Annotated in this window: 38 protein-coding genes, 1 tRNA gene and 1 riboswitch; of the genes, 18 read left to right on the top strand and 21 right to left on the bottom strand. The window is 62.9% G+C overall.

Features of this window, described 5'->3' with window-relative positions; translation table 11 throughout:
• Positions 1-2: 2 nt before the first annotated feature.
• A complete protein-coding gene (rpsL, locus tag J0O65_RS08990) occupies positions 3-386 on the bottom strand; it encodes a 30S ribosomal protein S12 (RefSeq protein ID WP_010394376.1) in 384 nt (127 codons plus the stop codon).
• Between the two features lie 425 nt (positions 387-811).
• Here rpsL and J0O65_RS08985 point away from each other — a divergent pair, with 425 nt between their 5' ends.
• Complete coding sequence (locus J0O65_RS08985; RefSeq protein ID WP_215406073.1) at positions 812-2,737, top strand: phosphoethanolamine transferase; 1,926 nt, start codon at positions 812-814, stop codon at positions 2,735-2,737.
• Between the two features lie 9 nt (positions 2,738-2,746).
• On the opposite strand, the gene J0O65_RS08980 is transcribed toward J0O65_RS08985, so the two are convergent.
• A complete protein-coding gene (locus J0O65_RS08980; RefSeq protein ID WP_215406071.1) occupies positions 2,747-4,048 on the bottom strand; it encodes a MutS-related protein in 1,302 nt (433 codons plus the stop codon).
• Between the two features lie 376 nt (positions 4,049-4,424).
• Here J0O65_RS08980 and J0O65_RS08975 point away from each other — a divergent pair, with 376 nt between their 5' ends.
• The 8 genes from J0O65_RS08975 (at position 4,425) to J0O65_RS08940 (ending at position 13,347) form a co-directional block, all read left to right on the top strand.
• Positions 4,425-5,690, top strand: coding sequence for an efflux RND transporter periplasmic adaptor subunit (locus J0O65_RS08975; RefSeq protein ID WP_215406069.1), 1,266 nt, complete (start codon positions 4,425-4,427; stop codon positions 5,688-5,690).
• Between the two features lie 27 nt (positions 5,691-5,717).
• A complete protein-coding gene (locus tag J0O65_RS08970) occupies positions 5,718-6,434 on the top strand; it encodes an ABC transporter ATP-binding protein (RefSeq protein ID WP_215406067.1) in 717 nt (238 codons plus the stop codon).
• A gap of 9 nt (positions 6,435-6,443) precedes the next feature.
• Entirely contained in the window at positions 6,444-7,766 is a 1,323-nt protein-coding gene (locus tag J0O65_RS08965) for an ABC transporter permease (RefSeq protein ID WP_215406065.1), read from the top strand.
• A 28-nt stretch (positions 7,767-7,794) separates the two neighbouring features.
• Positions 7,795-9,033, top strand: coding sequence for an ABC transporter permease (locus J0O65_RS08960; RefSeq protein WP_215406063.1), 1,239 nt, complete (start codon positions 7,795-7,797; stop codon positions 9,031-9,033).
• Between the two features lie 28 nt (positions 9,034-9,061).
• Positions 9,062-10,414, top strand: a complete 1,353-nt coding sequence (locus J0O65_RS08955) for a sigma-54-dependent transcriptional regulator (protein ID WP_215406061.1) — start codon at positions 9,062-9,064, stop codon at positions 10,412-10,414.
• A 14-nt stretch (positions 10,415-10,428) separates the two neighbouring features.
• Complete coding sequence (locus J0O65_RS08950) at positions 10,429-11,745, top strand: sensor histidine kinase (RefSeq protein WP_251373611.1); 1,317 nt, start codon at positions 10,429-10,431, stop codon at positions 11,743-11,745.
• 239 nt (positions 11,746-11,984) lie between these two features.
• Positions 11,985-12,509, top strand: a complete 525-nt coding sequence (locus tag J0O65_RS08945; RefSeq protein WP_215406057.1) for an FxDxF family PEP-CTERM protein — start codon at positions 11,985-11,987, stop codon at positions 12,507-12,509.
• A gap of 58 nt (positions 12,510-12,567) precedes the next feature.
• A complete protein-coding gene (locus J0O65_RS08940; RefSeq protein WP_215406056.1) occupies positions 12,568-13,347 on the top strand; it encodes a spermine/spermidine synthase domain-containing protein in 780 nt (259 codons plus the stop codon).
• 22 nt (positions 13,348-13,369) lie between these two features.
• Here J0O65_RS08940 and pdxR read toward each other — a convergent pair whose 3' ends face one another.
• A complete protein-coding gene (gene pdxR / locus J0O65_RS08935) occupies positions 13,370-14,842 on the bottom strand; it encodes a MocR-like pyridoxine biosynthesis transcription factor PdxR (protein ID WP_215406055.1) in 1,473 nt (490 codons plus the stop codon).
• A 109-nt stretch (positions 14,843-14,951) separates the two neighbouring features.
• Between pdxR and J0O65_RS08930 the strand changes: the two genes are divergently transcribed.
• Positions 14,952-15,611 carry a pyridoxamine 5'-phosphate oxidase family protein gene (locus J0O65_RS08930; RefSeq protein ID WP_215406054.1) on the top strand — a complete coding sequence of 220 codons (660 nt, stop codon included), beginning with the start codon at positions 14,952-14,954 and terminating at the stop codon, positions 15,609-15,611.
• 85 nt (positions 15,612-15,696) lie between these two features.
• Positions 15,697-16,527 (top strand): class I SAM-dependent methyltransferase, encoded by an 831-nt coding sequence (locus J0O65_RS08925; protein ID WP_502793550.1) that lies wholly within the window; start codon positions 15,697-15,699, stop codon positions 16,525-16,527.
• Between the two features lie 41 nt (positions 16,528-16,568).
• On the opposite strand, the gene J0O65_RS08920 is transcribed toward J0O65_RS08925, so the two are convergent.
• The 3 genes from J0O65_RS08920 to J0O65_RS08910 all read right to left on the bottom strand — a co-directional run bounded on the left by J0O65_RS08920 (position 16,569) and on the right by J0O65_RS08910 (position 22,612).
• Positions 16,569-18,206: a serine hydrolase gene (locus tag J0O65_RS08920; RefSeq protein WP_215406052.1), complete on the bottom strand. Its 1,638-nt coding sequence runs from the start codon at positions 18,204-18,206 to the stop codon at positions 16,569-16,571.
• A 22-nt stretch (positions 18,207-18,228) separates the two neighbouring features.
• Complete coding sequence (locus J0O65_RS08915; protein ID WP_215406051.1) at positions 18,229-20,088, bottom strand: M1 family metallopeptidase; 1,860 nt, start codon at positions 20,086-20,088, stop codon at positions 18,229-18,231.
• Positions 20,089-20,206: 118 nt separating this feature from the next.
• On the bottom strand, positions 20,207-22,612 hold the full coding sequence (locus tag J0O65_RS08910) for a M1 family metallopeptidase (protein WP_215406050.1): 2,406 nt from the start codon (positions 22,610-22,612) through the stop codon (positions 20,207-20,209).
• Between the two features lie 145 nt (positions 22,613-22,757).
• A riboswitch (yybP-ykoY riboswitch) is annotated at positions 22,758-22,927 on the top strand.
• A 21-nt stretch (positions 22,928-22,948) separates the two neighbouring features.
• Here J0O65_RS08910 and J0O65_RS08905 point away from each other — a divergent pair.
• Both J0O65_RS08905 and J0O65_RS08900 read left to right on the top strand, forming a co-directional pair.
• Positions 22,949-23,524, top strand: a complete 576-nt coding sequence (locus J0O65_RS08905) for a TMEM165/GDT1 family protein (protein WP_215406048.1) — start codon at positions 22,949-22,951, stop codon at positions 23,522-23,524.
• 113 nt (positions 23,525-23,637) lie between these two features.
• Positions 23,638-23,868, top strand: a complete 231-nt coding sequence (locus tag J0O65_RS08900; RefSeq protein WP_215406046.1) for a hypothetical protein — start codon at positions 23,638-23,640, stop codon at positions 23,866-23,868.
• Here J0O65_RS08900 and J0O65_RS08895 read toward each other — a convergent pair.
• A complete protein-coding gene (locus tag J0O65_RS08895) occupies positions 23,854-32,481 on the bottom strand; it encodes a GH36-type glycosyl hydrolase domain-containing protein (RefSeq protein ID WP_215406079.1) in 8,628 nt (2,875 codons plus the stop codon). The two genes, J0O65_RS08900 and J0O65_RS08895, sit on opposite strands and share 15 nt — an antisense overlap.
• A 404-nt stretch (positions 32,482-32,885) precedes the next feature.
• The gene (locus tag J0O65_RS08890; protein WP_215406044.1) at positions 32,886-34,913 is read right to left on the bottom strand and encodes an aminotransferase class V-fold PLP-dependent enzyme; all 2,028 of its coding nucleotides are present in this window, start codon (positions 34,911-34,913) and stop codon (positions 32,886-32,888) included.
• A 168-nt stretch (positions 34,914-35,081) separates the two neighbouring features.
• Here J0O65_RS08890 and J0O65_RS08885 point away from each other — a divergent pair, with 168 nt between their 5' ends.
• Together J0O65_RS08885 and J0O65_RS08880 are read left to right on the top strand one after the other, a co-directional pair.
• The gene (locus J0O65_RS08885; protein ID WP_046682091.1) at positions 35,082-35,579 is read left to right on the top strand and encodes an Lrp/AsnC family transcriptional regulator; all 498 of its coding nucleotides are present in this window, start codon (positions 35,082-35,084) and stop codon (positions 35,577-35,579) included.
• Between the two features lie 197 nt (positions 35,580-35,776).
• Complete coding sequence (locus J0O65_RS08880) at positions 35,777-37,684, top strand: methyl-accepting chemotaxis protein (RefSeq protein WP_215406042.1); 1,908 nt, start codon at positions 35,777-35,779, stop codon at positions 37,682-37,684.
• Here the strand turns inward: J0O65_RS08880 and J0O65_RS08875 are convergent.
• Positions 37,647-38,159: a thioredoxin family protein gene (locus J0O65_RS08875; protein WP_215406040.1), complete on the bottom strand. Its 513-nt coding sequence runs from the start codon at positions 38,157-38,159 to the stop codon at positions 37,647-37,649. The genes J0O65_RS08880 and J0O65_RS08875 overlap by 38 nt on opposite strands.
• A gap of 281 nt (positions 38,160-38,440) precedes the next feature.
• Here J0O65_RS08875 and J0O65_RS08870 point away from each other — a divergent pair, with 281 nt between their 5' ends.
• The 3 genes from J0O65_RS08870 (at position 38,441) to J0O65_RS08860 (ending at position 42,779) form a co-directional block, all read left to right on the top strand.
• A complete protein-coding gene (locus J0O65_RS08870; protein ID WP_215406038.1) occupies positions 38,441-39,607 on the top strand; it encodes an HPP family protein in 1,167 nt (388 codons plus the stop codon).
• On the top strand, positions 39,604-40,701 hold the full coding sequence (locus J0O65_RS08865; protein WP_215406036.1) for a M48 family metallopeptidase: 1,098 nt from the start codon (positions 39,604-39,606) through the stop codon (positions 40,699-40,701). The genes J0O65_RS08870 and J0O65_RS08865 overlap by 4 nt, the downstream gene beginning before the upstream one ends.
• Positions 40,702-40,961: 260 nt before the next feature.
• Entirely contained in the window at positions 40,962-42,779 is a 1,818-nt protein-coding gene (locus J0O65_RS08860) for a DUF885 domain-containing protein (protein ID WP_215406034.1), read from the top strand.
• A 70-nt stretch (positions 42,780-42,849) separates the two neighbouring features.
• Here J0O65_RS08860 and J0O65_RS08855 read toward each other — a convergent pair whose 3' ends face one another.
• From J0O65_RS08855 to J0O65_RS08800, 12 genes are all read right to left on the bottom strand, one after another.
• A complete protein-coding gene (locus J0O65_RS08855; protein WP_215406077.1) occupies positions 42,850-43,689 on the bottom strand; it encodes an HDOD domain-containing protein in 840 nt (279 codons plus the stop codon).
• 76 nt (positions 43,690-43,765) lie between these two features.
• On the bottom strand, positions 43,766-44,398 hold the full coding sequence (locus J0O65_RS08850; RefSeq protein ID WP_215406033.1) for an ArsR family transcriptional regulator: 633 nt from the start codon (positions 44,396-44,398) through the stop codon (positions 43,766-43,768).
• Between the two features lie 590 nt (positions 44,399-44,988).
• On the bottom strand, positions 44,989-49,230 hold the full coding sequence (gene rpoC / locus J0O65_RS08845) for a DNA-directed RNA polymerase subunit beta' (protein ID WP_152255426.1): 4,242 nt from the start codon (positions 49,228-49,230) through the stop codon (positions 44,989-44,991).
• 108 nt (positions 49,231-49,338) lie between these two features.
• Complete coding sequence (gene rpoB / locus J0O65_RS08840) at positions 49,339-53,445, bottom strand: DNA-directed RNA polymerase subunit beta (protein ID WP_152282015.1); 4,107 nt, start codon at positions 53,443-53,445, stop codon at positions 49,339-49,341.
• A gap of 245 nt (positions 53,446-53,690) precedes the next feature.
• Entirely contained in the window at positions 53,691-54,068 is a 378-nt protein-coding gene (gene rplL / locus J0O65_RS08835; RefSeq protein WP_086140055.1) for a 50S ribosomal protein L7/L12, read from the bottom strand.
• A gap of 67 nt (positions 54,069-54,135) precedes the next feature.
• Positions 54,136-54,675, bottom strand: a complete 540-nt coding sequence (rplJ, locus tag J0O65_RS08830; RefSeq protein ID WP_034753621.1) for a 50S ribosomal protein L10 — start codon at positions 54,673-54,675, stop codon at positions 54,136-54,138.
• A 319-nt stretch (positions 54,676-54,994) separates the two neighbouring features.
• The gene (gene rplA, locus J0O65_RS08825; protein WP_034753134.1) at positions 54,995-55,690 is read right to left on the bottom strand and encodes a 50S ribosomal protein L1; all 696 of its coding nucleotides are present in this window, start codon (positions 55,688-55,690) and stop codon (positions 54,995-54,997) included.
• Positions 55,690-56,124: a 50S ribosomal protein L11 gene (gene rplK, locus J0O65_RS08820; protein WP_034783246.1), complete on the bottom strand. Its 435-nt coding sequence runs from the start codon at positions 56,122-56,124 to the stop codon at positions 55,690-55,692. The genes rplA and rplK overlap by 1 nt, the downstream gene beginning before the upstream one ends.
• Before the next feature lie 219 nt (positions 56,125-56,343).
• Positions 56,344-56,970 carry a transcription termination/antitermination protein NusG gene (gene nusG, locus J0O65_RS08815; protein WP_076565135.1) on the bottom strand — a complete coding sequence of 209 codons (627 nt, stop codon included), beginning with the start codon at positions 56,968-56,970 and terminating at the stop codon, positions 56,344-56,346.
• Positions 56,970-57,353 carry a preprotein translocase subunit SecE gene (gene secE, locus J0O65_RS08810; RefSeq protein ID WP_010394308.1) on the bottom strand — a complete coding sequence of 128 codons (384 nt, stop codon included), beginning with the start codon at positions 57,351-57,353 and terminating at the stop codon, positions 56,970-56,972. Before secE ends, nusG begins: the two co-directional genes overlap by 1 nt.
• A 32-nt stretch (positions 57,354-57,385) precedes the next feature.
• Positions 57,386-57,461, bottom strand: a tRNA-Trp gene (locus J0O65_RS08805).
• Between the two features lie 66 nt (positions 57,462-57,527).
• Positions 57,528-57,671, bottom strand: a 144-nt coding sequence (locus J0O65_RS08800) for an EF-Tu C-terminal domain-related protein (RefSeq protein ID WP_482799466.1), incomplete at its 5' end; no start/stop codon positions are given.

Here is a 57,671-nt window from a genome sequence, read left to right as displayed (position 1 = left end):
TATTACTTCTTGCCTGCTTTAGCGCGCTTGGTACCGTACTTCGAACGCGATTGCTTACGGTCTTTGACGCCTTGGGTATCCAGGGCACCGCGAACCATGTGGTAACGCACACCCGGCAAATCCTTGACGCGGCCGCCGCGCAACAGCACAACACTATGCTCTTGCAGGTTATGGCCTTCACCGCCAATGTACGAAATGACTTCGAAACCATTGGTCAGGCGAACTTTAGCGACTTTACGCAGAGCCGAGTTAGGCTTCTTTGGAGTCGTGGTGTAAACACGTGTGCAGACGCCACGTTTTTGCGGGCTGTTTTCCAGCGCCGGCGATTTGCTCTTCACGGTCAAAGCGACGCGTGGATTGCGAATCAATTGATTGATGGTTGGCATCGTTATAAATCCAACAAAAAACTACGATTAATAACCCGGACAAGATGCCCGGCGACTAAAACCTCGTCCCGCTTTCATCTACTGCGCACCGGAGGCGCCCGCAGCCACTCGATAAGGAGCGGCCATGAAATGCCAAGCAATACGTAGACGATGAGCAGAATAAAATCGAGAACTCGCTAGTTTAGACCTTGTGTTACAGGGGGTCAATCAGTTTACCGCTTTTTGCTATAAAAAAAGGCAAAAAACGCGGGTGTTTGTGGCATTTTGACTAATCTTTGGCAACACCGCGCGGACGCCGGCATCGGGAAACGATTAATCATTTGACATTCTTTCCCTGCAACCAAGCATCGGACGCGCGCATTCTTGTATGACCGCAAGACAACAAAAGGATTGATAATAGCGGACATTTTTCGTTGCCCTCCTTTATGCGCTCCTTGCTTCGCCCCGCCAATCTGTTCCTGCTCCTGACGTATGCCTTGCTGACGGCCGTGCCCTTCGTGCCCGCGCTGCTGGGGCGTGCGATCGAGCATCCCTGGCAGATGCTCACCTTCGAGCTGCTGGCCTGGCTGGCCGTCTGGAGCGTGTTCAAGCGTCCCGCGTACTTCCACTGGCTGCTGGTGCCCGCCTTCCTGGCCCTGCCGACGGAAATCTACCTGTTCATCTTCTATGGCCAGGGCATTTCCACGCACCACCTGGGCATCATCTTCGAAACCAGCCCCAAGGAAGCGATGGAATTCCTCGGGCAAAAAGTGTGGCTGATGGGCGCCGTCATGCTGGGCGTGATCGCCTGGTGCCTGCTCGGCTGGTTTGCGGCCACGCGCACGCGCGACCTGGACTGGCGTGGCAAGACGCGCCCGGCCGCCTTCATATCGCTGATCCTGCTGGGCGGCTTCTGGTGGTATGGCTACGAATTCGGCTTCGACGCCAAGGTCCTGCACAGCGCTCCCGCGTCCGCCAAGGCCAGCCTACCGGCGGCCAGCGGCAAGGCGGGCGCCTCCGGCTTCGGCGACGCCAGCTCGGCCGACGACGAGACGGCCGAGGAGGACGAGGAAAGCAGCAAGCCGGAGAACGCCAGCATCGCCGGCGCCGATGAAACGGGCCTGGGCTGGCCCAGCCTGCCCCACTGGGCGCGCCTGCCCTACGCCGTCGACACCGTCAGCAATTCCTGGCCCTTCGGCCTGGCCGCGCGCGGCTTCGATTTCTACAAGGAGCGCAAGTACCTGGCCGAGCTGGGACGGAAAAGCAGCAGCTTCCGCTTCGGCGCGCACCAGCAACAGCCCGATCCCCATCCGGAAGTGGTGGTCATGGTGATCGGCGAATCGTCGCGCTACGACCGCTGGAGCCTGAACGGCTACGAGCGCGACACCAATCCCCTGCTGAAACAGGAAGCCAACCTGGTGCCGCTGGCCGACGTCATCACGGCCGTTTCCGCCACGCGCCTGTCCGTGCCCGTGATCATCTCGCGCAAGCCGGCCACGCAAAGCCTCAAGGATGGCTTCTCGGAAAAATCCTTCCTCACCGCCTACAAGGAAGCGGGCTTCAAGACGTACTGGCTGTCGAACCAGATCTCGTTCGGTCAGTTCGATACGCCCGTTTCCGTGTTTACCAAGGAAGCGGACGTGGTGCAATTTTTGAACCTGGGCGGCTTTACCAACAATTCGAACTTCGACCAGATCCTGTTCGACCCGTTCAAGAACGCGCTGGCCGACCCGGCGCCGAAAAAACTCATCGTGCTGCACACCCTGGGCAGCCACTGGAACTACAGCCAGCGCTATCCGAAATCGTTCGACAAGTGGCAGCCGTCGCTGTTCGGCGTCGACAAGCCCGTCTACACGGATACGGCCATCAAGCCACAGCTGAACAACAGCTACGACAGTTCCATCCTGTACACGGACTGGTTCCTGTCGCACGTGATCGGCATGCTGAAGGACGATGGCCAGCGCACCGCCCTGCGCAGCTCGCTCGTCTACGTGGCCGACCACGGCCAGACCCTGTACGACGGCAGTTGCCGCCTGGCCTTCCACGGGCATAACACGCAGTTCGAATTCCACGTGCCCGCCTTCGTCTGGTATTCGCCGCAATTCCAGCAACACTATCCGGACAAGGTGACGCAGCTGCAGCGCCACCGGAAGGCGCGCCTGTCGACGGAAAACATGTTCCACACCCTGCTCGACCTGGGCGACATCCGCTTCGCCGGCGAACAGCCCGAATGGAGCATCGCCAGCCCCCGCTTCAAGCAGCACAAGCGCTACGTCGACAGCTACGGCTGGACCAACTACGACAACGCCATCATCCGCGGCGATTGCCGCGAAGTGATCGACAAGAGCACGCCGGAAAAGCAGGACAAGTAAGCGCGGCCATCAAGCCCGTGCGAGCACGCCGCCGCAATCGGCCGGTTGCGCCATGTGCGTGCTGAGCCAGTCGAACACGCGCCCGGCCTTGTCCGCGATGCCGGCGTCAAAACCGCGCTGCGCCAGCAAGGCGATGCCATTCGTGGCCTGCAGCACGCCGGGCGCCAGCTGCAGCGCGCCCGCGTCATCGCGGCGCACGCACCATGGCGCCAGGCAGTCTTCCAGCAACGGTCCCAGCACCAGGTTGTGCGACGAGACGAGCACCAGGTGCTGCGCGGCCAGGCTGTGCAGCACGGCGGCGGCGGCCGCCACCGACTCCAGATGGTTCGTGCCGCGGAAGATTTCATCGATCAGAAACAGCGCCGGCGCCCCGCCCTCGGCCAGCGCCAGCAATTCGCGCGCGCGCCGCAATTCGGCGATATATAAACTCTCGCCGCCATCGAGCGAGTCTTCGTTCTGCATGCTCGCATACAGGGGCAGCATGGGCACCCGGGCCGCCTGCGCATGGCAAAAGCCAAAGGCGCGCGCACTGATCAGATTGAGGCCGACGCCGCGCAGCAAGGTGCTTTTGCCGATGGCGTTCTGGCCCGAAATGAAGGCGCCGCGGCCATCGAGCCGCAACGACAGCGGTACAGCGCCATCGAGCAGCGGATGCACCATGGCGTCGAGCGACAATTGCCGCGCATCGGCTTGCTGCACCCAGCAAAACTGCGTGCTAGCGCGCAGGTGGCGCGCCAGAGCCAGGTCCGCTTCCAGCCGGGCCACCTGGGTAAAGCTGTCGCGCAGAAAGGGCAGCTGCTGCGTCACCAGCTGGCGCGTGCGGAAGTAGCGCTTGACGTTTTTCAACAGGAGCCAGTCGCCATACTCGACCAGCAGCGTATCGATGAAGGGCACGTAATGCAGCAGCGAGCGCTCGATGGCGCGCGTCAGCTTGGCCGCCTGCGCGCCGCCGGCCGCCCATGGCAAAACTGCCGGCACCTCGAGCCGCGCCAGCGTGGCACGGGTTTTCAACAGCTGGCGCAAGGTAGCGAGCGTGCGTTCCCATAGCTTGGCGCTTTCGTAAAAACGTACCTGCACGTTCATCAGCGCCACACAGGCGGCCAGCACGCCAAACAGCGCCGGCCAGCCCACCAGCCAGCTGGCGGCGATGGCCAGCAACAAGGCCAGCGGCACCAGCGATAGCCAGGCGCTCCACCAGGGTGGCGATGCCAGCGCCGCACCGAACAAGGTCTCGCTCACTTCCGTGTCGGCCTGACGCAAGGGCAGGCAGGCGCGCTGCAGGCTGGCCGCCTGGGCCGGATCGTCCAGCAATCGCCGGACGCGCGCGATGGAGGCAGGATCGGCCTGGCCGCCGCTCAGGCGCCGGTGCAGCTCCTGCTGGCCGAGGATGCTGGTTTCGCGCGCCAGCTGCGCGCGAAAGGATAATCAAGCGCCGGCGCACAGGCGCGGGCAGGGAAAAGTTGCTGGAGGAATGGATGCATGGCGCCTGGGGAGGAGTCAAAAAGGAGTCGCCACAGCAGATGCAGACGATTGCCAATTTATTAAGTGCAATCTGCGCGGACGGAGATGCCGGACAGCGCGGACACGGCGGACAGCCGGACGCCAAAAATTTTTCCCATTCAAATCAATAGCTTAACAACTGGCACGGATCGTGCATTGGAAACGGCATCCTTCACGAGACCCGACCATGATCCGCGATACCTCTTCCCAAGACGCCGTACTGTCCGTCCCGCCCGGCCAGCGCCACCAGCGACGCGCCCTGCTGCTGGCCGGCGCCGTCATCGTCATCGGCGCCGCCATCGCTGTCGTGGCCGGCTGGCGCAACAGCGAGCATTCCGTCAACAGCAGCCGCCTGCGCATCGCCGACGTCACGCGCGGCACCCTGATCCGCGACGCGGCGGTGAATGGCCGCGTGGTGGCCGCCATCAGCCCCACCCTGTATTCGACCACGGTGGCCACCGTCACGCTGAAGGCGAAGGCCGGCGACACGGTCAAGAAGGGCGACATCCTGGCCGTGCTGGAATCGCCCGACCTGTCGGACGCGCTGAAACGCGAGCAATCGAGCGTGCAGCAGCTGGAAGCGGAAGTGGCGCGCCAGCAGATCCTGGCCAAGAAGCAGAAGCTGCTGGCGCGCCGCGAAGCCGATACGGCCGAAATCGAGCGCCTGTCCGCGCAGCGCACGCTGGAACGCTATGAAAGCGTGGCGCAGGTCGGCATCATCGCCAAGATCGATTACCAGAAGGCCAGGGATGCCTTGAATTCGGCCGACATCCGCAGCAAGCACGCCTCGCAGGCGGCGGGCCTGGAAAGCGAGGACGTGACCCTGGCCCTGAAAACAAAAGGCAATGAACTCGAACGCCAGCGCCTGGTGCGCGACAATGCCCAGCGCAGGGTCGACGAACTGACCGTGCGCGCCCCCGTCAATGGCTTCATCGGCACCCTGTCGGTGGCCAACCGCAGCGTGGTGCAAGCCAATACGGCCCTGATGACCCTGGTCGACCTGTCGCAGCTGGAAGTCGAGCTCGAAGTGCCTGAGACCTATGTGGCCGACATGGGCCTGGGCATGCGCGCCGAGATCGAAACGGGCGCCATCCGGGCGACCGGCAAGCTGTCGGCGCTGTCGCCCGAAGTGGTCAAGAACCAGGTGCTGGCGCGCGTGCGTTTCGACGGCGCGCAGCCGGCCGGCCTGCGCCAGAACCAGCGCGTGGCGGCGCGCCTGCTGATCGATGAAAAGCCGAATGTGCTGATGCTGGCGCGTGGCTCCTTCGTCGAAGCTGAAGGCGGCCGTTTCGCCTACGTCGTGCGCGACGGCGTGGCCATCCGCACGCCGATCAAGCTGGGCGCGACCAGTGTCGCGGCCGTGGAAATCCTCGACGGCTTGAAGCTGGGCGACAAGGTGGTGGTCGCCGGCACGGAAAACTTCGCGAACGCGGCCCGCGTCTCGCTCAACTAACAACACTCATCCAACCAGGAGCCCTCCATGCTGCGCATGCACAACCTGAGCAAAGTCTACCGCACCCACATGATCGAAACCCACGCGCTGCGCGGCTTCGACATCCATGTGCAACAAGGTGAATTCGTCACCGTCACGGGGCCGTCCGGCTCGGGCAAGACGAGCTTCCTGAACATCGCCGGCCTGCTGGAGGAATTCACCGATGGCGAATACATCCTCGACGGCGTCAACGTGAAAGGCATGAACGACAATGCCCGCTCGCGCCTGCGCAACGAGAAACTCGGCTTCATCTTCCAGGGGTTTAATCTGATCCCCGACCTGTCGCTGTTCGACAACGTCGACGTGCCGCTGCGCTACCGGGGCTTCAACCGCGCCGAGCGCAAGGAGCGCATCGAGGACGCGCTGGCCAAGGTGGGCCTGGCCTCGCGCATGAAACACTATCCGGCCGAATTGTCGGGCGGCCAGCAGCAGCGCGTGGCGATCGCCCGCGCGCTGGCCGGCTCGCCCAAGCTGCTGCTGGCCGACGAACCGACGGGCAACCTGGACACGCAGATGGCGCGCGGCGTGATGGAACTGCTGGAAGACATCAACGCGCAAGGCACCACCATCCTGATGGTGACGCACGATCCCGAACTGGCGCTGCGTTCGCAACGCAACGTGCACATCATCGACGGCCAGGTGTCGGACCTGGTGCAGCACCACGCCACGCTGTCGGCCAGGCCGCAGCACCCGGCGACCGCGTAAGGAGAGCACATGTTCCGCTACTATTTCACCTTGGGCTTGCGCAGCCTGCGCCGCAACCGCGCCCTGACCGCGCTGATGGTGCTGACCCTGGCCGTCGGCGTGGCCGCCAGCGTGGCCACCGTCACCATCCTGCACGCCATGTCGGGCGACCCGCTGCCGCACAAGAGCGACCGCATGTTCGTGCCGGTGATCGACATCCTGCCCGTCAAGGGCTATGTCCCCGGTGAAAAACCGGGCTTTGCACAAATGCAGATGAGCTATATCGATGCGCGCAATTTCATGGCCAGCAAAATCGGCGTGCGCCGCACCGTCATGTACGGCGTGGCCGGTCCGGTCGAGCCGGCGCGCAAGGATATCGGGTCCTTCAACTCCCAGGGCATGGCGCCCACCCGCGAATTTTTTACCATGTTCGAAGCCCCCTTCCTGCATGGCCAGCCATGGAGCGAAGCCGATGACGCCAGCGGCGCCGACGTGATCGTCCTGAGCCGTGCGCTGGCCGAAAAACTGGTCGGCACGCACAACCCGGTCGGCCAGCGCGTCACGGTGCTGGGCCGGCCTTACATGGTAACGGGCGTGCTGGCGACCTGGGACGTGGTGCCACGGCCCCACCACATCATCGGCAGCAAGGGAGCATTCGGTCCCGAAGATGAATTCTTCATCCCGTTTGCCAGCGCGATTCGCCACGAGACGGGACACGACGGCGGCATGAGCTGCCATGGCGACCAGACCGCTCCCGGCTACCAGGGCATGCTCGCCTCGGGCTGCACCTGGCTGCAGTTCTGGTTCGAAATGGCCGGCAGCGGCGAGCGTGGCCAGTTGCAGCAATATCTGGATGCCTATGCGGGAGAGCAGCGCAAGCTGGGACGCATGATGCGCAATGCGCCCAACAAGCTGTATGACTTGAACGAATGGATGAGCTACCTGCAAGTGGTCGACAACGACAACAAACTGGCGGCATGGCTGGCCTTCGGCTTTCTGTTGCTATGCCTGGTCAACACCATCGGCCTGCTGCTGGCGAAGTTTTCCGTGCGCGCCAGCGAGGTCGGCATCCGCCGCGCGCTGGGCGCCACGCGGCGCGACATCTTCCGCCAGTTCCTGATCGAAAGCGGCGTGATCGGGCTGGCCGGTGGCGTGATCGGCCTGCTGCTGGCGTTTGGCGTGCTGGCCGTGGTCAGCCAGCAGTCGAAGGAACTGGGCACCGTGGCGCACATGGATGTGCCGATGCTGCTGCTGACGTTTGCCATGTCGGTGCTGGCGGCCCTGCTGGCCGGCCTGTTGCCGACCTGGCGCGCCTGCCAGGTGACGCCGGCGATCCAGCTCAAGTCCCAATGACACCCACTTATTCACTATGAGGTCCAGCATGGAAATACGTCCCATCCTGTCGGCGCTGATGCGCAGCAAAACCGGCGCCATTCTGGTGGCCGTGCAGGTCGCCATCAGCCTGGCCATCCTGGCCAACGCCCTGCACATCGTGAACCTGCGCCAGGCCGTGGCCGCGCGGCCCACCGGCGTGGCCGCTGAAAACGACATTTTTTATGTCAATATCCAGAACATGAATCGCGGCGGCCACCAGCGCCAGCTGGCCGAGCAGCGGCGCCAGGCGGCCCTGCTGCGCGCGCTCCCGGGAGTGCTATCGGTGGCGCAGACCTCGCAGGCGGTACTGTCGCGTTCGGGCAACTACACCAGCGTGTCGGTCAAGCGGGGACAGGCCTCGCCCAGCGCCGAAGTCTCCACCTATTTCAGTCCCGATTCGCTGATCCGAACGTATGGCTTGCAGCTGGTGGAGGGGCGCGATTTCCGGCCTGACGAGGTGCCCGAGATCGATGAAGATGTCGACGACAGCTCGCCCAAGGTTGTGATACTGACGCGGGCGGCGGCGCAGAAAATCTGGCCCGGCGAGACCAGCTTTGTCGGCAAGTCCTTGTACCAGGGTACCGGCTCGGACGATCCGGAACTGCGCGTGGTGGGCATCGTCGAGCGGCTGCAGACCCAGGGCGCGCAGGTCAAGCAGAGAGGCGAGTATTCGGCCCTGCTGCCGGCACGCCTGACGGGCGGGCGCGATAATCTGATATACGCAGTGCGGGCCGCCCCTGGCCAGCGCGACCGCCTGATGCAGGAAGCCGAGCAAGCCATCCGCACTTCCAGCAGCGACCGCCTGCTGGTGCGCACCGACACCCTGGAACAGCACCGCCAGTTGCGCTACCGGGCCGACCGCGGCCTGTCCTGGATGCTGATCGCCGTGTCGACCCTGCTGCTGCTGGTCACCGCCAGCGGCATCGTCGGCATCGCCAGCCTGTGGGTGACGCAGCGCAGGAAGCAGATCGGCGTGCGGCGCGCGCTCGGCGCGCGCCGCATCGACATCCTGCGCTATTTTTTGACGGAGAATTTCATGATCACCAGCGTCGGCGTGGCGGGCGGCGTGCTGCTGGCCCTGGGCTTGAACCAGCTGCTGGTCAGCCAGCTGGAAATGGCGCGCCTGCCGCCCGGCTACCTGCTGGCCGGCGCGCTGGTATTCTGGCTGCTGGGCGTGGGCGCCGTGTACGGCCCGGCATGGCGCGCGGCCAGTATTTCGCCGGCCACTGCCACCCGCAGTACCTGAGCCGCCACCTCAGTGATATGCTGCGCGCATGCCTACCGTACTGATTATCGACGACAATGCCGCCGTGTCCATCGCGCTCGACGTGCTGTTCTCCCTGCACGAGATCGACGCCGTGCGCGCCGCCTCGCCCGAGGAGGGCCTGCACCTGCTCGAGCGCCACGCCATCGACCTGGTGGTGCAGGACATGAACTTCACGGCCGACACCACGTCGGGCGAGGAAGGCGGCGCGCTGTTCCATGCCATCCGCGCGCGCTACCCGGACCTGCCCGTCATCCTGCTGACGGCATGGACCCAGCTCGACGCGGCCGTCGACCTGATCAAGTCCGGCGCGGCCGACTACCTGGCCAAGCCATGGGATGACCGGCGCCTGATCGCCAGCGTGCAGAATCTGCTGGAACTGGGACAGGCCAACCGCGCGCTGCGCCAGCGCGTGGTGGCCGAGCAGCGCCAGCGCCACGCGCTGGAACACGACTTCGACTTGCGCGGCATGGTGTGGCAAGACCCGGCCACGGAAAGAGTGGTGCACCTGGCGTGCCAGGTGGCGCGCGCCGACGTGCCCGTGCTTATTTCAGGGCCGAACGGCAGCGGCAAGGAGCGCATCGCCGCCATCGTGCAAGCCAATTCCCAGGTCGCCAGCGGCCCCTTCGTCGTGCTCAATTGCGGCGCCGTGCCGGTCGAGCTGATCGAGGCGGAACTGTTCGGCGCCGAGGCAGGCGCCTACACCGGCATCACGCGCGCGCGCGACGGCAAGTTCGACGCGGCCGACGGCGGCACGCTCTTCCTCGACGAGATCGGCAACCTGCCGCTGGCCGGACAAATGAAACTGCTGCGCGTGCTGGAAACGGGACGCTTCGAGCGCCTCGGCTCGAACCGCGAACGGCAAGTGAAAGTGCGCGTCATCAGCGCCAGCAACGCCGACCTGCCGGCGATGATCAAGGCCGGCACGTTTCGCGAAGACCTGTTCTACCGCCTCAACGTGATCGAGCTGCGCCTGCCGCCGCTGGCCCAGCGCCCGCTGGACATCCTGGTGCTGGCACAACATTTCCTGGGCAATGAAAAATCCCTCGACGCGCAGGCGCAAGCCACCCTGCTGGCCCACGGCTGGCCGGGCAATGTGCGTGAACTGAAAAACGTCATGCAGCGCGCCAGCCTGCTGACGGCCGGTGCCGTGATCCGCGCGCAGGAAACAGGCTTGCCGCTGGCGGGCGTGCCGTCGCTGCGCGCGCCGCAGGATGCCGCCGCGACGGAACCGGACCGCGACAGCGTCACCGCGGCGCTCGCGCGCGCACACGGCGTGGTGGCGCAGGCGGCGCAGGAACTGGGGCTGTCGCGCCAGGCGCTGTACCGGCGCATGGAGCGCCTGGGCATCGCGCGCGGCTGATGGCCTACCGTCCCATGCGCCTTTCCCTGCTCACGCGCTGGACGGCGCTGATCGTCACCTTGCTGGTGCTGGGCATCGTCATCGCCCTGCTGCTCGCGCATTTTTTACCCGGCCAGCCGCTGCTGGTGCTGGCCGGTACGCTGCTGTGCGTGCTGCCGGTGGCCGTCATTACCATCCGCGCGCAGCTGCAAGCGATGCTGTCCCTGTTTCGCGCCTTGAGCGGCACGGTCGCCAGCTACCAGGACGGCGACTTCGGCTTCAGCTTGCGCTGGCCGCAGAACGATGAACTGGCCGACCTGGTGGCGGCTCACAATGCGCTCGGCGACGTGCTGCGCAAGCAGCGCCTGGACCTGGTGCAGCGCGAACTGCTGCTCGACACCATGGTGCAAAATACGCCGGTGGCCATGCTGCTGGTGGCCGAGGGCAGCGCCATCGTCTACGCCAACCTGGCCGCGCGCCAGTTGCTGCACCAGGGACGGCGCCTGGAAGGACAGCGCCTGACCGACATCGTGCGCGAGGCATCACCGGCCCTGGCCGAGGCGCTGGCGCGCCGCAACGACGGCCTGTTTACCAGCGGCGAAGGGGAACAGGAAGAGGTATATCACCTGGCGCGGCGCAGCTTCAGCCTGAACGGGCGCAAGCACGAACTGCTGCTGTTGCGCCAGCTGACCCTGGAACTGCGCCGCCAGGAAGTGCAGACCTGGAAAAAAGTCATCCGCGTCATCAGCCATGAACTCAACAACTCGCTGGCGCCGCTGGCTTCGCTGGCCCATTCCGGCGCCGAGCTGGTGCGCCGCGGCCAGACGGAGCGCCTGCCGCAGATCCTCGCCACCATCGAGGAGCGCACGCGCCACCTGGAAACCTTCATCCTCGGCTATGCGCGCTTTGCCAAGCTGCCCGCGCCGCGCCTGGCGCCGTGCGAATGGCCCCCCTTCCTCGACAGCCTGGCCTCGCAAGTGGCCTTCACGCTGGACGGCCCGCCGCCCGCGCAGGCGGCCGTGTTCGATGCGGCGCAAATGCAGCAGGCGCTGCTGAACCTGCTCAAGAACGCGCAGGAGTCCGGCTCCACGCTACAGCATATCGGCCTGCACGTGAGCCAGGCGCATGGCCAGCTGCGCATCGAAGTGCGCGATCGCGGGCCGGGCATGAGCGGCGCCGTCCTGGAAAACGCGCTGGTGCCGTTTTACTCCACCAAGCGCAGCGGCACGGGACTTGGCCTGGCCCTGGCGCGCGAAATCGCCGAAGCCCATGGCGGGCGCATCACCCTGGCCAACCGCGAGGGCGGCGGACTGGCCGTCACCTTGATTCTTCCTTTGCTGGACAGAAATTAGTTCCTCGGGTAACGATTTTTAAAGCACACTCTCCGCAATTATTTTTCGGTGCAATATTGATAATTAGAGTTTTAAATTACACAACTATTTGCGCCGCATGCCCGTATGTTAGAAATAAGCTATTTAAGTTTGCATAATGATATAAAAATAGCTCATTGACAACGAAATATCTTGGCGATAATTTATCACCGCGGTACGGTTTTTTTTGAAACATTAATCGTCTTTTCGCGGGGATCAACATGAAACTAAAATCACTCATCGCAGCGGCAGTACTCGGTGCTGCCTCCATCGGCAGCGCCAGCGCCACCGCCTACACCGTCAACCTCGTCAACACCACGGGCAATCTGTGGACCAGCGGCTTCAACGCCGTGCCCAGCCCGCTCGGCGACTTCACGGATACCTTCACGTTCACACCGAATGCGACCTTCGGTTCCACCGCGCAAGCGTTCCTGGCCAACCTGTCCGTCACGGGCTCGGACAGTTCCTCCATCCACTTCACCGGCGCCAACCTGAACGGCATTTCGCTCAGCGGCTTTGGCGGCCCCACCGTCTTTGGCTATGCCCAGGGCGAAGTCCTGGCGCCGACGAGCATCCTGTTCAATGGCCCGCTGGTCCTCACCGTCATGGGCAACACCAAGGGCGGCAGCTATGGCGGCGTCTTCAACCTGAACCTGGCTCCCGTTCCTGAACCGGAAACCTATGGCATGCTGCTGGCCGGCCTGGGCATACTCGGCTTCCTGGCGCGACGCCGCAAGCAAGCTTGAACGCACCACCCAAAAGACGCCACGGCGTCTTTTTTCATGTGGCTGCTACACTGGCGGCATGACGACCGATTTTATCTCCACCAGCCACGCCGCTTTCAGCCACCCTGGCCACCCGCCCGCTACCACCACCGAACACCGCGGCATCCGCTACCTGCACCTGGGCACCAAGTGGGTGCAGGGCGCCATGCGCCTGGACAAGCCCGACGCCATCGAACTCGAATACGTGCAGATGATGATGATGTGGATGCTGTTCAAGACGCAGCCCAAACGCATCGTGCAACTGGGCCTGGGCAGCGCCGCGCTGACCAAATTCAGCTACCGCCGCTTCCCCGACGCCACGGTCACGGCCATCGAACTCAATCCGAACGTGATCGCCATCTGCGGCGCCCAGTTCGCGCTGCCGCCGAACGACGCGCGCCTCGACGTGCGCGAAATGAATGCGCTCGACTTCGTGTTCGACCCCGCCAACCACGGCACGGTCGACGCGCTGCAGGTGGACCTGTACGACGAGGACGCGCGCGGCCCCGTGCTCGACACGCCCGAGTTCTACCAGGCTTGCTTCGACTGCCTGACGGACGACGGCATCATGTGCACGAATGTCTTCGGCGACTTCCCCAACTACGACAAGAATTTGCAGGCGATGGAACTGGTCTTCGACGCCGTCGTCTGGGTGCCGGAAATGGAAGATGAAAACATCGTCGTGCTGGCCTTCAAGAAATCGCCATCGCTCGACTTCAGCGAGTTATACGAACGCGCCGCCACCATCAAGAAGCAGTTCAACCTGCCCGCCAAGAACTGGGTCAACGGCTTGAAGCAGTGGATGCAGGACCAGCAGTAAGGCATTTAAACAAAACGCCGCATCACGCCGGCAGCAGCGCGCCCAAGCGACGCGCCAGGCCATCCATGTGTTCGGCCGGCACCTGCGCATATCCGAGCAGGAAGCCGTTCCAGCCGGCGCCCTCGCCCGTGCCATGGGCGGACAGCGCCAGCGCCACGATGCCATCCTGCGCGGCGCGCCGGCTCAGCGCCAGGTCGTCCCATGCGCCATCGTGAAAACGCAGCGCCAGGTGCATGCCGGCCGTGCCGCCATGGATGGCCGCGCCCCCGCACGCATGGCGCAGCAAGGCCTCGCCCAGGGCGTCGCGGCGCTGGCGGTACAGGCGGCGCATGCGCCGCACGTGACGCGCAAACAGGCCGCTGCGCAGGAACTCGGCCAGCGCCAGCTGCTCGGCCACGCGGCCCCGCGCGGCGCCCTGCGCCTGCATCTGCGCGAAGGCCCCCGCCAGCGCGGCCGGCACGACGATAAAAGCCAGGCGCAAGGCGGGAAACATGGTCTTGCTGAAGGTCCCCAGGTACACGACGGGCGCGTCGGCCACCAGGCCCTGCATGGCGGCCAGCGGCGGGCCGCCATGGCGAAATTCGCTGTCGTAATCGTCTTCGATGATCAGGGCGCCCGCGGCACGCGCGCGTTCGAGCAGCGCCATGCGGCGCGCGGGGCTGAGCACGCTGCCCGTCGGATACTGGTGCGACGGCGTCGTGTAGATCAGGCGCGGCGGCGTGGCGTGCCAGTCGTCGTCCGTCGGCGCGATGCCATCCATGTCGACGGCGATGCCGGTGACCTGCAGGCCGGCGCCACGGCCCGCCGCCAGCGCGCCGCCATAGCCGGGATGCTCGATCCATAGTGTATCGCCCTGGTCGGCAAAGGCGCGCAGACAGACATCGAGACTGCTTTGCGTGCCGTCCGTGATGAACACCTGGCCCGCATCGCAGACGACGCCGCGCGCGGCGCGCAAATGCTCGGCGATGGCCAGGCGCAGCTGCGGCTCGCCGGCCGGGTCGCCGTAATTGAGCTGGCGCGGCGTCAGCGCGCGCCACGCGCGGTCCAGCATGCGCCGCCACTGCGCCAGCGGAAATTCGTCGAGCGCCGGCACGCCTGGCGCGAACGCACCCATCGCGTCGGCGGGAAACACCAACGCCGCATTCACATCCTGTCCCGCCACGCCGCGCAAATGCCGGGCGCGGCGCGACAAGCCATCCTGAGCGCCGCCCACCGGCGATACCGCCGGCACGCCGGCGCTGCCGGCGACGACGGTGCCGCGCCGGTCCGGCAAGACAAACCCTTCGCTGGCTAATTGCTCGTAGGCGTACAGCACGGTATTGCGCGCCAGTCCCAGTTCCGCGGCCAGCACGCGCGTGGCGGCCAGCCGCGCGCCGGGCGCCAGCTGGCCGCTGCGGATCGCCGCGCGCAGGCATTCATGCAGCAGGCGCTGGCGCGGCCAGCCCCGCTCGCGGTGCGTGCGCTCGAATGCATTCAGCAGCAAAGCGAAATCCATGCGCTTCCCCTCATCGTGGCTCTACATTATTTATCAGTTCTGGATCTTTTTTCAGGGCCAGATGCCGATTATAGTGCGGCCTGTCTCCTCAACCAACCGGATTTCCGCCATGACCGCTACCGCCCTGCCTCCCAGCCCCCGTACCCGCGTGCGCCGCGTCGCCGAACTGGCCAGCTACGAGCAAGCCGCCCTGTACGCTATCCTCGACGCGGCCTATCTGTGCCATATCGCCTTCCAGGACGAGCACGGCAGCCATTGCATCCCGACCGCCTGCTGGCGCATCGGCGGCCACCTGTACATCCATGGCTCGAACGGCAGCCGCATGCTCAAGCAGCTTCTGCGCGATACGGACGTGTGCGTGACGGTGACCCATCTCGACGGCCTGGTACTGGCGCGCTCCGCCTTCAACCACACCATGAACTACCGCTCGGCGATGGTGTACGGGCAGTTTGAAAAAGTAAGCGATATCGGCCAGCAGCATGCGGCCATGGATGCGTTGATGGAAAAGCTGGCGCCGGGACGCCTGGCGCACGTGCGCGGCGGCAGCGCCAAGGAATACGCGGCCACCACCGTGCTGCGCATCGCGCTCGACGAATGCGCCGTCAAGCAGCGCAAGGGTGGCCCACTGGACGACGCGGGCGACATGGCGCACGTCGTCTGGACGGGCGAACTGCCGTTTACGCACGGCCGTGGCGCGGCCATCGCCGATGCGCTCAACACCAGCGCCATGCCCGCGTATGCCGCCGCATGGGGCATGGAATCCGCTTGACCGGCCGGCGCGCTTGCCCGATGATCGGCGTTGATGGCGATCGCCACCAAGTTACCAACCGATCCAATCACGCATGGAGCATATGATGATGAAGCGAGTATCCCTGGCCGCGGCCCTGACGGTCATGCTGGCCTGTGGCGGCAGCGGCGCGGCACTGGCCGCCGACACGGACGACGCGGCCCTGAAGGCTGCCATCGCCGGCAGTGCGCGCACGCCGGCCAACGCGCTGCGCGACGGCGCCCGCCACCCGTATGAAACGCTGACGTTCTTCGGCATCAAGCCGACCATGACGGTGGTCGAACTGGCGCCCGGCGGCGGCTGGTACACGGAAATCCTGGCGCCCTACCTGCGCGAGCACGGCAAGCTGATCGCCGCCGGCAACGACCCGCAGTCCAGCAGCGAAGGCGCACGCCGCGGCGCGGCGCGCTTCCAGCAGAAACTCGACGCCAATCCGGCCGCTTTCGGCAAGGTGGAAATCGGCGCCTTCGCGCCGCCCACCACCTACCGCATCGCGCCCAAGGGCACGGCCGACATGGTGCTCACCTTCCGCAATATCCACAACTGGATCCCGATCGGCGAAGCCGGCATGCAGACCCTGTTCAAGGAAGTGTATGACAGCCTGAAACCAGGCGGCGTGTTCGGCGTCGTCGAGCACCGCCTGCCGGCGAACAGGGCGCAGGACGCCACGGCCAGCAGCGGCTACATGCACGAAGCGTATGTGATCAAGCTGGCCGAAGGCGCGGGTTTCAGGCTGGCGGCCAAGTCGGACATCAACGCCAATCCGAAAGACACGGCGGACCACCAGGGCGGCGTCTGGGCGCTGCCGCCCACCTACGCCAACAAGGATGTGGAGCGGGCCAGCTACACGGCCATCGGCGAGAGCGACCGCATGACCCTGAAGTTCGTCAAGCCATAATGTGCAGAAGGCCACCTCACGGTGGCCTTCTGATTCCTGCTTTACTTCTTGCCTTCCTTCGGCTTCACCGGCACCAGGCTCAGGTCCTGGAAGTCGTAGCTGAAATCCGTCTCGGCCGACACGGGCGCCATTTTGACCCGGTCGATGCTGCCGTCGGGATTGAGCGAGAACGTCACGTAGGCGTCGGCGTTGAAATTGCGCTCTTTCCAGCGCACGATGAAGGTGTCGTGCTGCCAGTGTTCCAGCTCGCCCGTCAAGTCCGGCGTGCGCGTGAAAGTGAGGATGTGCTTTTTCCCCTCCGGCTTGATCACGACCTTGCCATACCAGGCGTCTTCATATTCGCCGTCGTACGCCGCCAGCGGCAGCGATGGCTGCGATCTGGCCGCGCGCGCGCTCGATGCCTTGCGCTGCTTTTTCACTTCCTCGGCATGCTGCTCCTGCTCCACCTTGGCCACCAGCGCCAGCCAGTCGGACGGCGCCGCCTGCAGGTAATGGTCGAGGATGCGCCATTGCAGCGCCGTCATGGAACCGCCATTTTCCGCATTGGTGAGGATGGCCACGCCCAGCTTTGCTTCCGGCACCATCACCACGCGCGAATAAAATCCCTGCAGCGCGCCGCCGTGCATGGCGACCTTCATGCCCTTGTAGTCGCGCAGCTGGAAGCCCAGGCCATATGCGCTGAAGTTCGGCTTCGTCGCGGCCAGCGCCGGCTTCGGCTCGGCAATCTTGATCGGCGTTTGCGCCGTCCACATTTCGCGGCCCTGCTTTTCGCTGAACAGGCGCGCATCCTTGCCATCCTTGTCCTTCACGCCGGCGATCTTGCCGCCGTCGAGCAGCACCATCATCCACTTGGCGATATCTTCCGCATTCGTGTTGATGCCGACGGCGCCCACGGCGTTCGGCACGGGCATGGATTTGACGGCGGTGATCTTGCCGTCGATCTTGCTGTGCGCGCTGGCGATGTCGGACTTGCCCGCGTTTTCCGCCAGGCTGGTGGTGGTGCCCGTCATGCCCAGCGGCGCCAGGATGCGTTCATGCATGGCCTCGCCCCAGCTTTTTCCCGCCTTGTCGGCGATGATCTTGCCGGCCACGATGTACAGCAGGTTATCGTAGGCATAGCTGTTGCGAAAACTCGTGGCCGGGCGGATGTAGCGCAGCTTCTCGATGATCTCGTCGGTGGAAAACGTGGTGGTCGGCCACCACAGCAAGTCGCCCGCACCCAAGCCCAGGCCGCTGCGGTGCGTCAGCAGGTCGCGCACGGTCATGGCGCCCGTCACGTAGGAATCGTGCATCTGGAAGCCGGGCAGGTGCTTGGTGACGGGATCGTCCCAGACCAGCTTGCCATCGTCGACCAGCATGGCCAGCGCGGCGGCCGTGAAGCCTTTCGAGTTCGATGCCACTTCAAACAAAGTCTGTGCATCGACGGCGGCCGGCTCGCCCAGCTTGCGTACGCCAAAGCCCTTGGCGGTGACGATCTTGCCATCCTTGACGATGGCGATCGCCATGCCAGGCACGTCGAACACTTTCAGGGCGGTGGCGACGTCGCGCTCAAGATCGAAGGCGGGCGCGGGCGCCGGTGCGGCGGCAACGACGGGGACTGCATCAACGGCCAGCGCCGGCAAGGCGATGCTGGAAAACGCCAGCACGATGGCGGCGGCGAGACGGTTCATGGTATGCATGGTCAGGATGTCCAAGGAAGGTTCAATGCGCTTGCGCGGCCATCAGTTTATCGACGCTTTCCTGCGTCACCGGGTGGTAGCGTTCGCGCGCCTGCGCATACACGTCCTTGGCCCAGGCATGGCCTTGCGGCGTCTTCATCAAGGCGCCGTACAGGGGCACGACGAACTTCTGGCGGCCCACGCTCATCAGGAATGCCTGCAAGGGCTGGCGCACGTCGTAGCCGGCGTTCACGGAGGCCAGATAGAAGCGGTAGGCGACTTCATTGTTGCCGCTCTTGCCCACGCCGTAGACCTGGTCCAGTTCGCGCAATTGCGCCGCGCTGGCCTTGTTGTTGATGTCGTTCAGGAAGTGCATCGATTCGATGGCGATCCACTTGTCCATGCCCAGGTCTTTGGTCGACAGCTCGCCCTTGAGCCAGGCGTCGCGGTGCTGGTCGAGCAGCGCCAGGCGCGGCGAGACGACGCGCTGCGCGCTGGCCGGCACGCCCGTCCCATACAGCCACTCATCAAGTTCCGCCGGCGGCATCACGTCCGGATGCTGCGCCAGCAGGTTCTTGCGCAGGTAGGTGATGAACTGCTCCGTCGTCACGCTCTGGAACGCATGCTGGTCGAACCAGCCGCGCAGGAAGGGGTCGAACACGGCGCGGCCGGCGCGACGCTCCATGGTGGCCAGGAACCACGCGCCTTTCGGGTAGATGATGCCGTCGTCCGTGTACGTTTCGGCCGGATTGGCGTCCGCGTCGCGCGTGATCAGTGCCGTTTTCGCCGCCGGCAGTTCCTTGATCGAGGCGGCCAGTTCTTCCTGGTCGACCTGCACGCCCATCTGCGCCACTTCGCTGCCATACAGCTGCTCGACGATGCGCGTGGTGACGTAGGTGGTGAAACCTTCGTTGAGCCACATGTGCTTCCACGACGCGTTGGTGACCAGGTTGCCCGACCACGAGTGGGCCAGTTCATGCGCGATCAGGTCGACCAGGCTGCGGTCGCCCGCGATCATGGTCGGCGTGAGGAAGGTCAGGCGCGGATTTTCCATGCCGCCGTAGGGGAACGATGGCGGCAGCACGATCATGTCGTAGCGTCCCCAGCCATACGGGCCGTACAGCGCCTCGGCCGCCTGGATCATCTTTTCCGTGTCGGCCAGCTCGTACTCGGCCGCCTTGATGCGCGGCGGTTCCGCATACACGGCCGAACGGGGACCGAGCTTGCGTACTTCCAGTTCGCCGATGGCGATGGCCAGCAGGTACGAGGGAATCGGCTGCGGCATCCTGAATTTCCAGCCGCCCTTGCCCGTCGCCTTGTCGTCATTCTCGGCGCTCATCACGACACGCATGCCGCTTGGCGCCTCGATGCGCGCGCCATAGGTGAAACGCACGGCCGGCGTATCCTGCGACGGCACCCACGAGCGGGCGTTGATGCTTTGCGACTGGCTGAACATGAAAGGCAGCTTGCCCGACATGGTTTGCTGCGGCGTGAGCCACTGCAGCGCGATGGCGTTCGGCGCCGTGTGATAGTAGACGCGCACCTTGCCCGGCTGGCCGGTGGTGGTGATGCGCAGCGCCTGGCCCTTTTCCGGGTCGGCCTTGTCCAGCTGATACGGCGCCATCTGCCATGCGCCGCGCTTGTCCTGTACCTGCACCTTCGCGATCGACAAATCGCGCGTATCGAGCACCAGGGTGCGCGCCGCCGGATCGATCCAGTTCAAGGACAGCTCGGCATAGCCGGACAGGGTCTTTTGCTTGAAATCGGCTTTCAGGTCCAGCTGCAGGTCGCGCGTGCGCACCTGGTCGTAGCGCGCGTAGCTGAGGGGGTCGGCGTGCGCGGCCAGGGTCACCTGGCAAAGTAGCGCACAGCCCAGCGCGCGCAGGAAGGTCAAAGTTTGCATGGTCGTCTTTTGAATGATTTGCGAAAGCCCCGGTCCGTGTGCGCCGGGGCGTCGCGCAGAATAGCACTTCCGGCGCGGGCCGGCAGAAAAAAGCGCCGGACCGGCCGGCGCTGTTTCCCTATTTTGCTTCCGGCCTGATCTCGGCCTTGGCCTCGGCCTTGGCCTCGGGCGTTTTCAGCGGCGTATTGAAATCCTTCATCAGGTTGTTCTTGTCGCGGTCCAGCTTGAACAATTCCAGGCGCGACGGCGTGATTTTTCTCGGCCAGGCGTTGTTGCTGGTGTCGATGTCGGCCGTCTCCCAGTACGGGTCCTGCACCAGGCCCACCATCGGCTCATCCGTGATGATGACCTTGCTGATCTTGTGCGGCGCATAGCGCCACACTTCGGCCGGCACGCGCTCGATGATCTTCTTGCCGCTTTTGAGTTCGATTTCCAGGATCAGCGGCATCACCAGGCCGCCCAGATTCGAAAAGTCGACCAGGTACAGATGCTTGCCCAGGTTGCGCTGTTCCAGCAGCTTTCTCTCCCACGGCTCCAGCGTTTCCTGCTCTTCCGCATAGCTGTTGCGGTCCTTGTTGGTGACCGTGAATTCATCGTGCCGGTTATAGAAATCCTTCAGCGCCGGATCGGCGTCGACCTTCTTCGGCAGCGCCTTGTTGCGCTGGTCCGAGATCGAGATGGGCTGCGCCGCCTTCTGCGCCTTCTTCCACGCTTTCTCGACTTCCGGATTCTTCGTGCTCACGCCATATTCGCTGATGCCGTCGATGCTGATGTCGACCGCGTCGGTGGTATAGAACCAGCCGCGCCAGAACCAGTCCAGGTCGGTGCCGGACGCGTCTTCCATGGTGCGGAAAAAGTCGGCGGGCGTGGGGCGCTTGAACTTCCAGCGCAAGGCGTACTGCTTGAAGGCGAAGTCGAACAGTTCGCGCCCGAGGATGGTTTCGCGCAGGATGTTGAGCGCCGTGGCCGGCTTGTCGTAGGCGTTCGCCGTGAACTGCAGCAAGGATTCGGAGTTGGTCATGATGGGCACCTGGTTCTGGCTGCGCATGTAGTCGACGATCTTGCGCGGTTCGCCATTCCAGGAAGGGAAATGTTCTTCCCACGCCTGCTCGGCCAGGTACTGCAGGAAGGAATTGAGGCCTTCGTCCATCCACGTCCACTGGCGCTCGTCCGAGTTGACGATCATGGGAAAATAATTGTGCCCCACTTCGTGGATGATCACGCCGATCAGGTCATACTTCGTCGTCTTCGAATACGTGCGTTCCCCCGTTTTCTTGTCCTTCACGGGGCGTCCGCCATTGAACGAGATCATCGGATACTCCATGCCGCCCACGGCGCCATTGACGGAAACCGCGTTCGGATACGGGTAGTCGAAACTGTACTTGTTGTATTGCTCGATGGCGTGCACGACGGCGCGCGTACTGTACTGCTGCCACAGCGGATTGCCCTCGTTCGGATAATACGACATGGCCATCACGCGCTTGCCGCCGCTATTGAGCCCCTGCGCATCCCAGATGAACTTGCGGCTCGACGCCCACGCCACGTCGCGCACATTGGCCGCCTTGAAGTGCCAGGTTTTCATGCCTGTGGCTTTACCCTTTTCCGCCGCCAGCGCCTCTTCCGGCGTGATCACCAGCAGCGGCGTATCGCTGTTTTTCGCCCGCGCCAGGCGCTCGCGCTGCGCCGCGCTCAGCACGGCGGCAGGATTTTGCAGCTCGCCCGTGGCCGCCACCACGTGGTCGCCCGGCACCGTCAGATACAGCTCGTAGTCGCCAAACTCCAGCGTGAATTCACCGGAGCCGAGGAACTGCTTGTGCTGCCAGCCGACGGCGTCGTAATACGCGGCCATGCGCGGAAACCACTGCGCGATCTGGAAAATCGCGTTCTTGTCGTCTTCAAAATATTCATAGCCGGAGCGCTCGACCAGCACCTTCTGATCGTTGATTTTATAGGACCAGTCGATATGAAAACTGATGCTCTGGCCCGGCGCCAGCGCGACCGGCAAATCGATGCGCAGCATGGTCTGGTTGATCACGTAATGCAGCGGCTTGCCGCCAGCCGACCTGACGCTGGCGAGATTGAAGCCGCCATCAAAGGTGCGGCCTTCCTGGATGGCACGCCAGTCCTCGAATTTCAATGCCTCATCCTCGCTGCCACTGAGCCAGGCCTGGCGCGACGGCGCGCTCAATACGCGGCGCTGGTCCGCGTCCTTGCGGATGCCATTCTGGTCCAGCTGCAGCCACAGATACGCCAGGCTGTCGGGCGAGCGGTTGTGATACGTGATCTGTTCGCTGGCCGTGATTGCGCGACGTTCTTCGTCGAGCGTGGCGCGGATCACGTAATCGGCGCGCTGCTGCCAGTAGGCGTGGCCCGGCGCGCCGGACGCGGTGCGGTAGGCTGTCGGCGTGGGCAGCAGCTCATCGAGCTGGCGGAACTTGTCGTCGAACGGCACGCCGGCGCACTGGCCGGACAAGGAGGCAAGCAACAGGCAATACAAGGCAAGCAAGCGGACGAGGACCGGCATGGCGCATTCCATCGGGGAGTCGTGAACAGACTGCATTCTAAGTCGAGTCTGTTTGCAGATCGATCATTGTTGTCGAAGTCCCACACACCAGGCCGCGCCGTGCCCCGGCGGTACTGGCGCCGGCGCGGGCATTGGCGTATGATGCGCCTCGAACATTGGGGAGTAGTCGTCCCGCGGTCCTGCCGCGGGAACCTGTATCAACATAATTGGCCCGCAGGCCATGGTGCAGGTGGTTGCAGAACTTGACGAGACCATTGATCCAGGGCGGCCGCATGGGCCGGAGTCGCCCGTGGATCATTGGTTAATTCGTCCGGCCCGCGTACCTCTTGCAATCTCATGGAAGCATTCCTCATCTCCACCGGCATCGTCGGTCTCGCTGAAATCGGCGACAAAACCCAACTCCTGGCCTTTCTGCTGGCCGCCAAATTCCGCAAGCCCGTGCCCATCGTGCTGGCGATTCTCGTCGCCACCGTTGCCAACCACGCGTTCGCCGCCGCCGTCGGCGCCTGGATCACCAGCATGCTGGGCCCCGATGTACTGCGCTGGGTGCTGGGCGTCTCCTTTCTGGCGATGGCCGCCTGGACCCTGATCCCGGACAAGCTCGATGAAGACGAGACGCAGCTGGCCAAATACGGCGTCTTCCTGACCACCCTGATCGCCTTCTTCATGGCGGAAATGGGAGACAAGACGCAGGTGGCGACAGTGGCGCTGGCGGCCCGCTACCACGACATTGTTTCCGTTGTGCTGGGCACCACCTTCGGCATGATGCTGGCCAACGTGCCGGCCGTCTACCTGGGCGACAGGATCGCCAACCGCGTCCCCTTGCGCCTCGTGCACGGCATCGCGGCGCTGGTGTTTGCCGTGCTGGGCGTGGCCACCCTGCTGGGCGCGGGCGCGGCGCTGGGATTTTGAGACAGCACCATATAATTACTCATTTACAATATTCATGCTCATAATTACAATGTCGGCGACATGAATACCGGCGCGCCGATCCCGAACGGCCGGCGCGCTTTCTTGAGGAATGTATGCATTTGAATGGAAAGATGGCGGCACTGTGCCTGGCCGCCTGCGCCAGCCAGTTCCCCGCCGCCATGGCGGCACCCTTGAACCAGCGCCAGACGGCAACGCAGGCCGCACCCGAAGTGCGCACGCGCGACCTGCTGTTGCTGGGCGCCGGCCTGATCCTGCTGGCCGGTCGGCGCCGCCCCGAACACGCTGCGTGGCAAGACCCGGCGCCAGGTTTACACCAGCAATAACACCGCATACTCGCGGCCCTCGTCGCGCAGGGCGATGCTGTCGCCCGCCTGCGCCACGCCATCGACCGACAGGCCCGCAGGCCGTCCCTGCGCCCGCTCCACCGTGATGGCATAGCTGCTGTCGCCGAAGCGGTACTGCAGCTTGAAGCCATCCCATTCGGCCGGCATGCTCGGCGCCACGCGCAGCACGTTCGCTTCGCGCGTCAAGCCGAGCAGGGATTCGACGATCAGGCGGTACAGCCAGCCCGACGATCCCGTGTACCAGCTCCAGCCGCCGCGTCCCACGTGCGGCGCCACGGCATACACGTCGGCCGTCACCACGTATGGTTCCACCTTGTAGCGCGCCACCGCCTGCGCGTCTGCGCCGTGGCGCACGGGATTGATCATGCGCAGCAATTCCCACGCCTTGTCGCCGTCGCCCATGCGCGCAAACGCCATCGCCGTCCAGATGGCCGCATGCGTGTACTGGCCGCCGTTCTCGCGCACGCCCGGCACATAGCCGCGGATGTAGCCGGGATTGAGGTCGGCTTTGTCGAACGGCGGATCGAGCAGCTGGATCATGCCTGAATCGCGGCGCACCAGGCGCGCATCGACCTGGCGCATGGCGCCGGCGACGCGCTCCTTGTTGGCTGCGCCCGACAGCACGCCCCAGCTCTGCGAAATCGAATCGATCTGGCATTCCTCGTTGGTGTGCGAACCCAAGGGCGTGCCGTCGTCGAAGTAGGCGCGCCGGTACCACTCGCCATCCCACGCATGTTCCTCCACGCTGGCCGCCAGCTTCACGGCTTCGTCGCGGCAGAACCGGGCAAACGCCGCGTCGCCGCGCAGCATGGCCACCTCGGCGAAGCGCTGCAGCACTTCGTACAGGAAAAAGGCCAGCCAGACGCTCTCGCCCTTGCCATGTTCGCCCACCTTGTCCATACCGTCGTTCCAGTCGCAGGAACCCATCAGCGGCAAGCCGTGCACGCCCAGGCGCAAGCCATGGCGGATGGCGCGCACGCAGTGTTCGTACAGGTCGGCCGACTCGCCCGAACGCGCGGGCAAGTCATAGTAGGAATCTTCTTCCGGCTTGACGGCGCGTCCCTCGATGAAGGGCGCCACTTCCGACAGCACGTTGACGTCGCCCGTGGCGGTCACATAGCGGCAGGTGGCCAGCGGCAGCCACAGATAATCATCGGAGCAATGCGTGCGCACGCCCCGGTCCGATGGCGGATGCCACCAGTGCTGCACGTCGCCCTCGACGAACTGGTGCGCCGCGCACAGCAGCAAGTGGCCGCGCAGCAGCTGCGGCGCCGTGTGGATCATCGCCATCGCGTCTTGCAGCTGGTCGCGGAAACCGTAGGCGCCGCCCGACTGGTAATAGCCGCTGCGCGCCCACAAGCGGCAGGCGATGGTCTGGTACATCAGCCAGCCATTGGCGATCACGTCGAGCGACGGGTCGGGCGTCTCGATGCGCACGGCGCCCAGGGTGGTTTTCCAGTGCGCGCGTACTTTTTCCAGGGTGGCGCGCGCCGCTTCCTTGCCCGCATGGCGCTGCACCATGGTGCTGGCGTCGGCATTGCGGCGCCCGCCCACGCCAAGCAGGAAGACGATTTCGCGCTCCTGTCCCGGCTGCAGCTCGAACGGCACCTGGATGGCGGCGCACTGGTCCAGCCCCGTGCCGGCCTTGCCGGACAGGCGCACGCGGCGCAAGGCGGCCGGCTGCGCCAGGCTGCCGTTGCGGCCGATGAATTCGTTGCGGTCGCAGGTAATCGAACGGATGCTGGCGTCGGTATTGAAGAAGCCGACCCGGCCAGAAAACTCCGTGTTGTAGTTATTGCGCGCGAACAGCGCGCCGCTGATCGTATCGACCTCGGTCGCCACGTGCATGCCGGACTTGGCGCGCAGGTCGGCCATCACCCATTCCACGTAACCGGTGACGGACAGGCGACGCGGCACGCCGCTATCGTTGCGCACCTTGAAGACGGAGTACTTGACGGCCGCATCGAGCGCCACATAGGTGCACAATTCCGTGGCGATGCCGCCTTCGCTGTGTTCAAACACGCTGTAGCCGAAGCCGTGGCGCGTGACGTAATCGCCGCTGCCGCGCGCGGGCAGGGACGAGGGCGACCAGAACTGGCCGCTCTGTTCGTCGCGCACATAGAACGCTTCGCCGGACAGGTCGGACACGGGGTCGTTCTGCCATGGCGTGAGGCGGAATTCATGCGCATTCTCGCTCCACGTATACGCCTGGCCGGCTTCCGACACCACCGTGCCGAATTGCGCATTGGCCAGCACGTTCGACCAGGGCGCCGGCGTCTGCTTGCCTGCTCCGGCGGTGATCACGTATTCGCTGCCATCGGGGGTGAAGCCGCCCAGGCCATTTTCCAGGATCAGCTCGCGCCTTGGCGCCCGGTGCGGCACGCCGCCATGCTCGCGCGCCGGGTCCTGCAGCAGCGGCGGCATGCGCAGCACGGGGCTGGGCGGACGCTTGACCTGCTCGGCCAGGGTGCCGCGCAGGTCGCTGATGATGGCGCGCGCCACCGATTGCAGCAAGATGCGGTCTTCATTGGCGATCTGCTCGGCCAGGCGCACGAAGATGCCGCCCGGGCGGTCGATCGCCTGCGCATCGATGCCCGAAGCGATCAGGCCCATGATCTGGTCGTGCAGCAGCTGGCGGTAGCCCGACTGCTCTTCGTACCAGATCACCAGATCCACCACCAGGCCTTTCAGGCGCCAGTAGGCATGCGCCTGCACCATCTGGCGCGCCAGCTCGATATTGGCCACGTCGCGTATCTGCAGCAGCACGATGGGCAGGTCGCCGGAAATGGCATACGCCCACAGGCCGGACTGGCCGCGCTGGTTCTTGATCAGGATGCTGGCCTCGGCGCGCAGGGCCGCATTCGGATAGATCACGGCGTTGGCCAGGCGCGCATACAGCTGCGCGTCCGCTTCGCTGGCATTGAGCTGGCGCAGCACCACCTGGCTGTGCGTCCATGCCAGTTCGAACACGCGGTCGGCCAGATGGCGGTCCTGGTATTTGTCGATCAGGTGCAGCGCCGCCTCGCGCTGCTCCACCATGCCGGTCACGCTGTCGACCGTGATGGCTTGATCGGGTTCGAGCGTGATGACGTAGCGGATGGCCACGATCGGGTCGAGCACGGAACCGTGGCCGCCGCTGAGCGGCCCGCTATCCTGCAGCGCCTGCGGCAGCTGCGCCGTGTTGCCGCGGCCGATGAAGCGCGCGCGGTCCGTCTCGAACGAGACGGCATAGTGCTCGATATCGTGCACCGTCACCACGTGCAGCAGCCACGGCATCTGCTCGTCTTTCGAGCGGGGCCGGCGCGTGCACAGGATCGCATTTTCCTGCGCGAGGATTTCCGTCTGCACGAACAGCTTGCTGAAGGCGGGGTGGGCAGCATCGGCCGCCGTCGGCGCCATCACCACTTCGGCAAAACTGGTGATCTCGATGCGCCGCTGGCGGTTCGAATTATTGCTGATGCGCGTGCGGCGGATTTCGATGTCGTCCTCGGGCGAGACGACGATTTCCGTGTACAGGTCGAGGCCATGGTCGGCGCGGCGAAACTCCGCGCGGCCCTCGGAAAAGATCACTTCGTATTTCTTCGGTTCGGCCAACGTCGGCTGGTACATGGTGGACCAGACGGCGCCGTCGTCGAGGTCGCGCAAGTAACAGAAATTGCCCCAGTTATCGCGCGTGCTGTCCTCGCGCCAGCGCGTCACGGACAGGTCTTTCCAGCGGCTGTAGCTGCCGCCTGCATTGCTCACCATGACGTGGTAGCGGCCATTCGACAGCAGCTGCGTTTCCGGCACGGCGCTGTTGGCCTGCGTGAGGATGCGCATCGGCATGGCCTGCTCGGGCGCGCCGCTGCGCAGCACCGCCAGTTCGGCCGTGTTCGAGTAAAACGCGCCTGCCTGCGGCGTGCGTTCCTGCAGCACCAGCAAGGCCGATTGCAGCAGCGGATCGGACTCGAAACGGCGCTGCATGGGACGGTCGTGCAGCAGGTAGCTGAGGGCCAAAAAGCCCATGCCCTGATGGTGCACCATGAAGGAGCGGATGACGGCGCTGCCCTGGCCGCGCGGCAGGCGCGCGGTGGTGAAATCGATGGCTTCAAAAAAACCGTAGCGGCCCATGTAGCCGGCCGCCTGCATGCGCTGCAGGTTCTGGCACGACGCTTCCGGCTGCACCATCAGGCCCATCATGCTGGCATACGGCGCCACCACCAGGTCGTCGGCCAGGCCCCGCTTCAAGCCCAGTCCCGGCACGCCAAAGGCGCGGTACTGGTAATTCAGGCTGGCGTCGACCGTGTTGTAGCCGGATTCGGAAATCCCCCATGGCACGTCGCGCCGGCGGCCATAGTCGATCTGCGCCTCGATGACGGAATGGTAGGTCTGGTCGAGCAGGGTATTCGGGTAGTTCGGCATCACCAAGAGCGGCATCAGGTACTCGAACATCGAGCCGCTCCACGACAGCAGCACGGGCTGGCCGGCCACCATGCACAGCTGGCGGCCCAGGGCGAACCAGTGCTCCTGCGGCAACTGGCCCTGGGCGATGGCGATGAAGCTGGCCAGGCGCACTTCGGAGGCCAGCAAATCGTAATAGCTGGGATCGAGGCGCCGTTCGCTGACGTTGTAGCCGATGGCCAGCAGTTTTGTCGATGGGTTGTACAGGAAGCCGTATTCGACCTGCGCGAAGTCGCGCGCCCGGCCCGCCGCGTGGGCGATGTCGCGCATGTGGCGTCCCGCCTGTTCGCGGCCCTGCGCCAGCAAGGCGGCCAGCTCGGAAGGCAGGCCTTCCGGCGCTTCCAGGTTGGCCAGCTCGCGCAGGGTCGGCACGCGCAGCCACGCCGCATCGACGCCCGCCTGCGCCGCCCATGGCGCCAGTTGCAGCAGCTCGGCCAGCGCCGCGCGGCATTGGCGCGCCAGCGCGCCGGCCCACATGGACAGCTCGCCATCCTCGCCTTGCAGGGTCAGCGACAGCAGCGCATCGGCCGCGCCATTCGCGGTGCTCAGGTAGGCGTGCCATTCGGCCAGGCTGGCGGGCGCGGCCTGCGCCTGCAGCAGGCTCATGTTGTCGCGCATGGCCTTGCCTTCTCCCTCGGCGGCGATGAATTCCTGCAGCACCTGCGCCGTCGTGCGAATGCCCTGCACGATCTGCGTTCCCATGACGGGTGTGTCGTACAGTTCCACCAGGCCTGGCTGCAAGGTCAGCAAGTGGCCGGCCAGGTTGCCGCTGTCGACCGTCGAAATATACATCGGCTGCAGCGCCTTCAGGGTCTGCGTGTCGTACCAGTTGTAAAAATGGCCCTGGAAGCGTTCCAGTTCGCCCATGGTATGTAAAGTGGCCCGGCTACGTTCGATCAACTGTCCCATGGTGAGGTAGCCGAAATCGTAGGCCGTCATATTGGCCAGCAGCGCCAGACCGATATTCGTCGGCGAGGTGCGGTGCGCCACGACCAGATTCGGATGCTCCTGCATGTTATCGGGCGGCAGCCAGTGGTCGTCCGGCCCGACGAAGGTGTCGAAATACGCCCAGGTCTTGCGCGCCACGCCATGCAGGAAACGTCCCTGCTCGGCCGACAGGCGCGCCACGGCGCGCTCGATGGGACGGCTGATCCACCAGGCGATGGCGGGTGCTGCAAGCCACAGCAGCAGCACCACGGCCGCCGCCGGCAAGGCGTCGGGACGCCAATACCCTAAGGCAGCCAAGGTGGCCAGCGCCAGCGCGGGCGAGCACCACATGGCGCGCCAGCTGTCGGCCTGCGAACCGGAAGAGCTGTGCAGGTTCGAGGCGCGCCAATCGAGCAGATGCTTGTGCGACACGCCCAGGCGCCACAGGGTGCGCGCGATGGCGTCCAGGCTGACCCATGCTTCATAGGGCAGGAAGACGAGGGTCAGCATCGCATGTGAAAACTGCACGCCGCAGCGCCGCTCGAAGGCGGCCAGGTGCTGGCGCCACAGGGTGTCGCGCGGCTTGCGCAACAGATCGTACAGGGCCGAGAAAACGGGCGGCAGGAAGATGATGGCCAGCACGGCTGCGCTCCAGAAGGCCACGTGCGGCAGGAAGCCCCACACCAGCAGCAGGGACAAGGTGGTGGCCGGCGCCACGACGCTGCGGCGCAGGTTGTCGAACAGCTTCCAGCGCGACAGCATCGACAAGGGATTGCGTTCGCGCTTGCCGGCACGGCCCGGCACGCTGCCCAGCAGCCAGCCGATCAGTTGCCAGTCGCCGCGGGTCCAGCGCTGGCGGCGGCTCACGTCGGCGTCGTAGCGGGCCGGATATTCTTCATACAGCTGCGAGTCGCTGAGCAGGCCGGCGCGCAGGTAGCAGCCTTCGAGCAGATCGTGGCTGAGGATTTTATTATCGGGCAGGCGCTGGCCCAGCACGCGCTCGAACATGTCGAGGTCATAGATACCCTTGCCAATGAACGAGCCCTCATAGAACACGTCCTGGTACAGGTCCGACACGGTGCGCGTGTACGGGTCGATACCGGGCTCGCCGCCGCACAGCAGCTCGTAGCGCGAGGCATTCGCGCTGGGCAGCGCCACGGCCACGCGCGGCTGCAAGATGCCGTAGCCGGCCACCACGCGCGTGCCAGCCGCGTCGAGCACGGGACGGTTCAGGGGGTGCATCATGGTGGCGATGAATGCGCGCGCCGCGTCGCGCGGCAGCTGCGTGTCGGTGTCGAGCGTGATCACATATTTGATGGTGCGCAGGCCGCGCAACTCGCCTTCGACCAGCGAGAATTTGTCGCGCGCGCCGCCGCGCAGAAAGGCATGCAGGTCGGACAGTTTGCCGCGCTTGCGTTCCTGCCCCATCCACGCATTCTGCTGCGAATTCCACAGGCGCGGACGGTGCAGCAGCAGGAACGGCCCCGCATGCCCCAGCTCTTCGGAGTCGGCCGGCTCGCCATTGTCATGAAAGCCGACGCCCTCGACGCGGTATTTCTCGTTCAAGCCGCGAATGGTCTCCCGCGCCCGGCGCAGCAAGGCGTCGTCGCCGGGCATCGTTTGCGCCTGCGCGTCGACGAAGTCCGTCAGCAGGCAGAAACGCAGATTCGGATCGCGGTTGGCGAGATAACGCACTTCCAGCGCCTCGCACAGCGCAGCCACGTTTTCCTCGCTGTAGATCAGGGTCGGCACCACCACGATGCCGCGCGCGTCCGACGGAATGCCGGTCTGGTAATCCATGCGCGGCAGCGGATGCGGCGACGTCATCAAGGTCGCCAGCCAGTTCACCACCGCCACGGCCAGCTGGCTGCTGCCCAGCAGCGCCAGCGCGCCCAGCGCCGCCAGGGGCCAGCCCTGCACGCCGTGGCGCACGGCGCGCTCAAGCAGCAATGCGCTCGTGGCCAGCGTCAAAAACGACACTGCTCCCAGGTAAACGGCCAGCGGCGCGGCGCGCGCGGTGTGCTGCAGCGCCTCGATGAGGGGCAGCTTCGCGCCGGCCTGCTTTTCCAGCACCAGCACGCCGCGCCCCACCAGGTAAAAGCCGATGTGGCCGCGGCGCGCATCGTTGCCGTTGCCGTGCGTGCGCGCCAGTTGCACCACCATTTCGGCCACTTCCACTTCGCTGCGTGCGCTGCGCCTGGCGATGCGCTCGATGGCGTGGCGGTAGCTGTCGCGCGTGGCGAAATCCATCAAGCCATAGGTGCCGGCCGGGTCCAGACGCAGGGTCTGCTCGACCACGCTCATGGTCTCGACGAATTCCTGCCAGTCCATGGTGCCGAGAAAACGCAGGCTGCCGATACTGTTGGCGATCGACACCTGGTCGGCTGCCTGCTGCCCGATCTCCGATTGAATCTGCTGCTCGATGGTGAGGCCCGATTCGGCCAGCTTGTGCGTCAGCCACGACAGCGCCAGGGCGAGCGACGGGCTTTGCCCCTGCAGGCGGCGCGACAGTTCGGCCACGAAGGCGCTGGTGATGGGCGGGTTCGAGCGCGCCATGTCGGCCACCAGCAGGATCAGGCCGCTGGGATTGCGCTCGGCGATCTCCGTCATCTGGTCGGCCCAGGTATTGGCCAGGTCGCGCTGCATGCGGTCGTCGGCCACGCGCGCGGCGACGCGGCGCAGATTTTCGATCAGGGCCAGGCGCAGCATGATGGGCACGGCCCACAGCTCGCCCAGCGTGAGCGTGGCAACATCCTGGTAGGCCTCGACGAAATGGCACAGGTTTTCCAGGTCGACGCGGCCGTCGCCATGCGAGATGATTTCCAGCGCGATCTTGTACACGCGCGGGCAGCCCGCATCAAAACCTGACGTCAGGCGCGGCAATTCCTTGCTGTAGTTTTTCGGCAGGTGGCGCCGCGTGGTGCGGATCTGTTCTTCGATCAGGTAAAAATTGTCGAGCAGCCACTCCGAGGCGGGCGTGACCTGACGCCCGCTCTTCACGGTGGCCGTCAGTTCGTTGACGGTGGCCGTGATCAGGGCCGCATTGTCGGCCAGGCGCGCCAGCAGGCGGTCGCGGCCATGATGCCGCCCTACCGCATGACCGGCGGCCACGTGTTTGCCATGGGCGGCCATCTGCATGGCGCTGAATAATTCGGATCGCAGGGGCAAGGCATCGTCGCGCGCGGCGTCGAAGGTGTCCGGTGCAAAGGTATGGTCGCGGAAGATTTCCTTGGCTTTGGAAAGCCGTTCCTTGATCTGCTGCGTGACAACTGCTGTGTACTCTTTCAACTTGGGCCTCGCTAGGTGCGCGCAGGCAACCAGCGGCCACCGTCACGCTGGCCCAGTCAGGAGGAACACGATCGGACACTGGCGAAGACGAAAAGCGAAGCGCCGGAGCGTTGCGATGAATCTCAGGGTGCAGGGAGATTTTCTGAACTTCATCGTAGGTGCGCCCTGTACGCAAGACCGTGCGCTAGCGTACATACACCATGTTTTAGGGACGTTTCGGCAAAGAAATCAGCGCCTTGAATGGCGGAAAAATGCCGACAGGAAATGAACGGAGGAACTACGCTACAGGCACCGTGCCGATGATGGCACGGTGCAATATTTCAAGGAGGAAACTCAGGCCTTCAGGCTGCGATGGCCAGCGCGTGGCGCGTCGCATCCGCCATCGCCATACCGCCGTTGAGTTGCCATGCCGCAGCATGGCCGAGGCGGCGCAGGCAGGCGGCGGCGCGCGCGCTGCGGTTGCCGCTGCGGCAGAAAAAGACCAGCGGGCGCTGCGGCTCCTGCAGCCATGCGGCCACCTGTCCCGCCAGACGGCTCAGCGGTACGCTGCGCACTTCGCAACCTTCGAATACCGCGCCGGCGCAAGCCGCATGTTCATACGCCTCGCGCACGTCGACGAGGATGGCGTCGGGATGCTGGCGCAGGAAGGCGGGCAGAGCGGCCGCGTCGAGCTGCAGTTCGCTGGCGCGAGCCGCGCCGTCGCGTGCGGCGCGCACGGTGCCGCAGATGCTGCCGTCGTCACCTGCGGCGCACAGCACGGTGTCTGGCGTCACCAGCCCCGCCTCCAGCAAGGGCGTCAGCGCCTCGGGCGCCAGGCTGCCGATGAAGGCGAAGCGCTGCCCCAGCAGATACACATGGCTGGCGCCGCACTCGACGCGTCGCAGGCGCTGCTGGCCCAGCGCCAGCTCACCGTCGATATCGACGCGGCCCACCTGTTCGATGGCGAGCTCCTGCAGCAAGGCCAGGCGCGCCACGCCATGGTCGGCCGGCGGCGCCGTGTGCACGATGGCGCGCAGGGCCAGGTGCTGGCAGCGGATGAAGGCGGCCAGGCGCGGCACGAGCGCGGCGACAGGATCGATGACGACGCAACTGGCGCTGGCGGCGTCGCTGAGCAGCCAGGTGCACTGGCCGTCGACGCTCAGCTGGATTATGCCGTCCTGCGGCGATGGCGCCAGCGCCGACGGCAGCAGGCAGCTGCTGCGCAGCGCTGCGCCGCAGCGCTCGATGCGCGCGCAGGCGGCGGCAATGGTCGCCGCGTCGATCAGGGGGCCGAACGACAGACGGATGGCCGAACTGGCGCGCCATTGCGGCACGTACATCGCCTCGAGCACATAGCTGGGCAGCGCCTTGGCGGCGGAACAGGCGCTGCCCGAGCTGACGCGCACGCGCGCCGCGTCGAACAGGTCGAGCAATTCCTTCGACGACAGGCCCGGCACGGAAAAATTGAGCGTCGTCGGCATGGACAAGTCGAACGGCATATTGAACACGATGCCGGGGAAAGCGCGTTCCAGGCTGGCCACCAGCTGCTCGCGGAAAGCGGCCAGGTCGGCGTGGCTGCGGAAGGTCTTGCCATCGTCCAGCGCGGCCAGCACGGCGCCCAGGGCGGCGATGCCGGCCATGTTTTCCGTGCCCGAGCGCAGGCCCGCCTCCTGGCCGCCGCCCATCATCAGCGGCGTAAACGGCGCGCCGGCGCGCACATACAGCATGCCGATGCCCTTGGGCGCATACAGCTTGTGGCCGGAAAACGGCGCGTAATCGATGCGCGTGGCGGCCAGGTTCAGCTTCAGCTTGCCCAGCGCCTGCACGCAATCGACCATCCAGTAGGCATCGGCACCGCGTTCCTGCAGCAGTTGCGCGATGGCCGACAAGTCGCTGACGACGCCCGTTTCATTATTCGCCGCCATCGTGCACAGCATGGCCGCGTCGCCGATCAGCGCATCGAGCGCCTGCAGATCATGGCGTCCCTGCGCATCGACCGGCAGCTTGCGCACTTCCAGGTTCAAGCCCAACAGCCGGTTCCAGTGCGCCAGGCTTTCCGGCACGGCCTTGTGCTCGGTCGCGCCATACAGCAGCAGGCTGCCGATGCGCTGGCCCGCATCGCGCCGCTGGCGCAGCGCGCACAGGGCCGACAGCACGGCCGTCTGGATGCCTTCGGTGGCGCCGCTATTGAACATCAATCGGCCGTCGCCCACGCCCAGCAGACGGCTGGCGCGCTGGCGCACGCCATCCATCATGGCCTTGGCCTGCAATCCCGTGGCGTGAGTGCTGCTGGGATTGCCATAGCCCTGCTCCATCGCTTGCCGGGCGGCGGCAACGGCGGCGGGCAGCACGCAGGTGGTGGCATTGCTGTCGAGGTAGATTTCTTTCATGATGGCGGTCTGGGCATTCTATAAAAAGGGCGCAGCTAAAAAAGGGGCAGCGCAGGCGGCTGGAACATATGGATAGTCTAGCGGCCTGGTCCCGTGAAGATATGCCAAAACACACTGCAAGTACGTTACTATGCAGCATGTTCATGCTACAAAAACAGGAATCGTAAAATGAATTCACCAAACGCCTCGCTCGACAAATTCGACTGCGCCATCCTGGCAGCCCTGCAGCAGGACGGCACCTTGTCGATCGCCGCCCTCAGCGAGAAGATCGGCCTGTCCAGCACGCCGTGCTGGAAACGGGTCAAGCGCCTGGAGGAAGAGGGCTATATCGAGAGCCGCGTGGCCATCGTCAACCGGCAAAAAGTGGGCTTGCCCGTGACCGTTTTCGTCAGCGTGCGCACGGGCCAGCACGATGAAAAATGGCTGCGCCGCTTCGCCGCCGCCGTCATCGTCCTGCCCGAGGTACAGGAATTCCACCGCATGAGCGGCGATATCGACTACCTGTTGAAAGTCGTCACCACCGACATCAAGGGTTATGACACTTTCTATAAAAAGCTCATCAAGGCGGTACAGCTGACGGGCGTGTCGTCCGCCTTTTCCATGGAACAAATCAAATGCAGCACGGAATTGCCGCTGGAATTGATCGCCCACGGTTTGCCTGCCTGAACGTTTTTCCGCGCCGCACGGGGGCACATGAAAACCGCGCATGTTGACACCCCGCCATCGTTGCCATAAGGCAACACATCCACATTAAATACGCCATTCCTCCCCTATATCCTCCCTATCCGTCGCTATACTGCGCACTCGCCTGTGCCTGTTTGGCAACTTCTGCCAGTCGCGCGGGCCCATTCCCAGGGTCGTCCATGCATCTGCTTCGCCACCTTTCCATCCAGAAAAAATTGATGTTCAGCATGGGTTTCTGCCTGCTGCTGTTCATGGGCATTTCCTCGTTCCTCAGCGTACGCATGAGCAGCGATTATGTGCGCGAGCGCGTCGTCGGCCAGGAACTGCCGGCCCAGGTGGGCGAAATCCGCAACGACGTGCTGCGCCAGATCAGCCAGCCGCTGTCCGTGGTGCAGACGATGGCCAACGACGTCTTCCTGCAGGACTGGGAAGACGCGGAGCTGGCCGATAGCGGCATGGCCACTTTCCAGCGCTATGCCAGGATGCTCAAGGAGAAAAACAAGGCGGCCGTCGTCAGCTGGAGTTCGCAAGCCGCGTCCAGGTACATGACCGATGCGGGCCTGATCCGCACGCTGGACAAGCAGCAGCCAGCCGATCACTGGTTCTTCAGCATGCTCGACGAAAACAAGCAGCACACGATCAATCTGGATCGCGATCCGGCCTCGGGCAGTTTCATGCTGTTCCTGAACGCGCGCGGCCAGACGGCGGGCGGCAAGGCCGTCATTGCAGGCATGGGCTTGAGCGTCGACGCGATGGCCGAGACCATCCGCAGCTACAAGGTCGGCCAGACGGGCCATGTCTACCTGGTGCGCGCCGACGGCAACCTGCTGATCCACCGCGATCCGGCACTGGCCGACGGCAAGCATCAATTGAAAGACTTGCCGGGCTTTAGCGCGGCACTGAGCAAGACTCTGCTGACCGGCAATAAATACACCTATGCCAGTTATGCGGCGCCGACCGGCAAGCAGCTCGTCGCCGCCGCCTTCGTGCCGGAACTGAATCTGTATGTGATGGCTGAAGTGCCGGAAGCGGAAGTGCTGGGCAATGTCACGCGGTCGGCCCTGATTGCCGCACTGATCGCCGGCCTGGTCGGCGGCGGCATCGCCCTGCTCATCATTTATGTCATCAGCCGCGCCATCGCCGCCCCCGTCGCGCGGGCGGCCGACATGCTCAGCGACATCGCCAGCGGGAATGGCGACCTGAGCCGCCGCATGCCCGTCGAGTCGGAAGACGAGGTCGGCGCCCTGGGCGCCGCCTTCAACCGTTTCGTCGCGTCGCTGAACGTGACGATACGCGAAGTTCGCGACAGTACCGGGTCCATTGCCAGCGCATCGAGCCAGATCGCGTCGGGCAACCTGGACTTGTCGGCGCGCACGGAAAGCCAGGCGTCGAGCCTGGAAGAGACGGCGGCGGCCATGGAAGAACTGACGTCGACCGTGAAACAGAACGCGGACAACGCGCGCCAGGCGAACCAGCTGGTGGTGTCCGCTTCGAGCCACGCCGTCAAGGGCGGCGAGGTGGTCGGACAAGTGGTGCAGACGATGGGCGCGATTACGGAAAGTTCGCGCAAGATCGCGGATATTATCGGCGTGATCGACGGCATTGCCTTTCAAACCAACATCCTCGCCCTGAACGCGGCGGTCGAGGCGGCGCGCGCGGGCGAACAGGGCCGCGGCTTTGCCGTGGTGGCGACCGAGGTGCGCAATCTGGCACAACGCTCGGCGGCGGCGGCGAAGGAAATCAAGGACTTGATCGTCGACTCGGGCAGCAAGGTGGAGGCGGGCAGCAAGCTGGTCGACTCGGCCGGCGCCACCATGCAGGACATCGTCGTGTCCGTGCAGCAAGTGGCCGACCTGATGGGGGAAATCGCTTCGGCCAGCCAGGAGCAAAGCCAGGGCATCGCGCAAGTCAATGCCACCGTCACGCAGATGGATGACGCCACCCAGCAAAACGCGGCCCTGGTGGAAGAAGCGGCGGCGGCAGCCCAGTCCTTGCAGGATCAGGCGGGCCGGCTGGCGCAGGTGGTCAGCGTCTTCAAGCTGGAAGAGCTTACAGCGCCGGCGCCTTCACGCTTGCCGCTTGCTTGAAGAAATCATAAATGCCGCTCTCGCTCATGCGGCGCGCATTCGCCAGTTCGCCGCCCTTGGTGGCGTACAGCACCTGCTTGCTGTCGCTCGAGACCAGCACGGCGGCCGGGATGCCTTTCTTGAGCGGATTGCCATAGGCTTGCGCCACGTCGAGGTTATGGTCGAAGTTGCCCACGTCGACCTTGACGACCTTGAACTGCTGTTGCATCAGCTCGGCATTCTTGCCTTCCTTCAAGGCCTTGTCGAGCGCGCGGCAATCCTCGCACCAGTTGGCGCCAAAGATCAGCAAGACAGGCACGTGGGCCGCCTTGGCTTCGGCCAGCGCGCGGGCCACGTCGGCCTTGGCGTCGGCCGCCGCGTTGTACGGCAAATGCGGCGTGGCGACAGGGTTGCCTGGCGTCGGGGCGGCGGCAACGGCGGTGCCGGCAAGCAGCAGGCTGGCAAAGAAGAGGGAAACGAAACGGGAAACGCGCATGCGGGGCTCCTGAGAGAAATCGTGAGGCCAGCTGAACAGCTGCCAGCGGGCGTGATTGTCTAGAATATGCCTGCTTGTAGGAAATATCCACCATTTAATTGCACTGTGCTTATGCGGAAAACGCATAAGCACGCATCAGCGCGCATCAGCAACGCCAAGTGGGATAGCCCGCTCAAGCCGTCACGCACAAGGATAGGATCAATCCCCGCCGGCAGCGAAATGGCACGCATGGGATAATATCGGGCTCACACAGAGCAACGCGGCCCGAACGCGCCCTCCCCATGACGACTTCTTTCCTGGCACGCTGGTTGCCGCAACCGAACAACGGCAGCCGCCGCGAACAAGCGCGCGCCTGCGCGGGCGCCATCTGCGGCTTGCTGCTCACTGGCCTCATCTGCCATTTCCTGCTGGCCCCCGACAGCGCCAGCGTCTACCTGATCGCGCCCATGGGCGCCTCGGCCGTGCTGCTGTTCTGCCTGCCGGCCAGCCCGCTGGCGCAACCGTGGTCCGTGGTGGGCGGCAACGTCGTCTCCGGCCTGGTGGGCGTGGCTTGCGTGAAATGGCTGGGGCCCAGCGTGGGCGTGGCGGCGCTGGCCGCCTGCCTGGCCATCGGCGCCATGTTTGCCCTGCGCTGCCTGCATCCGCCGGGCGGCGCCGTGGCCCTGACCACCGTGGTCGGCGGCGCCAGCGTGCATGCGGCCGGCTTTGAATTCGTCTTCATCACCGTGCTGTTCAATTCCGCCGTGCTGGTCGCCTGCGCCGTGCTGTACAACAACCTGACGGGGCGCCGCTACCCGCACATCCAGCAACTGGCCGCGCCGCATCCGCACGCCACCCGGGACGACGTGCCCAGCAACCGCCTGGGCTTTTCACCGGATGACCTCGATGCCGTGCTGCGCCAGCACAGCGAGGTGCTCGACATCAGCCGCGACGATTTGCAGGCCATCTTCCTGCAAACGGAAATGCGCGCCTACCAGCGCCGCTTCGGCGTCGTCACCTGTACCGACATCATGTCGAAGGATGTGCTCAGTGTGGAATTCGGCACGCCGCTCGATGTTGCCTGGCGCACCATGCGCGAGCATCAGGTAGGCGCCCTGCCCGTGCTGAACCGGGCGCGCCGCGTCATCGGCATCATCACGCAGACGGATTTCCTGCGCCATGGCGGCCTCGACGATTATCAGGGCATGCGCCAGCGCCTGCGCGGCCTGCTGCAGCGCAGCGGCCGGTCCCACGGCGACAAGCCGGAAGTGGTGGGCCAGCTGATGACGCCGTCGCCGCATACGGCCCGCCTGGGCACGCCCATCATCGACCTCGTGCCCCTGATGGCCGACGCCGGCTATCACCATATTCCCATCCTCGACGATGAAGAGCGCCTGGCCGGCATCATCAGCCAGTCCGACCTGATGGCGGCCCTGTACGAGAGCCGCTTTGCCGAGGCCGCCGCATGACGCCCTTCCAGGCACTGCTGACCGGCCCCGATGGCGGCCCGGCTGGCACGGCCGTCAGCGCGCATTTCTTCGGCGCGCAGCTGGCCATCGGCGCCCCCGGCTCCAGCGTCGACGTGGCGCGGCTGGTCGTCAGCGTGGGCGGCGTCGACGGCCCCGAACTGTTCCTGAACTGGCTCGACGAACAAGGACGGCAAGCGTCGCTGAAACCGCTCGGGGCGGAGGCCGTCGCCATCGTCCTGAAGGAAGCGCCGCTCGCGCTGCAGCCGCAACTGCAGCGCCTGTGGAGCGAACGCCAGCGCAACCGGCGGCAAGTATCGGGCTGGCTGGCCGGCTTGACGGGCGCGGCCGTGGTCGCTGCCGCCCTGCTGTGGTGGCAAGGCGGCCACGCCGTCGGCGCGCTGGCGGGATTAATCCCCCTGTCGACGGAAAAGCAGCTGGGCGAACTGGCCCTGTCGCAAGTGCGCGCGCAGGGCGGCGTCAGCGAGAGCGGCGTGGCGCAGCAAACGGTGCACGACATCGGCCGCAAGCTGACGGCCGGGTCGCGCTACCCCTACCGCTGGCTGGTCAAGCAGGATGACACGGTCAACGCGTTTGCCATGCCCGGCGGCATCATCGTCGTGCATACGGGCTTGCTGCGCCAGGCGGGGGACCCGGACGAACTGGCCGGCGTGCTCGCGCATGAGGTACAACACGTGGAGCAGCGCCATTCGCTGCGGCAAATGATCAGCAGCCTGGGCTGGGGCGCCCTGGTGGGCGTGACCATCGGCGACATCAGCGCCGTGGCCGCCATGCTGGCGCACCAGGCAGGCACCCTGTATTTCAGCCGCGACATGGAAGAGGAAGCGGACCGCCTGGGTTTGCTCGCCTTGCAGCGCGCGCAGATCCGTCCCGACGGCATGCTGCGCTTTTTCCAGAAGCTCGATGACCAGGACAAGGCCAGCGTACCGGGATGGATTTCCTCGCACCCGCAGACGGCGGCGCGCGCCCAGCAGATCCGCGGCCTGATCGCCGCCACGCCCTGCCCCGCCTGCGTCCCACTGACCAGCCAGCACTGGCAGGCGATGAAAGCCCTGGTCGCGCCAGCGGACAAATAGCAACATTCCTCCCGCACAATTTGTCCAAACGCAATGGGCAATGGCGTATGCTTACGCCCCGGCTGCTCCTTTGCGACCGGCCACCCCGACCCCGCCAAGAACGCCTATCAAAGCCTACTGCGCGTCGTAATTTGCGGTCTGCGATGCTCACTGTACCTTCGTACAGTTGTGCTTCTCGACCACAACTTCCTTCCGCTCGCTACGGTTTTATTAGGCGTTGTAAGCCTCCATTCATTCCCTCCTTACAAAGGACATCGCGTATGAAGCATCGTTTTGCCGCCGGCACCCTCGGCACCCTGGCCATCTCCCTGTTGCTCGCCCATGCGCCCATGACGCAAGCGGCCGAGCCGGCAGCCAAAGCCGCAGCCCCGGCCGTCAGCGCGCCGCAAGCGAAGCGGCAGCTGCAAGTGCTGGCCGACACCTATTACGATGCGCTGGCCCGTTTCGAGCCGATCAACGCCACCGAGAGCGGCGACAACCGTTTTGACGACCAGCTCGGTTCAGCCATCGTGCCCGCCGCGCGCGTAAAACAGTTCGCGCTGTACCGCCAGTACCAGAAGAGCCTGCGCGCCATCGCCCGCGCGCAGCTGTCGCACCAGGACCAGATCAACTACGATATCCTCGACTATGAACTGGCGACAGCGCTGAGCTTCGAGCGCTTCCCCGAATACCTGCTGCCCTTGAACCAGATGGACAGCATGCCCGTCACCCTGGCCAATTATGCGGGCGGCGAGGCATCGCAGCCGTTGACCACGGTCAAGGAGTATGACGCTTACCTGAGCCGTATCGGCCAGCTGCCCGGCTGGATAGACCAGGCCATCGCCAATATGCGCGTCGGCATGCAAAAGGGCATCGTGCTGCCGAAGGCGCTGACGGAATCGGCCCTGCCGCAATTCAAGAAACTCGTCAGCGCAACGCCGCAGGACAGCGTCTATTACACGCCCATCAAGAACTTGCCGGCCAGCTTTTCCGCCGCGGACAAGGCGCGCCTGACGCAAACGTACACCGTCATCATCGAAGCCAAGCTGATGCCCGCGCTGCAGCGCCTGTCCACCTTCATGGAACGCGATTACCTGCCGGCCAGCCGCACCAGCAGCGGCTGGAGCGCCCTGCCCGACGGCGCTGCCTGGTACCAGGCGCGCGTGGCCAGCAGCACCACCACGGATTTGCAACCGGAGCAGATCCACGCCATCGGCTTGAAGGAAGTGGCGCGCATCCAGGAGCAATATGCGATCGTGGGTCCGAAGATGGGCTACAACGGCCCGGCCGCCGGCTTGCCCGTGTGGGTCTCGCAGCAGGCGAAATACCGCCCGTTCAAGACGGAGCAGGAAGTGCTCGACGTCTACCGCAAGCTGAACGTGCTGCTCGACAGCAAATTGCCCGCCCTGTTCACCCTGGTGCCAAAGGCGCCGCTGGACTTGCGCCTGGAACCTGAACTGAGCCGCGACACGGCCGCCGACCACTACACGGCGCCGGCCGCCGACGGTTCGCGCCCGGGCGTGTTCTGGTCCGTCGTCACGGATCCGAAACTGTACGGCGACACGGGCATGACCACCCTGTTCCTGCACGAAGGCAAACCAGGCCACCATTTCCACCTGGCGCTGGTGCAAGAGATGGACTTGCCGAACTTCCGCCGTTTCGGCGGCAACAATGCCTTCACGGAAGGCTGGGCCCTGTACGCGGAAACCCTGGGCAAGGAAATGGGCCTGTTCGACGACCCGGCCCAGTATTTCGGCCACCTGAACGACGAAATGCTGCGCGCCGTGCGCCTGGTGGTCGACACGGGCTTGCACACCAAGGGCTGGACGCGCGAGCAGACGATCAAATACATGCGCGACACTCTCGGCTATGACGCCGTGGCGAAAAGCGAAACGGAACGCTACATGGCCTGGCCGGGCCAGGCGCTGGGTTACAAGATCGGTTCGCTGAAGATCGTGGAACTGCGCCAACGGGCGCAGCAGGCATTGGGAGACAAGTTCAGCCTGCCGAAGTTCCACGAAGTGGTGCTCAGCGACGGCACCCTGCCGTTGACACTGCTGGAAGCCAAGATCGACCGGTGGATCGCGCAGCAGAAGTAAGACGCCGCGCCTGAAGGCACAACGGCAGCACCTCGATGGCGCTGCCGTTTTTTTGCCTGAGCGTTTGAGACTACACCAGCAGCGCCGCACTCATCGAGCGCACTTCCTCGTTTGACTCGGCCAGGATGCTTTGCAAGGTCTCGTTATCGATGATGAAATCGATGACGGAATCGGAGGGGGTGAGCATTTCCACGTACGTCACCTGCAAGGGCGACGGCACGGGCGACAGTTGCTTGGCCAACAATAAGGTGTCGAGCAGGGAGTCGGGCGGGATCGACAGCAAGCCGTCGCGCAAGCCTTCGATGGCTTCGCTCACGGCCAGCGGGATCAGCAACTTCTTCATGACTTCGCGGGAGATGATCTCTTCGGCGGACTCCATCCAGTGATCCGTATCGTCGTCGAGCAAGCCGGGGAATTCATCGGCACGCGACAACAGGTAAAAGCCGCCCACCTCATGCACGATGCCGGCGAACAAAGCCGTGTCGGCATCGACGTGCGTGACGCGGCGGGCGAGCACGTGCGCCAGCGCAGCCACGTGCGCCGTGTGCTCCCATAGCTGGGTCGCCTTCAGGCGCAGGACGGGGTCGACGATCTTGCTGCCGAACTGGCGCACCACCATGGCCGCCACCAGCGCATACAGATTGCGGTAGCCCATGCGCATGACGGCGGCGCGCACGCTGGTCACGGGCGCCGCATCGCCGCGGCTGTACACCGCCGAATTGGCCAAGGCCACGGTGCGCGCCGCCAGCAGGGGTTCGCCCAGGACCAGCTTGATCGCATGGTCGATATGGCAATCCGGTTCAGCCAGGGCCAATTGCAATTGCAGTGCGGAATTAACACTCGTGGGAAACGTCAATTCTCCGCGCACTGCCTGGGAAACAATTAAACCGAAAGCCTGTAGTTTATTCATCATACGATCAATCCGCCTCAGATATTTTTCTAGTCAATAATTTCATGCGTGAGAAATTGAATGCCAGGCCCGGCCTTTATACTACAGATGGCATGTCATTCGCTTGTATTGAAGAATCCGATAATGCCAGCGCATGCAATAGCGATTCATCGCCGATGACAAACAATTTCGGCTGCTGTAATACCTGCAGCAAAAATGGCTGGCCTTCACGCAGGCGTCGGCGATAATCGGCCAGCGTATATAAGTTGGGATTGATTTTACGCCTCAAGGTTCGCTCGGCGGGGGCTAATCTTGTCAACAGATCGCCATAATTGGCTTCTTCTCCCACCAGCAACAAATCGATGGCGCTGCCTGGCATGTCCTGTCCCTTCGCCGTGGCGCCCGACACGAATGCCAGGTACAGCTGGGCACGCAAGGGCGCCAGGGTCGCGCTGAGCACGCCGACGATGCCGAAGGTTTTCTGCACCAGTCCGCTCAACTCGGGATACACGAGACTTTCCTTGTTGGGCCAGAAGCGCCGCACATTGCCGATCCGCTCCGACGTGATCAGTCCGGACTCATGCAGGCGCCGCAGTTCGCGCTGCGCCGACGCGCTGCCCAGCCCCGTCAAGCGCATGATCTCGTTCAAATGAAAGCCTTCATTCACGCGGACAAAGAGCAAACCCAGCAGTTTTTGTTGGGCGGGAGTGAACAGGGCTTGAGCAATCATGCGCCAAATCTTAGCATGAATGAACTGGAAACTGGCGTAGCGAAGACAATAGGACGTGATGCCGCAACAACGCGCGAATGCGCCATCGGCAGAAGAACGAGCCCATACACAACAACGTGGGAATCACACCGCAGCAGGCCACCGGTATTCTTGTGAGTGCTCACTTCAGATTTGCTGGTGCGCCGGACAGGCATCTTGGGCGATCCCTGCGCCAGTCTGGCGCCAACCACATCACCGGGATTCAGTCCATCAATTCAGACATGTCAGGCGTAACAGTAACTCGGCCATATTTATGCACAAACCGAATAGGGCGAATAGCGGCATACAGGTTTTATTCGCAATCTCAGCCATTAACAAGCGCATGGCTCAGCAAGAATTTTAATCTCCGGTCTATTCTTCATTTACTCGGACTGCCGATACTTCCATGCGCCAGATAAATGGCGCTTTGCCGTGGCGATACTGTTGAATATAAATAGACCGCCATGATTTTCCGTATTCCCCACTATTCACGCAAATGCTTGCGATAATAAGCATGCAGGCATAAAAAAACGGCACCCGAAGGTGCCGTTCTTGTCAGCTAGCAGCGTAGATTACGCTTCGTCGCCGTGGTGTTGCTGGGTTTCGATGTCTTGCAGCGCTTCGGCAGCTTCGCCAGCCATCGAGGCTTTCTCGGCCAGCAGCAGCGCTTGACGCTCTTCCACTTCCCACGCTTCTTTCTCTTTGCGTGCGCGGTGGAAGGCCAGGCCCGTACCGCCAGGAATCAGACGGCCGACGATGACGTTCTCTTTCAGGCCGCGCAGACCATCGCGCTTGCCCATGATCGCCGCTTCGGTCAGCACGCGGGTGGTTTCCTGGAACGATGCGGCCGAGATGAACGAATCGGTCGACAGCGATGCCTTGGTAATACCCAGCAAGACGTTCTCGTAGGTCGCAGGAATCTTGTTCTCCGACGTCACGCGATCGTTCTCGTCCAGCAGTTCCGAACGCTCTACCTGCTCGCCAACGATGTAGTTGGTGTCGCCGGCATTGACGATCTGCACGCGGCGCAGCATCTGACGCACGATCACTTCGATGTGCTTGTCATTGATCTTCACGCCTTGCAGACGGTACACGTCCTGCACTTCGTCAACGATGTAGCGTGCCAGCGCTTCGATACCCAGCAGGCGCAGGATGTCTTGCGGATCGGCCGGGCCGTCCACGATCATCTCGCCCTTGTTCACGACCTGGCCGTCATGCACCAGCACTTGTTTGTCCTTGGTGATCAGGAACTCATGCTTGTTGCCGTCCATGTCCGTGATTTCCAGACGCTGCTTGCCCTTGGTTTCTTTACCGAACGCAACCGTACCCGTGACTTCCGCCAGCATGCCGGCATCTTTCGGCGAGCGCGCCTCGAACAGTTCCGCAACGCGTGGCAAACCACCGGTAATATCGCGAGTTTTTTGCGATTCGGTCGGGATACGTGCCAGCACTTCACCCACCGATACCTGTTGACCGTCCTTGACCATGATCAGCGCGCCGACCTGGAAGCCGATCGCCACCGAGTGTTCGGTGCCGGCGATCTTGACTTCTTCGTTCGCGTCGTTGATCAGCTTGACTTGCGGACGCAGGGTCTTGGTCAGCGAACCGCGACGTTTCGCATCGATCGCCACCAGGGTGGACAGACCGGTCACTTCGTCGACCTGGCGGGCCACGGTGACGCCTTCTTCGACGTTCTCGAAACGCACTTGACCGGCGTATTCGGTAATGATCGGACGGGTCAGCGGATCCCACGTTGCCAGGGCAGTACCGGCCTTGATGACCATGCCGTCCTTGACGATCAGGGTCGCGCCGTACGGTACTTTATGACGCTCACGCTCACGGCCATGGTCGTCGGTGATCAGCACTTCGCCGGAACGGGAAATGACGATTTGCGCGCCCTTGCCGTTCGTTACGTAACGCATGGTTGCCGTGAAGCGGATGGTACCGTTCGACTTGGCTTCGACCGACGAGGCCACTGCCGCACGCGATGCCGCACCACCAATGTGGAAGGTACGCATGGTCAGCTGGGTACCTGGCTCACCAATCGACTGCGCCGCCACCACACCGACGGCTTCGCCGGCGTTGACCAGCATGCCGCGGCCCAGGTCGCGGCCATAGCACTTGGCGCACAGGCCGAAGCGCGTGTCGCAAGTCAGTGGCGTACGTACCTTGACTTCATCGATGGACAGACGCTCGATCTCTTCGACCATGTCTTCGTCCATCAGGGTGCCGGCGTCATACAGGGTTTCCTGGGTTTCAGGATTGACGACGTCATGCACCACCACGCGGCCGAGGATACGGTCGCGCAACGGTTCGATGACTTCACCACCTTCAACCAGGGCCTTCATGACGGTACCGTTCATGGTGCCGCAATCGTCCTCGATCACGACCAGATCTTGCGTCACATCAACCAGACGACGCGTCAGGTAACCGGAGTTCGCCGTTTTCAGCGCCGTATCGGCCAGACCTTTACGCGCACCGTGGGTCGAAATGAAGTACTGCAACACGTTCAGACCTTCGCGGAAGTTCGCGGTAATCGGCGTTTCGATAATCGAACCATCCGGTTTGGCCATCAGACCACGCATACCGGCCAACTGGCGAATCTGGGCTGCGGAACCGCGCGCGCCAGAGTCGGCCATCATGTAAATGGCGTTGAACGATTCTTGCGTCGACTGCGTACCGTCGCGGCGCGTCACGTCTTCGACTTTCAGCTGGTCCATCATGGCCTTGCCGACTTCATCCGAGGTCTTGCCCCAGATATCGACGACCTTGTTGTAGCGCTCGCCGGCGGTCACGAGACCCGAGGCGTATTGCTGTTCGATCTGCTTGACTTCCGACTCGGCCGTCGCGATCAAAGTCACTTTTTGAGGCGGTACCAGCATGTCGTCGACGCAGATCGAGATACCGGCGCGTGTCGCCAGGCGGAAACCCGATTGCATCAGTTTGTCTGCGAACACCACGGTGGCGCGCAGGCCGCACTTGCGGAACGACGTGTTGATCAGCTTGGAAATTTCTTTCTTTTTCAGCGCGCGGTTCAGCACCGAGAAAGGCAGGCCTTTCGGCAGGATTTCCGACAGGATCGCACGGCCGATGGTCGTTTCGTAACGCGTGACCGTTTTCTCGAATTCGCCCGTTTCGGCGTTTTTCGGGTATTCGGTAATACGCACGGTGACGCGGGTCGTCAGTTCGACTTCCTTGTTGTCGTAGGCGCGGATCACTTCCGACACGTCAGGGAACATCATCCCTTCGTTCTTCGCATTGATCGCTTCGCGGGTCGCGTAGTACAGACCCAGCACGATATCCTGCGATGGCACGATCGACGGTTCGCCGTTCGATGGGAACAGGATGTTGTTCGATGCCAGCATCAGGGTGCGTGCTTCCATCTGCGCTTCGATCGACAGAGGAACGTGGACCGCCATTTGGTCACCGTCAAAGTCGGCGTTGAATGCGGCGCAGACGAGCGGGTGCAGCTGGATGGCCTTGCCTTCAATCAGGACCGGCTCGAACGCCTGGATACCCAGACGGTGCAAGGTTGGTGCGCGGTTCAACATGATCGGATGTTCGCGGATCACGTCTTCCAGGATGTCCCATACGACCGGTTCCTGGATCTCGACCAGCTTTTTCGCCGCCTTGATCGTGGTCGCCAGACCCATCAGTTCCAGTTTATTGAAAATGAATGGCTTGAACAGTTCCAGCGCCATCAGTTTCGGCAAGCCGCACTGATGCAGTTTCAATTGCGGGCCCACGACGATGACCGAACGACCGGAGTAATCGACGCGTTTGCCCAGCAAGTTTTGACGGAAACGGCCGCCCTTGCCCTTGATCATCTCGGCCAAGGACTTCAGCGGACGCTTGTTGGCGCCGGTCATCGCTTTGCCGCGACGGCCGTTGTCCAGCAGCGAATCGACCGCTTCTTGCAGCATGCGCTTTTCGTTGCGCGTGATGATCTCTGGAGCGCGCAGCTCCATCAGGCGTTTCAGACGGTTGTTACGGTTGATGACGCGGCGATACAGATCGTTCAGATCCGAGGTCGCGAAACGGCCACCGTCCAGCGGTACCAGCGGACGCAGTTCCGGCGGCAGCACCGGCAGCACTTCCATGATCATCCAGTCAGGCTTGATGCCCGAACGTTGGAACGCTTCCAGCACTTTCAGGCGCTTGGCGTATTTCTTGATCTTGGCTTCGGATTTCGATTCCTTCAGTTCCACGCGCAGGGTTTCGGCATCGCGGTGGATGTCGATCGAGCGCAGCAGTTCACGGATACCTTCGGCGCCCATGAAGGCGGTGAAGTCGTCGCCGTACTCTTCGTACTTGGCGGCGTAGTCGTCTTCCGACATGATCTGGCATTTTTTCAGCGGGGTCATGCCTGGATCGGTCACGACGTATGCTTCAAAGTACAGCACGCGTTCGATGTCCCGCAGGGTCATGTCCAGGACCATGCCCAGACGCGACGGCAGCGACTTCAGGAACCAGATGTGCGCGGTCGGCGAGGCCAGCTCGATGTGGCCCATGCGCTCGCGGCGCACCTTGGCCAGCGTGACTTCGACGCCGCACTTTTCGCAGATCACGCCGCGGTGTTTCAGGCGCTTGTACTTGCCGCACAGGCATTCGTAATCCTTGATCGGGCCAAAGATCTTGGCGCAGAACAGGCCATCGCGCTCAGGCTTGAAGGTACGGTAGTTGATGGTTTCCGGCTTCTTGACTTCGCCGTAGGACCACGAACGGATTTTCTCAGGCGAAGCGAGACCGATCTTGATTGCATCGAAGGTCTCGTTGGTCTGTACTTGCTTGAATAGATCGAGCAGTGCTTTCATGTATCACTCCAGAGGTGATTAAATTTCTATATTCCTGAGACTACATTGCCCGGCGTGGTTTCCCAGCCGGGCTTTGTGTTTCCCAAACCAAATGACAGGTGTTGTCGTTTAGTTGCGTTCGAGGTCGATATCGATACCCAGCGAACGGATTTCCTTGACCAGCACGTTGAACGATTCCGGCATGCCGGCGTCGATCACGTGGTCGCCCTTGACGAGGTTCTCGTACACTTTGGTACGGCCATTCACGTCATCGGACTTGACGGTCAACATCTCTTGCAAGACATACGACGCGCCATACGCTTCCAGTGCCCAGACTTCCATCTCACCGAAACGCTGACCACCGAACTGGGCTTTACCGCCCAGTGGCTGTTGCGTCACCAGCGAGTAAGGACCGGTCGAACGCGCATGCATCTTGTCATCCACCAAGTGATGCAGTTTCAGCATGTGCATGACGCCGACAGTGACCTTGCGCTCGAACGCTTCGCCGGTGCGACCGTCATACATGGTCACCTGGTTTTTCGACGCGGTCATGCCCAGGTTCTTGGCGATGTCGTCCGGATACGCCAGGTCCAGCATGCGGCGGATCTCTTCTTCATTGGCGCCGTCGAACACTGGCGTGGCGAATGGAACACCTTTTTTCAGGTTTTCCGCCAGCTTCATGATCTCTTCGTCGTCGAAGTCGTTCAACTCTTCGGCACGGCCGTTGTCGTTGTAGATCGTCGTCAGGTACTTGCGCACTTGCTCGACCTTGGTTTGCGCCTTCAGCATTTCGCCGATGCGGATACCCAGACCCTTGGCAGCCCAGCCCAAGTGGGTCTCGAGAATCTGACCGACGTTCATCCGCGAAGGAACGCCCAGCGGGTTCAGCACAACGTCGGCTGGCGTGCCGTCGGCCATGTATGGCATGTCTTCCACGGGAACAATACGGGAAACCACACCCTTGTTACCGTGGCGACCTGCCATCTTGTCGCCCGACTGCAGGCGGCGTTTCACGGCCAGGTACACCTTGACCATTTTTTGCACGCCTGGTTGCAGCTCATCGCCTTGCGTCAGTTTCTTGCGCTTCTCTTCGAAGGCCAGATCGAACTGGTGACGCTTCTCGTTGATCGATTCCTTGATCGCTTCCAGCGCTACCGCTGCATCGTCGTCCGCAGGGCGGATGTCGAACCAGTGGTATTTGTCCAGATCGGCCAGGTATTCCTTGGTGATCTTGGCGCCTTTGGCCAGCTTTTTCGGGCCGCCGTTGACAACTTTGCCGATCAGCATTTTTTCCAGACGCTGGAAAGCATCGCCCTCCACGATACGCATCTGGTCGTTCAAATCCAGACGGAAGCGTTTCAGTTCGTCATCGATAATTTGCTGGGCACGCTTGTCGCGCACGATGCCTTCACGGGTGAAGACTTGCACGTCGATCACGGTACCGATCATGCCCGAAGGCACGCGCAGCGAGGTGTCTTTCACGTCCGACGCTTTTTCGCCGAAGATCGCGCGCAGCAGCTTCTCTTCCGGGGTCAGCTGGGTTTCGCCTTTTGGCGTTACCTTGCCAACCAGAGTGTCGCCGGCTTGCACTTCCGCGCCGATGTAGACGATACCGGACTCATCCAGACGAGCCAGCTGGTTTTCAGCCAGGTTCGAGATGTCGCGCGTAATTTCTTCCGCGCCCAGTTTCGTGTCACGGGCCACCACCGACAACTCTTCGATGTGAATCGAGGTGTAGCGGTCGTCCTTGACGACGTTTTCCGAGATCAGGATCGAATCTTCGAAGTTCAGACCATTCCATGGCATGAAGGCCACGGTCATGTTCTGGCCCAGCGCCAATTCACCCAGGTCGGTCGATGCGCCGTCGGCGATCACGTCGCGCTTGGCGACACGGTCGCCCACTTGCACGATAGGACGCTGGTTGATGTTGGTATTCTGGTTCGAACGGGTGTACTTGATCAGGTTGTAGATGTCGACGCCCACTTCACCCGCTTGCGCTTCGTCATCGTTCACACGAATCACGACACGGCCCGCATCGATGTAATCGACGATACCGCCACGCAACGCTTGCACGGTGGTGCCCGAGTCGACCGCAACGGTGCGTTCGATACCGGTACCGACCAGCGCTTTTTCCGGACGCAAGCAAGGCACGGCCTGGCGTTGCATGTTGGCGCCCATCAATGCACGGTTCGCATCATCGTGTTCGAGGAACGGAATCAGCGAAGCAGCGACGGAAACGATCTGGCCCGGCGCCACGTCCATGTACTGGATGCGCTCTGGGGATACCAGGATGGTTTCGCCGGCTTCACGGGCCGAGACCAGTTCATCGGACAGCATGCCTTCGTCGTTGATGGTCGCATTCGCCTGGGCGATGATGTAGCGGCCTTCTTCGATGGCGGACAGGTAGTCGATCTGATCGGTGATCTTGGAGCCTTCGACCTTGCGGTACGGGGTTTCCAGGAAGCCGTATTCATTCAGGCGGGCATACAGAGCCAGCGAGTTGATCAGACCAATGTTCGGACCTTCCGGTGTCTCGATCGGGCAGACGCGGCCGTAGTGGGTCGGATGCACGTCGCGCACTTCAAAGCCGGCGCGTTCGCGTGTCAGACCGCCGGGTCCCAGAGCCGATACGCGGCGCTTGTGGGTAATTTCCGACAGAGGATTGGTTTGGTCCATGAACTGCGACAACTGGGACGAACCGAAGAACTCGCGAATCGCGGCCGAAATCGGCTTCGAGTTGATCAGGTCGTGCGGCATCAGGTTGTCCGCTTCGGCCTGGCCGAGACGTTCCTTGACGGCGCGCTCAACACGCACCAGGCCGGCACGGAATTGATTCTCGGCCAGTTCGCCCACGCAACGTACGCGACGGTTACCCAGGTGATCGATATCGTCGACTTCGCCGCGGCCATTGCGCAGTTCCACCAGGATCTTGATCACGGCCAGCACGTCTTCGTTCGACAGGGTCATGGCGCCGGTCAGTTCATCGCGGCCAATGCGGCGGTTGAACTTCATGCGGCCCACGGCCGACAGGTCGTAGCGGTCCGAGTTGTAGAACAGGCCATTGAACAGCGCTTCAACGGAATCTTCCGTTGGCGGTTCGCCTGGACGCATCATGCGGTAGATCGCCACTTTCGCCGCCATCTGGTCGGCGGTGTCGTCGATACGCAGGGTTTGCGAGATGTAGGCGCCCTGATCCAGGTCGTTGGTGTACAAGGTCTGGATTTCGGAAATGTTGGCATCACGCAAGCGACCCAGCAAATCTTCGGTCAGCTCATCGTTCGCGGAAGCGACGACTTCGCCGGTGTCGCCATCGACGATGTTCTTCGCCAATACGCGGCCCAGCAGGTAGTCTTCCGGTACGGAAATGTGCTTGATGCCGGCAGCTTCGATATCACGCACGTGTTTCGCGTTGATACGCTTGTCTTTCAGCACCAGGGTCTTGCCCGACTTGTCGACGATGTCGAAACGCGCCACTTCGCCGCGCAGACGCTCGGAAACGAATTCCATTTCCGCGCCTTCGGAGCGCAGGTTGAAATTGTCGAAGACGAAGAAGTTCGCCAGGATTTGCTCGTGCGACATGCCGATGGCTTTGAGCAGGATCGTCACTGGCATCTTGCGGCGGCGGTCGACGCGGAAGAACAGGATGTCTTTCGGGTCGAACTCGAAGTCCAGCCACGAACCGCGGTAAGGAATGATACGCGCGGAGAACAGCAATTTGCCGGACGAGTGGGTCTTGCCGCGGTCGTGCTCGAAGAACACGCCAGGCGAACGGTGCAGCTGGGAAACGATCACCCGCTCCGTGCCGTTGATCACGAACGAACCGGTGGTCGTCATGAGCGGCAATTCGCCCATGTAGACTTCCTGTTCCTTCATCTCTTTGACGACGGGCTTGGTTGGCGATTCCTTGTCCAGGATCACCAGGCGCACTTTCGCGCGCAGCGGCGACGCGAACGTCAGGCCACGTTGTTGACATTCTTTGACGTCAAAGGCAGGATCGCCCAGAACGTACGACAAGAATTCGAGACGCGCAAAACCATTGTGCGACACGATAGGGAAAATCGAGGTGAAAGCCGACTGCAGGCCATCATTCTTGCGGCCGGACGGTGCTATGTCCTCTTGCAAGAAGCTATGATAAGACTCGAGCTGGGTCGCCAGCAGGAACGGAACGTGGTGAACGTTGGCGCGCTTCGCGAATGATTTGCGAATGCGTTTCTTCTCAGTAAATGAGTAGTGCATGGACACTCCGTGAGTGACAGAAAGGATAGAAAATTCAGGTTTTGCAAGTGTTCGTTTGCACCCGCTGCGTGTGACACAGACGAAACCTCAAGGCTCTGCTTTCCGGCTTGAATCGAATAAAAACTGCTGCTACAACTACATGACAAATACGATGCAGACGACAAAGGAGCCAAAGTCGGATTCCCCCCCTTGCGAGGGGGAACCTCAGACTTTGACTCGGGCGCTAACTGCCGCCGGTACAGATATTACTTCATCGAAGCGGTTGCGCCGGCTTCAACCAGTTTCTTCACTGCAGCTTCAGCGTCAGCTTTCGACACTGCTTCTTTCACAGTTTTTGGTGCGCCATCGACCAGGTCTTTAGCTTCTTTCAAGCCCAGGCCGGTGATTTCGCGAACTGCTTTAATGACGCCAACTTTGTTTGCGCCGAAGGTGTCCAGAACAACGTTGAACTCGGTTTGCTCTTCAGCTGCTGCGCCGCCTGCTGCTGCGCCGCCGGCTGCTGGAGCAGCCATAGCTGCTGCGGACACGCCGAATTTTTCTTCGAATGCTTTAACCAGGTCGTTCAGGTCCATTACGGACATGGCGCTAACTGCTTCCAGGATATCGTCTTTGCTAATTGCCATTTTGAAACTCCTAAATTTATTACGTTAGTTACATCAGATTGGTACTGAGAGAAAAAAGCGCGCGCTATTAAGCGGCTGCTGGGGCTTCTTCTGCTGCTGCTTCTGCAGGAGCTTCGGCGCCTTCGCCTTTTTTCGCTGCCAGGGCAGCCAGACCACGTGCAAAGCCCGAAACCGGAGCCAGCATAACGCCCAACAACTGCGAAATGAGGACTTCACGGCTAGGAATGCTCGCCAACGCGGTGACAGCAGCTGTATCCAGCGGCTTGCCTGCGTAGTTACCTGCTTTGATGACCAGTTTGTCGTTGGTTTTAGCGAAGTCAGCGATGACTTTAGCTGCTGCAACGGCATCGGCCGAGATCGAGTAGATCAACGGGCCGGTCATGGCATCTGCCAGGCTGGCGAATGCGGTACCTTCAACGGAGCGACGAGCCAGAGTGTTTTTCAACACACGCAGGTACACGCCTTGGGCACGCGCTTTAGCACGCAGTTGCGTCAAGTGACCAACCTGGATGCCACGATATTCGGCCACGACGATCGTTTGCGCATTTGCTACTTGTGCGGAAACTTCGGCGACGACGGCCTTTTTGTCATTCAGATTGAGACTCACGGTCAACCTCCTTAAATGATGTTCGGCAATCACAACCGAGTGGTTGAGCGCCTTGCATCGGTTCGAACACGGCGTCCGAAGTCAAGAAGTACTAAACTGAGCGGATGGATTCACGCAGCATGAGGACTACAAAACTTGTTCGGGTACACCATCTGCGTTGGGCACTGGCCGTTGCCGGCCAGCCTATTAACCTTCTGCATGTGCGATCGCAGTCGGCCCAACGGTCTTTGATTGTCTGCCGGCCTGGTGCGAACACCGGACCGACAGCCCAAAGATGCGCCCGCAGCGCCCGAAGGCGCCACAGGACTTGATTCTTTACTTAAGCTGCCAGGCTAGCCTGGTCAACACGGACGCCAGCGCCCATGGTCGACGACAGCGAAACCTTGCGCAGGTACACGCCTTTGCTCGATGCTGGCTTGGCTTTGTTCAGTGCGTCGATCAGTGCGACCAGATTCGACTTCAGATCTGCGTCAGCGAACGATTTACGGCCGATGGTAGCGTGGATGATACCGGATTTGTCGGTACGGTACTGAACTTGACCGGCTTTCGCGTTTTTCACGGCGGTAGCGACGTCAGGAGTAACAGTGCCAACTTTCGGGTTAGGCATCATGCCGCGTGGGCCCAGGATCTGACCCAGGGTACCAACGATACGCATGGTATCTGGCGAAGCGATGACGATATCGAAAGGCATGTCGCCGGCTTTGATCTGCTCAGCCAGGTCTTCCATACCAACGATGTCGGCGCCAGCTGCTTTAGCGGCTTCCGCTTTTTCGCCCGACGCGAAGACTGCCACGCGCACGGTTTTGCCGGTACCAGCTGGCAGCACGACGGAGCCGCGCACCACTTGGTCGGATTTCTTAGGATCAACACCCAGTTGTACCGATACGTCGATCGATTCATTGAACTTGGCCGTTGCGCACTCTTTGATCAGAGCGACAGCGTTGTCGAAAGCGTACACTTTGGTACGGTCGACTTTGGCTTTCAAAGCCTTGATACGTTTGGATAACTTAGCCATTATACAACACCTTCCACCGTGATACCGATCGAACGAGCGGAACCAGCGATGGTGCGTACAGCAGCATCCATGTCGGCAGCGGTCAGATCAGGGGTTTTCAATTTAGCGATTTCTTCAGCTTGTGCGCGGGTCAGCGTACCGACTTTGTCGGTATGTGGCTTCGGCGAACCTTTGGTGATCGCAGCAGCTTTTTTGATCAGGTAGGTTGCTGGAGGCGTCTTCATCACGAACGTGAAGGACTTGTCAGCGAACGCGGTGATCACGACCGGGATCGGCATGCCTGGTTCCATACCTTGGGTCTGCGCGTTGAACGCTTTGCAGAATTCCATGATGTTCAGACCGCGTTGACCCAGAGCTGGACCGATTGGTGGGGATGGGTTTGCTTTACCAGCTGGCACTTGCAGCTTGATAAAACCAATGATTTTCTTTGCCATGATGGCTCCTATCTTGGATTGAGTAGTAGCGCCCCGCCGATCCTACCCTGGCGGGGCTCCTCTGACCGGATTTTGCTGATACTGCCGCAACGCTCCTGGTGGCGCTTTCAAACCTACTGCGCGGCGCGATTTACGGCTTCCGATGCTCACTGTGCATTCGCACAGCTCCGCCTCTCAGCCACAACTCACATCCGCTCGCTACGGTTTTGTGAACCGCCTTTAAACTTTTTCGACCTGGCCGAATTCGAGCTCCACCGGGGTGGCGCGGCCGAAAATGGTGACCGAGACGCGCACTTTGGATTTCTCGTAGTTGACTTCTTCGACATTGCCGTTGAAGTCGGTGAACGGACCATCCTTGATGCGGACTTGCTCGCCCACTTCGTACAAGGTTTTCGGACGGGGTTTTTCAACGCCCTCCTGCATCTGGCGCATGATGGCATCGATTTCGCGCGCGGAGATCGGCGTCGGCTTGTTCGATTTGCCACCGATGAAACCGGTAACCTTGCTGGTATTCTTGACCAAGTGCCAGCTCTCGTCCGTCATTTCCATTTCAACCAGCACATAGCCAGGATAGAAACGACGTTCGGTGACGGACTTCACGCCATTCTTGACTTCGACCACTTCTTCGATCGGCACCAGGATCTGGCCGAACTGGTCTTGCATGCCCGCGCGCTCGATGCGCTCGGTCAGTGCGCGCATGACGCTTTTTTCCATGCCGGAATAAGCATGCACGACATACCAGCGCTTGCTGCTGACTGGCACGCTCAGCGCTGCACCAGTGTCCGCTACCGGAGCGTCGCCCGGAACGGACTCGTCCGCCGCTTCATCATGCACATTTTCGCTCATTATTTTTTCCAACCCAGAATTACGTCATACAACAAAAACTCGAGCAATTTATCCGTGCCCCACAGGAAAATCGCCATGACCAGCACAAAGGCAAACACGATCGCAGTAATCTGCGTGGCTTCTTTGCGGGTAGGCCAAACGACTTTCTTGGTTTCGCGCACAGCTTCTTTGGCGAAATTGAGAAATTCACGGCCGGTCGTCGAGACATACAAGAGCGCAACAGCAATAACCAAACCAGCCACAAGCGCGCTTGCACGCACCAGAGCTGGTTGGCCTGCCAGGTAATAAAACCCGACTACTCCTGCAATCGCAGCTACTATTGCCAGCGCGACTTTTATCTTGTCACTCGACGTGCTAACGGTTTGCACGGATTGATTTGACATTTTTCTACTTTCGGTGCCCTGCACCTTGACGGTGGCAGGGACGGAGGGCATCGAACCCCCAACCTTCGGTTTTGGAGACCGACGCTCTGCCAATTGAGCTACGTCCCTACGTAAAACTTTCGAGGAGTGCTATTCTACCACCCAGGACGCCCCGGGTGGAAGCATAACATTTCCTTATGCGAGGATTTTTGCAACCACGCCGGCGCCGACGGTACGGCCGCCTTCGCGGATAGCGAAGCGCAGACCTTCCTCCATCGCGATCGGGTTGATCAGCTTGACGGTGATCGACACGTTATCGCCTGGCATGACCATTTCTTT

Source organism: Janthinobacterium sp. JC611 (genome assembly GCF_018682595.1).
In the GTDB taxonomy this organism is placed as follows: Bacteria; Pseudomonadota; Gammaproteobacteria; order Burkholderiales; family Burkholderiaceae_D; genus Janthinobacterium.
This window is presented reverse-complemented; position numbering and strand designations above follow the sequence as displayed.

Bases quoted from the DNA above. Each gene is read 5' to 3' on its own strand.
- J0O65_RS08930 (WP_215406054.1), top strand. From the start codon at position 14,952: ATGACCGCTACCGCCCTGCCTCCCAGCCCCCGTACCCGCGTGCGCCGC.
- J0O65_RS08890 (WP_215406044.1), bottom strand. From the start codon at position 34,913: ATGAAAGAAATCTACCTCGACAGCAATGCCACCACCTGCGTGCTGCCC.
- J0O65_RS08910 (WP_215406050.1), bottom strand. From the start codon at position 22,612: ATGCCGGTCCTCGTCCGCTTGCTTGCCTTGTATTGCCTGTTGCTTGCC.
- J0O65_RS08975 (WP_215406069.1), top strand. From the start codon at position 4,425: ATGATCCGCGATACCTCTTCCCAAGACGCCGTACTGTCCGTCCCGCCC.
- rplA (WP_034753134.1), bottom strand. From the start codon at position 55,690: ATGGCTAAGTTATCCAAACGTATCAAGGCTTTGAAAGCCAAAGTCGAC.
- J0O65_RS08945 (WP_215406057.1), top strand. From the start codon at position 11,985: ATGAAACTAAAATCACTCATCGCAGCGGCAGTACTCGGTGCTGCCTCC.
- J0O65_RS08900 (WP_215406046.1), top strand. From the start codon at position 23,638: ATGCATTTGAATGGAAAGATGGCGGCACTGTGCCTGGCCGCCTGCGCC.
- J0O65_RS08860 (WP_215406034.1), top strand. From the start codon at position 40,962: ATGAAGCATCGTTTTGCCGCCGGCACCCTCGGCACCCTGGCCATCTCC.
- J0O65_RS08850 (WP_215406033.1), bottom strand. From the start codon at position 44,398: ATGATTGCTCAAGCCCTGTTCACTCCCGCCCAACAAAAACTGCTGGGT.
- rpoB (WP_152282015.1), bottom strand. From the start codon at position 53,445: ATGCACTACTCATTTACTGAGAAGAAACGCATTCGCAAATCATTCGCG.
- J0O65_RS08915 (WP_215406051.1), bottom strand. From the start codon at position 20,088: ATGCAAACTTTGACCTTCCTGCGCGCGCTGGGCTGTGCGCTACTTTGC.
- rpsL (WP_010394376.1), bottom strand. From the start codon at position 386: ATGCCAACCATCAATCAATTGATTCGCAATCCACGCGTCGCTTTGACC.
- J0O65_RS08925 (WP_502793550.1), top strand. From the start codon at position 15,697: ATGATGAAGCGAGTATCCCTGGCCGCGGCCCTGACGGTCATGCTGGCC.
- rplK (WP_034783246.1), bottom strand. From the start codon at position 56,124: ATGGCAAAGAAAATCATTGGTTTTATCAAGCTGCAAGTGCCAGCTGGT.
- pdxR (WP_215406055.1), bottom strand. From the start codon at position 14,842: ATGGATTTCGCTTTGCTGCTGAATGCATTCGAGCGCACGCACCGCGAG.
- secE (WP_010394308.1), bottom strand. From the start codon at position 57,353: ATGTCAAATCAATCCGTGCAAACCGTTAGCACGTCGAGTGACAAGATA.
- J0O65_RS08955 (WP_215406061.1), top strand. From the start codon at position 9,062: ATGCCTACCGTACTGATTATCGACGACAATGCCGCCGTGTCCATCGCG.
- J0O65_RS08920 (WP_215406052.1), bottom strand. From the start codon at position 18,206: ATGCATACCATGAACCGTCTCGCCGCCGCCATCGTGCTGGCGTTTTCC.
- J0O65_RS08865 (WP_215406036.1), top strand. From the start codon at position 39,604: ATGACGCCCTTCCAGGCACTGCTGACCGGCCCCGATGGCGGCCCGGCT.
- J0O65_RS08960 (WP_215406063.1), top strand. From the start codon at position 7,795: ATGGAAATACGTCCCATCCTGTCGGCGCTGATGCGCAGCAAAACCGGC.
- J0O65_RS08940 (WP_215406056.1), top strand. From the start codon at position 12,568: ATGACGACCGATTTTATCTCCACCAGCCACGCCGCTTTCAGCCACCCT.
- J0O65_RS08875 (WP_215406040.1), bottom strand. From the start codon at position 38,159: ATGCGCGTTTCCCGTTTCGTTTCCCTCTTCTTTGCCAGCCTGCTGCTT.
- J0O65_RS08985 (WP_215406073.1), top strand. From the start codon at position 812: ATGCGCTCCTTGCTTCGCCCCGCCAATCTGTTCCTGCTCCTGACGTAT.
- rpoC (WP_152255426.1), bottom strand. From the start codon at position 49,230: ATGAAAGCACTGCTCGATCTATTCAAGCAAGTACAGACCAACGAGACC.
- J0O65_RS08965 (WP_215406065.1), top strand. From the start codon at position 6,444: ATGTTCCGCTACTATTTCACCTTGGGCTTGCGCAGCCTGCGCCGCAAC.
- J0O65_RS08880 (WP_215406042.1), top strand. From the start codon at position 35,777: ATGCATCTGCTTCGCCACCTTTCCATCCAGAAAAAATTGATGTTCAGC.
- J0O65_RS08905 (WP_215406048.1), top strand. From the start codon at position 22,949: ATGGAAGCATTCCTCATCTCCACCGGCATCGTCGGTCTCGCTGAAATC.
- J0O65_RS08870 (WP_215406038.1), top strand. From the start codon at position 38,441: ATGACGACTTCTTTCCTGGCACGCTGGTTGCCGCAACCGAACAACGGC.
- J0O65_RS08950 (WP_251373611.1), top strand. From the start codon at position 10,429: ATGCGCCTTTCCCTGCTCACGCGCTGGACGGCGCTGATCGTCACCTTG.
- nusG (WP_076565135.1), bottom strand. From the start codon at position 56,970: ATGAGCGAAAATGTGCATGATGAAGCGGCGGACGAGTCCGTTCCGGGC.
- J0O65_RS08970 (WP_215406067.1), top strand. From the start codon at position 5,718: ATGCTGCGCATGCACAACCTGAGCAAAGTCTACCGCACCCACATGATC.
- rplL (WP_086140055.1), bottom strand. From the start codon at position 54,068: ATGGCAATTAGCAAAGACGATATCCTGGAAGCAGTTAGCGCCATGTCC.
- J0O65_RS08855 (WP_215406077.1), bottom strand. From the start codon at position 43,689: ATGAATAAACTACAGGCTTTCGGTTTAATTGTTTCCCAGGCAGTGCGC.
- J0O65_RS08885 (WP_046682091.1), top strand. From the start codon at position 35,082: ATGAATTCACCAAACGCCTCGCTCGACAAATTCGACTGCGCCATCCTG.